Origin of the sequence: Brevibacterium epidermidis NBRC 14811 (genome assembly GCF_001570805.1) — a bacterium.
Classification (GTDB): domain Bacteria; phylum Actinomycetota; class Actinomycetes; order Actinomycetales; family Brevibacteriaceae; genus Brevibacterium; species Brevibacterium epidermidis.
The window spans coordinates 287184-344854 of record NZ_BCSJ01000013.1 but is presented as its reverse complement, the minus strand read 5'-3'; the positions used below and the strand labels follow the sequence as shown (position 1 = coordinate 344854).

Sequence of the window (57671 nt, the reverse complement as noted above, 5' to 3'; positions counted from 1 at the left end):
CCGAAGGCTTCGAACTTCCCGGTGCGGATCTTTCGAACGAAGAGCTCTCCGTTCGGGTCCTGCCCAAGCAGAACGACGAGTTCACCTGCATGGAGTGCTTCCTGGTCCGTCATCGTTCGCAGCTTGCGACCGAAGAAGGCGGAATCCCCATCTGCACCGATTGTGCAGGCTGAATCGCTTCTCTTCGCAAAAACGGACCGCGCCCTGGAATGGGGCGCGGTCCGTTTTTCTTTTCTCTCCCTGCTACCTGACGGGGGCCCAGCAACCTCGCGCGAGGTTGCTGGGCCCCCGTCAGGTAGTAATTAGGGGTTTAAGCGTTGAGGGCGGCGGCTAGTTTGTGGGGGTGTCGTGACGACACGAGCCAGTACGGGGTGGGATCCGATTCATCGTTGAGGTGGATGCGGACGACGGATTTCGCCCACGGGCGGATCTTGAGGAAGGCGCGAGCATCGAGATCGACGCCGCGGGCCTGACGGGCCTCTTCGCCGTCGAAGGCTTCCGCGCTCGGAACGAACTTGCGGTCGATATGAGCTTCTCCCACAAACAGCTGACGTTCGGTGACGATGATCGTCAGCGTCAGCGAGGTCAGCCACCAGGCGAAGAGGATGAAGCTGACGATGGGAAGGATGATGGTGCCGAGCGTCCACACGGGTGCGACCATGAGTGCCGTCGACAGAGCGGCCACCACGACGAGGATCCACATGCCGACCGAGGGGCGGACCTTCTCCTGGTAGACCACATGGGTTCCGGATTGAGTTGTTGCCATGGGCCCATTGTCCCATAGCGAAAAGTTTGGCCACGCTCAGGCTGGAGCGTTAGAGTGCATCTTTGTGACGGAAACCGTGAAGATCAACCTTCAGCTCCTCGACGCGGGCATGAGCGCCCCCGACTACGCGCATGCGAGCGACGCCGGGGCAGACCTGCGCTCGACGATCGACTTCGTCCTCGAACCCTTCGAACGCCGCGTCGTGCCGACCGGAATCGCGATCGCCCTGCCTGAAGGGTATGCGGCCTTCGTACACCCCCGTTCGGGTCTGTCGAGCAAGCACGGCGTCACCGTCGTCAACGCACCCGGCACCATCGACGCCGGATATCGCGGTGAAATCAAGGTGCCGCTCATCAACCTCGATGCGAAGACCCCGCTGCGTGTCGTCCGCGGCGACCGCATCGCCCAACTCGTGATCCAAAAGATAGCCCACGCCGACTTCGACATCGTCGAATCCCTTGATGACAGCGCCCGCGGCGCCGGGGGATTCGGATCCACCGGCGGAATCGACGCCGGCCTCAGCGAAAAGGAGAAGTGAGGACTCATGGGACTTTTCTCCCGGTTCAAGAAATCCACACCGACGACCGATGACGACGTCCGCGCCGATGACGAGCTCACCGACGACGATGAGCTCGATGCTCAGGACACCGACACCGAGGCGGCCGATCGTGCAGACGACGACGCCGATGTCGATGACGCCGAGACCGACGCAGCCGATTCCGACGATGACCTCGACGAGGAAGAAGCACTGCTGGAGAAATCAGCACCCTTCGACCGGTCCGAGAAGGGCCCGTTCGACATCTCCGAGGAATACCCGGAACATGACCGTCTCGACCTCGGTGCTCTGAAGGTGCCCGTCGTCGACGGAATGCAGGTGCGCCTCGACACCGACGACGATTCTCAGCGCGTGCTGGCCGTGACCCTCATCCACGACGGCGGAGGCATCCAGCTGCAGGCATTCGCGACGCCACGTTCCGAAGGTCTGTGGAACACTGTGCGCGGTCAGCTCGCCGAGTCCGTGACCAAACAGGGCGGTGAATCGACCGAACTGCACACCTCGCTCGGCAAGGAACTGGCCATCGAGGTTCCGGCGAAGACGGAATCCGGTCGCCCCGGCAAACGCGCCATGCGCTTCGCCGGCATCGACGGGCCACGCTGGTTCGTCCGCGCAGTGTTCTCCGGCAAGGCCGTGACCGATGACGAGGTGCGCGCCGAACTGTCCGCACTCTTCCGCGGAGTCGTCGTCGACCGCGGCGAGGAAGCCATGGCTCCCCGTGAGCTCATCGCGCTGACCGCTCCGCAGGTCGATCAGGACGAGACGGAGGAGAAGGACGAGGACGAGCTCAACCCCTTCGAGCGCGGCCCCGAGATCACAGAGGTCCGCTGAGCTCCGATGCGGAACCTCATTCCCCGCCTCGTGCGTGAGTTCGGATCCCGGGACGCCGAGGCCAGGGCTGATCTGCGTCTGGTCAGTCAGATCCCCGGCGCCATCCCGGTCGAAGAGCTCGAGGCGCGTAAGACCTCACGCATCGCCGGGGTCGTTTCGGCGACGACTCAGTCGTGCAGCGGTGACAGCCCCAGGCTCGACATCACCGTTGACGACGGCACCGGCGAAGCCCGCGCGCAATTCCTCGGACGTCGAGAGATCAGCGGCATCCGTCCCGGATCCCTCATCGTCTTGGAAGGACGATTCTGCGGCAAGGACGGAGTGCTCACTGCGCACAACCCCGTCTACGAACTCGTACAGACGCGCGACGATTCCGAGGACTGACCGGGTTCAAGGGCTGAACTGACCGGCGACTCTGTCACTGCGACTGAACCGTCTCAGCGACATAACGGCCACAGACGCCTGGCTTCAGCCCTCGGCATTCTCTTCGGTCGCCGCGGTCTCCTGCAGCAGTGCGAGCAGCGCCGGCTCCTGATCGGGGGAGGAGAGGAAGAACAGTTCGTCCCCTGCCTCGATGACATCATCGGCGCTCGGAGCGAACGCCCGCGAATTGCGGATGATCGCCACCAGCACCGTATCGAGCGGGAAGGTGATCCCGCCGACGCGCTCGGCCACGAGGTCGGCGTTCTCGTGCACGGTGAACTCGAGCAGCCCTGCCTGACCCCGTTCGAAGCTCATCAGGTGGACCAGGCCGCCGACCTCCACGGCCTCCTCGACGAGCGCGGTCATCAGGCGCGGAGTGGAGACCGCGACATCGACGCCCCAGTTGTCGTCGAAGAGCCATTCGTTCTTCGGATTATTCACGCGCGACACCGTCCGCGGCACCCCGAACTCGGTCTTCGCAAGCAGGGAGAGCACCAGATTGGTCTTGTCGTCGCCAGTTGCAGCCACGACGACATCGGCCTCCTCCAGCCCCGCCTCGGCGAGACCGGCGAGCTCACACGCATCGGAGAGCAGCCATTCGGCGCCCGGAATGCGCTCATGACCCAGCGCTTCCTTGCTCTGGTCGATGAGCAGGACCGAATGCTCCTTGTCCAGCAGCTCCCTGGCCACCGACCGTCCCACGGATCCGGCTCCGGCGATGATGACCCTCATTCTTCTTCCTCCACGGTTCGCACGGGCTGATCGAGGATCCGTTCGATCTCGCCGAGGCGGTCGACCGGAGCCATGAGATGAACGAGATCCCCATCCTGGAGGAGCAGGTCATCGTGGGCGACGATGCCCTCGGACAGGCGGGTGACGTAGGCGACGCGCGCCTTGGTCCGGGATTCGATCTCCTTGATCGGACGCGCCACCCAGCCCGGGTCCAGATGCACCTCGGCGAGGACGAGTTTGCCCGAGGGCTCACGGTATTCGGTGATCGACCCCTGCGGGATGATCTTGCGCATCACCTGCTCAGCCGTCCACCGCACGGTGGGCACGGTGGGGATGCCGAGGCGCTCGAAGACCTGCGCCCGGTCGGGATCGTAGATGCGAGCGGCGACATTGCTCACACCGAAAGTCTCGCGGGCGACACGCGCGGCGAGGATATTCGAATTGTCACCGCTGGAGACCGCGGCGAACGCGAAGGCCTCGGCGGTCTTCGCCTGAGACAGGGTCTCACGGTCGAAACCGACCCCTGTGATCGTCGAGCCGCTGAAATCGCGACCGAGTTTGAGGAATGCGTCGGGGTCCCGGTCGACGACGGCGACGGAGTGCCCATTCGCATCAAGGGCCTTGGCCAGGGATGCCCCGACTCGGCCGCAGCCCATAATCACGAAGTGCATGGGTTTTCCTCTCCGCAGTGATCTACCATTGGTTGCCGTGGCCAGCAGTTTTTCTGATGCCGTCAAAAGACTACTCGTTGGACGGCCCTTCCGCAGTGAGGACAGGCGTGCGCCTGCGCTGAAGAAGCGCATCGCGATGCCCGTCTTCGCCTCCGACATGCTCTCGTCGGTGGCCTATGCCCCCGACGAGATCCTGCTGGCACTGTCACTGACCTCACTCGTGGCCCTGACCGTGGCCCCCTGGATCGGTGTGGCCGTCGGCATCGTCATCCTCGTGATCGTCGCCTGCTACCGCATCAACGTCAAGGCCTACCCCTCCGGCGGCGGCGACTACGAGGTGGCCTCGAAGAACCTCGGCTCCGGTGCCGGACTCGTCGTGGCCGCGGCCCTCCTCGTCGACTATGTGCTCACGCTGGCCGTGTCGATGACGGTCTTCGCCGCCTATATCACCACGGCGTTCCCGGCGCTTGCGCCCTACCGAGTGCCCGTGGCCATCGTCGGCATTCTCCTCATCTGCTTCGCCGGTCTGCGCGGCTCACGAGCCACCCCGATGCTGTTGGCCGTGCCGACCTATCTGTTCCTCGGCGCCGTGTTCCTCACGATGTCCGTCGGCCTCATCCGCGTCGGACTCGGCGACACCCCGCACGCCCAGACCGCGGACTACACGATCGTGCACAGCAATATCGGCGACCAGGCGACTCTCGGTCTGGCCACCGTCCTCATCGTCCTGCGCGCATTCTCCTCCGGAGCCGTCGCCCTGGCCGGTGTGCAGACCGTGGCCACAGCAGTTCCCGCATTCAAGAAGCCGCGCGGCAAGAACGCCGGCAACACCCTGCTGCTGTCGGGACTGCTCGCCGCACTCATGCTCACGGGCCTGACCTATCTGGCGTCGGTCACCGGCATCAAATACGTCGACGACCCGCATATCTACCTCGTCCGCGCCGACGGCAGCCCGGTCAGCGCCGAATACGAACAGGAACCCGTCCTCGCGCAGCTCGCCCACGCGATCTTCGACAACGCTCCGGTGATGTTCTTCATCGTCGTCCTCATCACCGCACTCGTCCTCATCGCTGCCGCGAACACAGCGGTCGAAGGCTTCCCCGGACTGGCCTCACGCCTGGCCCGTGACGAATTCCTGCCGCGGCAGCTGGCGACGAAGGGTGACAGGCTCACGTTCTCCAACGGCATCCTGCTGCTGGCCGCGGCGGCGATCGTCCTCGTCATCGCCACATCCGCCTCGGCGACGGTGCTCATCCAGCTCTACCTCGTCGGAGTCTTCGCCAGCTTCGTCCTGGGCCAAGCGGGAATGGTCCTGCACTGGCGCAAACGACTGCGCCTGGTCATCGACTCGAAGACCCGTGTGCGCATGCATTTCAACCGGGTCGTCAACACCGTCGGCTGTGTGCTCGCCGCCGGCGTCCTCATCGTCGTCATCGTCTCGAAGTTCCTCGCCGGCGCCTGGCTGGCCGTCGTCGCCATGGCCGGGCTCTACCTCGTCATGGGAGCCATCCACCGCCACTACTCGCGTGTGACCCGCGAGCTCGCCCCCGACGCGGATGTGAACTCACGGACGATCCCGTCGAACACCCACGCCATCGTCGTCGTCAGCGAAATCGACAAACCGACGCTGCGGGCACTGTCCTACGCACGGGTGACCCGGTCGAGCCAGCTCGAAGCCGTCACCGTGGCCGTGGACGAAGAGGCAGCGGCCGATCTGCAGAAGCGGTGGAACCAGATGGAGCTGCCGGTTCCGCTGACCGTGCTCGGCTCCCCGTACCGCGAACTCGTCCGCCCGATGTTGGCCCATATCCTCGCCATCCGCCGCAGATCGCCGCGCGACCTCGTCATCGTTTACATCCCGCAGTTCGTCGTCGGCCGCTGGTGGGAGCACATCCTGCACAACCAGGTGGCGCTCAAACTGCGCACCCGACTTCTGCTGGTACCCAACGTCGTCGTGGTCTCCGTGCCCTGGCGACTGAAATCCTTCTCTCGACAGTACGGCGGAGACGGACCCGATTCCGACACCTCGCTGTACAGACAGGCCTAGAACACGCATGAGCGACACTTCGGTACCCGCCCAGGAACTCACCCTCGACATCGAGGCACCGGCGGCCGGCGGCACCTCCATCGCCCGACACGACGGCCAGGTCGTCTTCGTCTCCGGAGCCCTGCCCGGCGAGAAGGTCCGAGTCCGCACCGAGGAAGGACCGCCCGCCCGTTTCCTCCGGGCCACCGTCACCGAGGTGGTCGAGGCCTCCGCCCACCGCGTGCCCGACCGTCGCCTCGACTATGTATCCACCGGTTCGGCCGGGTTCGGCGGGATGGAGTTCGCGCACGTCGACCTCGCCCACTCCCGCAGGCTCAAAGCCGAAGTGCTGACCGACCAGCTCTCACGCATCGGGCATATCGACCTCGACGCCGAGGTGCTGCCCGCACCGGCAGAGACTGACGGCACGGACTGGCGCACGCGTGTGCAGCTGGCCGTCGACGACGAAGGACGGGCCGGAATGCTCGCCCCCAGGTCACACGAGGTCATCTCCGTGACCGCGCCGCCCCTGGCTGCCGGAGCCCTGCACGACCTCGACATCGCGGCACTCCATGCGCCCGGCGTTCGCCGTCTTGAATTCGCGTGGGCCGGCGACCACGGTGCGCTCATCGTCCGTGGTCGGCCCACGCCACAGGTCCTCGACGAGATCGACTCCTGGCTGCCGACCTCCTTCTCCCTCCTCGCCGAGGCGGCCGGACCGGAGAAGAACCGCGGCCGTGGCCGCGGTGGTCGTCCCCGTGGTCGCGGTCGCGCCCATGCGCCCGCTCCCGCACTGCGAGTGCTCCGCGGAGACAGCACCCTGACCGAAAAGGTGGACGGCCGTGACTTCACCGTGCGAGCCGACGGCTTCTGGCAGGTCCACCGGGAAGCGGCCGGACTGCTCAGCTCCAGAGTCGTCGATGCACTGCCTGCCGATGTCGATGCGATCACCGACCTCTACTGCGGGGTCGGACTCCTCGGCATCTCCGCCGCCCGGGCCACCGGCGCACCCCTGTTCGGCGTCGAAGGAGTGGAAGCGGCCATCGCACATGCTCGAGACAACGCCCCTGACCTCGAGGCCCAGTTCCTCGCACTCAGCGTCGATCGTGCCCGACTGCCCGATTCGGAAGTCATCATCCTCGACCCGCCACGGGCGGGTGCGGGGAGGAAGGCCACCTCGGCGATCATCGAATCATCGGCGCGCACCCTGGTCTACGTCTCCTGTGACCCGGCCACGCTGGCCCGGGACCTCGCGGCGCTCACCGGCGGGGGATTCGCGATCGAGAGCCTCACCGGGTTCGATCTCTTCCCGCTGACTTCGCACCTCGAGACGGTCACCGTCCTGCGGCGGTGACCGCGCGGCGGGGGAGGAGGACGAGCGCGATGAGGGCGATGAACGTCGTGAGGAATCCCCACAGCCCCCACCAGCCGCCGGAGCGGCCCTTCTCCTTTGCGAATGAGCTGCAGATGACGGCGAAGATGATGCCGACGAGCAGTGCGCCGAAGCCGAATCCGGCGCGTAGGGTGAACGGGTCCATGGGATCTCCTCGGTGGCGGCATGCTGGTGCGATGCCTCTTGCGACTGTGCTTCTCACGCTAGGCCGTGAGGCCCGGCCGCGGCCCTGGTGATGCCCGCACGAGGGCCTGCGGAAAACCCGATCGAAGCGAATCGCGGCTCCGTGTGCCATGGTGGTCAAAGCCCCTCAAATGCGATAGAATTTATCTTGACGTCAAGATACTTTTGGAAACATATGTGTCGCGTAAATCGGTGCGTGATGCAAGGGTCCGACCGCCGAGTCGGACGGACCCGGTTTCTTGGATGAGTATCGGATGAAACAGGAGAATCACGATGAGCAACGTCGATACGTTCAAATCGAAGAGCACCCTGACCGTAGGCGATAAGGATTATGAGATCTATCGCCTGGACAAGGTCAAAGGGTCGGAGAAGCTTCCCTTCAGCCTCAAGGTGCTGTTGGAGAACCTGCTGCGCACGGAAGACGGCGCAAACATCACTTCGGAACATATTGAAGCCCTCGGCAGCTGGGACCCCAGTGCCGAACCCGATACTGAGATCCAGTTCACCCCGGCTCGTGTGGTGATGCAGGACTTCACCGGTGTGCCCTGCATCGTCGACCTCGCCACCATGCGCGAGAAGGTCGTCGAACTCGGCGGCAGCCCGGATCAGGTGAACCCGCTGGCTCCGGCCGAGCTGGTCATCGACCACTCGGTGCAGATCGACCGCTTCGGCACCGCTGACGCCGTCGAACTCAACATGGACATCGAATACCAGCGCAACGGTGAGCGCTACCAGTTCCTGCGCTGGGGACAGACCGCATTCGAAGACTTCAAGGTCGTGCCTCCAGGCATGGGCATCGTCCACCAGGTCAACATCGAGCACCTGGCTCGCGTGGTCATGCCGCGCGAGGTCGACGGAGTCCTCCGGGCTTACCCGGACACCCTGGTCGGCACCGACTCGCACACCACGATGGTCAATGGCCTCGGTGTGCTCGGTTGGGGCGTCGGCGGCATCGAGGCAGAGGCCGCCATGCTCGGCCAGCCCGTGTCGATGCTCATCCCGCGCGTCGTCGGCTTCAAGCTCACCGGTGAGATCCCCTCCGGTGTGACCGCAACAGACGTCGTCCTCACGATCACCGATATGCTCCGTCAGCACGGTGCCGTCGGCAAGTTCGTCGAGTTCTACGGCAAGGGCGTCGCCGAGGTGCCGCTGGCCAACCGCGCCACCATCGGCAACATGAGCCCCGAGTTCGGTTCGACCGCCGCGATCTTCCCGATCGACGAAGTCACCATCGACTACCTCAAGCTCACCGGCCGCACGGACGAGCAGATCCAGCTCGTCGAGGACTACGCCAAGACGCAGGGACTCTGGCACGATCCGGAGAACGAAGTCGAGTACTCCGAGTACATCGAACTCGACCTGTCCACCGTGGTGCCCTCGATCTCCGGACCGAAGCGCCCGCAGGACCGCATCGAGCTCTCTGACGCTAAGAACCAGTTCGCCAAGGACATCCACAACTACGCCGCTCCCGGCGAAGAGAACAAGTCCGTGGACGTCAGCACCGCTGACGGACGCAACTTCGAGCTGGCCAACGGTGCCGTGGCGATCGCTTCGATCACCTCGTGCACGAACACCTCGAACCCCTCGGTGATGATGGCCGCCGGCCTGCTGGCACGCAATGCCCGCAAGCGCGGACTCAACTCGAAGCCGTGGGTCAAGACCTCGATCGCTCCGGGCTCGAAGGTCGTGACGAACTACTACGAGAAGGCCGGCCTCATCGAGGATCTCGAGGCGCTGAACTTCTACATCGTCGGCTACGGCTGCACCACCTGCATCGGCAACTCCGGTCCGCTTGACTCGGAGATCTCGAACAGCATCCAGGACAACGACCTCTCGGTCACCGCTGTCCTGTCGGGCAACCGCAACTTCGAAGGTCGCATCAGCCCGGACGTGAAGATGAACTACCTGGCTTCGCCTCCGCTGGTCATCGCCTACGCGCTGGCCGGAACCATGGACTTCGACTTCGAGAACCAGCCCCTGGGCAAGGACAACGACGGTGTCGATGTCTACCTCAAGGATCTGTGGCCTTCGCCGGAAGAGGTCGAGTCGGTCATCGCCTCGTCGATCTCGACCGATATGTTCGACAGCGAATACGGTCGCATCTTCGACGGTGACGAGCGCTGGCAGCAGCTCGACACCCCCGAAGGCAAGATCTTCGAGTGGGACGACAAGTCGACCTACGTGCGCAAGCCCACCTTCTTCGACGGCATGGGTCTCAAGCCCGAAGCCGTCGAGGACATCAAGGGTGCTCGCGTGCTCGCGAAGCTCGGCGACTCGGTGACCACCGACCACATCTCGCCTGCAGGTTCCTTCAAGGCCGACACCCCGGCCGGCAAGTACCTCGTCGAGCACGGTGTCGAGCGCAAGGACTTCAACTCCTACGGCTCGCGTCGCGGCAACCACGAAGTCATGATCCGCGGAACGTTCGCGAACATCCGTCTGCAGAACCAGCTCCTCGACGGAGTCCAGGGTGGCTTCACCCGCGACTTCTCGCAGGAAGGCGCTCCGCAGACGACGATCTACGACGCCTCCGTGAACTACCAGGCCGCCGGCACCCCGCTGGTCGTGCTCGGTGGCAAGGAGTACGGTTCGGGATCCTCGCGCGACTGGGCCGCAAAGGGCACCAAGCTGCTCGGCGTCGAAGCCGTCATCACCGAAAGCTTCGAGCGCATCCACCGCTCGAACCTCATCGGCATGGGCGTTCTGCCGCTGCAGTTCCCCGCCGGCGAATCCGCTGATTCGCTCGGACTCGACGGCACAGAGATCTTCTCCATCGAAGGCGTCACGGAGCTCAACGAGGGCAAGACCCCGGCGACCGTCAAGGTCACCGCCGAGAAGGAAGACGGCACGAAGGTCGAATTCGACGCCGTCGTCCGCATCGACACCCCGGGTGAAGCCGACTACTACCGCAATGGCGGCATCCTGCAGTACGTTCTGCGTCAGCTCGCAGAAGCCTGATCGCAGGAGATGTGCTGAAGCGCTGTGAGTCTGCGACTCGCGGCAAACGGTTCGCGCTGAGGCGCTGAACCGGAACACAGCGAGGGCCGGTGGGATTCTTCCCACCGGCCTTCGTCGTGTCCGGATCCGTGCGATGAAGGGTGAGGGACGCGCGCGTGAGAGATAGGATGGGGCGAATGGAATCTGTCCGCCAACGATGTCGTCAGAACTGAGGCCGCATGACCTTGCTCGAATCCCTCGGCTCGCCTGCCGATCTGCGCCGCCTCGACGCATCAGAATGCGACGTACTGGCCAAAGAGATCCGCGACTACCTCATCACGACTGTGTCCGGCACGGGTGGACACCTCGGCCCCAACCTCGGCGTCGTCGAACTGACCATGGGCCTCCATCGCACCTTCGACTCGCCGCGCGACACCATCATCTTCGACGTCGGCCACCAGACGTACGTGCACAAACTGCTCACCGGCCGTCGGAACGAATTCTCCACCCTGCGGCAGCGCGACGGACTCTCCGGCTACCCGAGCCGGTCCGAGAGCGCCCACGACGTCGTCGAGAATTCGCACGCCTCCACGTCCCTGTCCTGGGCCGACGGCATCGCAAAAGCCCGCCAACTCACCGGTGAGACTGATCGCCACGTCGTCGCCGTCATCGGCGACGGTGCCCTGACCGGAGGAATGGCTTGGGAAGCGCTCAACACCATCGCTGCCGACACTTCCACCCCGCCGAGGCGACTGGTCATCATCGTCAACGACAACGGCCGCTCCTACGCCCCGACCGTCGGCGGATTCGCCGCCCACCTCGACGAACTGCGCACCACCTCGAGCTACGAGAAGCTCCTCAGCTGGGGCAAAGAGACTCTGCGCCAATCCGGCCGGCCCGGTCGCGCCGCCTACAGCGCCATCCACGGCGTCAAACGCGGACTCAAGGACATGGTCAGCCCGCCCGAGACCGGAATGTTCGACGAACTCGGCATCAAATACTTGGGACCTGTCGACGGACACGATCTGCCCTCGGTTGAAAAAGCCCTGCAGCTGGCCAAACAGTTCGACGGCGGCCCCATCATCGTCCACATGATCACGCAGAAGGGCCACGGATTCGACCCGGCCGTCAACGACGACGCCGACCAGTTCCACTCCGTCGGCGTCATCGACCCCGTCACCGGGAGATCGACACTGTCGAAATCCACGTCATGGACCTCCGTGTTCGGCACCGAGATCTGCGAACTCGCCGAAGAGCGCAAGGACATCGTCGCTGTCACCGCAGCCATGCTCCTGCCCGTGGGACTGGCGAAATTCGCCGAGGAATTCCCCGACCGCGTCTTCGACGTCGGCATCGCCGAACAGCATGCAGTCGCCTCCGCCGCTGGCCTGTCCTTCGGCGGACTCCACCCGGTCGTGTGCATCTACTCGACGTTCCTATCCCGCGCCTTCGACCAAGTGCTCATGGACGTCGCCCTCCACCGCCAAGGCGTGACCTTCGTCCTCGACCGCGCCGGAATCACCGGCCCCGACGGAGCCAGCCACCACGGAATCTGGGACATCGCGATGCTCCGCGTCGTCCCCGGCCTGCGCCTGGCCGCACCCCGCGATGCCGCCCGACTGACCGAAGAGCTGCGCGAAGCCGTCACCGTCGAAGACGCACCGACCGTGGTGAGATTCCCCCGCGGCAGCGTCGGTGCCGACATCCCGGTGCTGAGGCGGCTCGACGACGGCGTCGACATCCTCCGTGAGCGACCGACCGGTTCCGAATCCCATGTGCTCATCGTCTCCGTGGGACCATTCGCCAGGCTGGCCGGTGACGTCGCCGACCGACTGGCCGAGCAGGGACTGAGCGCGACGATCATCGATCCCAGATGGGTACTGCCCGTGCCCGAATCCGTCATCGGCCTCGCAGCCGCCCACAGCCTCGTGGCAGTGCTGGAAGACGGTGTGAAGATCGGCGGCATCGGTTCGCAGATCCGCTCCGACCTGCGCGAAGCCGACTCGCGGATCGGGGTGCTCGAACTCGGAGTCCCCGATGAGTTCCTGCCGCAGGGAACGCGCGAAGAGATCCTCACCGAGGTGGGCCTCGACGTCGACACGATCGTGTCCGAGATCCTGCGTGCCCTGCCCGCCGAGGTGGCCGACCGAGCCGATCAGAGCGCCCGCCGCGCGGTGTGAGGTTGAGAATTCCCGCTGCGCAGCGGGAGGTTCAGGCCTGGGGGAGTCCGGCCAGGGTCTTCTTCAGCGCGGGGGCACTGAGCCCGACCTGCCAGGGCCGTGCCCCCGCCTCGGCTAGGTAATCCTCGACATCGACGTTCGACTCCGCAGCCAGGGACTTCACGATTGCCGGCTGGAGGAGCACATCATGGGGGATCGTCAGCTCGTCGGAGAGCTCCGACATTGCGGCCTTCAGCGCCGCCACCCGCTCCTTGAGCTCCGCCGGATTGAACGCGCTGCGCTTCGACCGTCCGCGTTCGAACCGTCCCGGCAGCTCTTCGGCACCCAACCGGGAGGCCTTGCGGTAGGCACGGAAGAGTCGGGCCGCCTCGGCACGGGAGAGCCGGCGCCACTGCGCCAGGATGTCATCGCTGGACTTCACACCGGACTGTGCGAGGGCGACGAGGTCACGATCGCGCAGGATCTTCGACGGAGCCAGGTCGGCCTCGCGCGCCATGGAGTCCCGTGCCTGCCAGAGCTCACGGACCCGGGCGATGTCCCGGCGGGACTTGATCTTCGACAGCCCATGCGTGCGCCGCCACGGCTCAGCGAAATGCTTCGGGGTGAAATCGAGCAGGTGCGTGAACTCCTGCCGCGCAAACTCCCACCGGCCGGAATCGAGCAGCTGCTGGTGGAGGATGTCGCGGATCGGCAAGAGCACCTCGACGTCGAGGGCGGCATAGTTCAGCCACTCCTTCGGCAGCGGACGCGTCGACCAATCGGCGGCCGAATGCTCCTTCGCCAGTCGCACACCCAGAGTGCGCTCGGCGACAGCGGCCAGACCGAACTTCTCCCATCCGAGCAGCCTGGCGGCCAGCTCGGTGTCGAACAGGGCCGCCGGGCGCATCCCACGCTCCTGCAGGCACGGCAGATCCTGTGTCACCGAATGGATGACCCACTCATCGGACCCAAGCGCCGGGTTGAGCTCGCTGAGATCACCGAGAGACTCGGAATCGAGGAGGAACGTGCCTGCACCCTCACGGCGCAGCTGAACGAGGAAGGCGCGCTGACCGTATCTGATTCCCGAAGCTCGTTCGGCGTCGATGGCGATGGGCCCCGCGGCGGCGGCCAGACTGGCGATCGAGGAGGAGAGATCCTCCGGGGTGTCGACGACGTCGGGGATGCCGTTCGCGGGTGTTTCCAAAAGCGGTAGTTCGGTTGTCATCGACGGCGCCCGGGCAGGGCTGTGACTCCTTCAGGAAGTGGTGGCAGTCCGGCGACTGTGCTGAGCAGATCGATCCAGGCTTCGAAGTGATTGCCGATCAGATCCGGCTCGTCAATCACGGGTGTCCACGAAGCGCGCAGCTCCAAGTCTATCGTGGCCGGGCGATCGGCCAAGGTGCCGAAGCTCTCGGACAGCACCCGAGTGGTCGTCCCGCCGGCGGCGAGCACCTGGCAGTCGTTGGAGTCGAGGGCATCCTCGAGCCAGCTCCACGCCACATGGCCGAGCATCGTCTCATTGCCGAGTTCGTGTTCGAGTTCGGCGCGGATATAGGAGACCACCCGGAACGAGCCTTCCCATTCCTCCGGGGCGGCGGGGTCAAAGAGGACGACGATGCGGCCGGTGGCGAGCTCATCGATGGTCTCGCCGCTGGCCCGCAGGAACGTCTCGTCGGCGCTGACCTCGGCACCGAGAGCATAGGAGTAGGGGGCCAGCCGGGCCGGGGCGGGGATCTCGGAAATCGACACGTTGTTCGTGCTGCGCGCCTGACGCAGCACCGACGTCACGGCGGAGAACTCCGCCGGAATGCGATTGAGAGGTGAGGTGTTGACCACAGTTGCCACGATAGATCAGCCGTGCCGGCAGGGGAATCATCCACGCCGAGGCGGCCCCGGACAATCCTTCGGACGCCGTCCTCGGCCGCATTCTGAGACGGCAAGACGGCCCGTCTTGAAACCGAGATCGAGTGGGCATGTGCGATCGAAGAATGGGAAGATGGAGCCATGACATCACCCTTGTTGGCTGCCCTGCGTTCGGAGCCGGTTTCGCACACTCCCGTCTGGTTCATGCGGCAGGCCGGCCGCTCCCTGCCCGAGTACCGCAAGCTGCGCGAAGGTACCCAGATGCTCGATGCCTGCCGCGACCCCGAGATGGTCTCCGAGATCACTCTGCAGCCGGTCCGCCGCCACGGCGTCGACGCGGCCATCTTCTTCTCCGATATCGTCGTCCCGCTCCAGGCCGCCGGCGTCGATGTGGAGATCGTCCCCGGCGTCGGCCCGGTCATCGCGTCCCCGGTGCGCTCCCGCGCCGATATCGACGCCCTTCCCGGACTCGAAGCCTCCGATATCCCCGATATCACCGAATCGATCCAGCGAGTGACCGCCGAACTCGGCGATGCCACCCCGGTCATCGGGTTCGCCGGCGCCCCGTTCACCCTGGCCAGCTACCTCATCGAAGGCGGGCCGAGCAAGAACCATGAGAAGACGAAGTCCCTCATGGCCTCCGACCCCGAGGCGTTCTCCGCGCTCCTGGGCAAGCTCGCACAGATGTCGGCGACATTCATCGACGTGCAGCTGAACGCCGGAGCCAAGGCCTTCCAGCTCTTCGACTCCTGGGCCGGCTACCTCTGCCGGGAGGACTACGAGAACCACGTCCTCGAACACTCCACCGCCGTCTTCGACGCACTGTCCGGCCACGATGTGCCGAGCATCCACTTCGGCGTGCAGACCGGTGAGCTCCTCGGCTCCATGGCCCAGGCCGGATCCACCGCCGTCGGCGTCGACTTCCGCGTCGACCTCGCCGACGCCGCCACTCGGGTCAAGCCCGGTCAGGCGCTCCAGGGCAATCTGGACCCGGCCCTGCTCTTCGCCCCATGGGAGGCGCTGTCCGCTCGTGTCGAGGCCATCGTGCGCAAGGGACTCGAGCTCGATCGCGGATTCGTCTTCAACCTCGGACACGGCGTGCTGCCCGATACCGACCCAGAGGTGCCCGGTCGCGTGGTCGACCTCGTGCACCGCGTCTCGGCAGAGATCCTCGGCAACCGCGGCTGATCGGATGAGTCAGATCACCGTCGTCGGGGGAGGGGTCTCCGGTCTCGTCGCCGCCCACCGTCTCTCCGCCGACCACGACGTGACAGTCCTGGAGGCGGGCGACCGTCTCGGCGGCTGCCTGAAATCGACCACGCTCGATGGTGCCGTGCCCGTCGGCATCGACACCGGAGCCGAAGCGAGCCTCAACCGACGTCCGGAGACCAAGAGCCTGGCCGCCGAACTCGGCCTCGACTCGGTGTTCCCTTCGACACACCACAGTTCGCAGGTGCTGAGCCGGGGAGACCTGCACGCGATTCCCAAACGGACGATCATGGGAGTGCCCGCCGAAGCCGCCGAGGTCGAATCCCTCATCGGCACCGAGGCGGCCGAACGTCTGGCTGCCGAGCAGCTGACGCCCCCGATCGACGGCGACGATGTCTCGCTGGGTGCGTTCCTGGCCGAGCGCCTCGGCGATGCCATCGTCGACTCCCTCGTCGATCCGCTGCTCGGCGGAGTGTATGCGGGCCGCTGCCGGGACCTGTCCCTGGCCGAGACGGTTCCTGCCCTGCTGCCCGCCGCCGTCGAGGGCACCTCGGTGCTCGACCTCGTGGCGCAGCTGCTTGCCGCACGCGATGCTCAAGCGGCTGCCCCGGGACGACCTGCAGAACCGGTGTTCATGAGCTTCGAAGGCGGGATCAACCGCCTCATCCCGACCCTGCACGAGGCGATCGAGGCCCGAGGAGGTCAGGTCCGCCTCGGCGCCGGTGTCACCGGTATCCGGCGTGACGGTCGCACTTGGACGGTGACCGCGGACGGGACCGATATCGAGTCCGACGGGCTCGTCCTCGCCACCCCTGCCCACGTCAGCGCGGGACTCCTCGCCGAGGCGGCCCCCACCGCGGCCGCAGCACTGCAGTCCGTCCCCTACGCCTCCACCGCGTTGGTCGCGGCGCTCGTCGATCTCGGGGGAGTCGAGCTGGACGGTTCGGGATTCCTCGTCCCCGTCACCGAGGGCACATTCATCAAGGCCTCGACCTTCGTGTCGAACAAATGGCCGTGGACGGCCGCCCATATCCCCGCGGGCACGGCCCTGGTGCGGATGAGCATCGGACGTTTCGGCGATGGACCCGAGGTGTGGGGCAGCCTGTCCGATGAGGAGATCATCGAACGCGCCTTCGCCGATTGGCAGACGATCACTTCCCGCCCGGAAGCGCAGCTGCTGAGCGCCGAAGTCCAACGCTGGGACTCCGCGCTGCCGCAGTACCTGCCTGGCCATGCCGGACGCATCGCCGCCATCGACGCCGAGATCGCGGACCTGCCCGGCCTTGAACTCGCCGGATCCGCGTACGGCGGAGTCGGCATTCCCGCGTGCATCGCCCGCGCTGATGCCGTTGCCCAGAGACTGAACCGGCCCGCCGGTGACGACCAAGACAAATGAGAATGAAGAGATGACAGAAGGAGCAGATATGAGCGAATTTACTCAGCCCACCGACGCCCAGATCGAGGAAATGAACGAGCAGACGCGGTATATCGCCTACTCCGTCTTCGCTTCTGCAGGAGAACTCGGCGATGCCGATCGCAAGGAACTCACCGATGAACTGCTCGCGGCTCTGGAGCCGTTGAAGGAACGCGGTCTCATCGTGCGCGGAATCTACGACGTCTCGGCTCTGCGCGCCGATGCCGACGTCATGTTCTGGTACCACGCCCCCGAGATCGAGGTCGTCCAGGCCGCGTACTCGGCGATCCGTCGCAGCCTCATCGGCGGAGTGCTCGAACCCGTGTGGTCCGTCGTCGGAATCCACCGTCCGGCGGAGTTCAACAAGGCGCACCTGCCGGCTCTGCTGACCGATCCCGAGCCGGGCGATTACATCTGCGTGTACCCGTTCGTGCGGTCCTACGATTGGTACCTCCTCGATCCCGCCGAGCGGTCGAAGATGCTGCGTGACCACGGTATGGCCGCCGCCGCGTACAAGGACATCAAGGCGAACACGATCGCGTCCTTCGCCCTCGGCGACTACGAATGGCTGCTGGCCTTCGAAGCCCCCGAGCTGCACCGCATCGTCGACCTCATGCGCGACCTGCGCAACACCGAGGCGCGTCTGCACGTGCGTGAAGAGGTCCCGTTCTACTCCGGACCGCGCCGCGAGCTCGTCGACATCATCACCGACTGGCGCTGACCGTCAAGTAGGGCTCCCGCCAGGCAGAGAAAGGGCCGCCGCACCGAATCGGTGCGGCGGCCCTTTTGCGTGGTCGGGGAGTGGGGCTACTTGCTGCCCTTCTTCACCACATAGGAGTGACCGTTGGCATCGGTGCGCATTTCCAGCCCCATGGCAGCGAGCTGCTGGTGCCGCAGAGTCTCGTCTTCGTAATATCCGCCCGGGCGAGTGTTGTCGACCTGTGCCGGTCCGACGATCTTGCGGAAGAAGTTGTTGAGCCAGCCCACTCCGCGCTGGGAGTCAGGATGCTGGTTCTTCTTACGCGCCGGACTCTTCTGCTTCGGGTCCTGCTTCCGGTTCGAATCATCGGCGGAAGGCTGCGAGGAGGACGACATAGAGAAGATCCTATCGACGACGTGCCGCTTGGGCAGGGACTGGGTAGGTTTCACCTCAAGTGTACACTGATCGTTAGTGCCCTAAGTAATTAGTGCAGAGACTGCACGCCCAGATTGCCGACGCGGAGGATCGACGAGACACGATGCTGGAATCCGAAAGCTCGACCGAACAGCTGGACAATCCGCTGGCGCTCGAGAGCCAGATCTGCTTCGCCCTGGCGGTGGCCTCACGCGGAGTGATCGGCGCGTATCGGTCCGTGCTCGAACCCATCAGTCTGACCCACCCGCAGTACCTGGTGATGCTTGCGTTATGGCAGCACGAGAAGCTGCCGATGCGCGAGATCGCCCGACTGCTGCGCCTCGAGCCCGCCACAGTGTCACCGCTGGTCAAACGCCTCGAAGCGTTGGACTATGTGACGAAGACACGGAGTGAAAGCGACGAGCGGATTGTCGAAGTCACGCTCACCGATACCGGTCGTGAGCTGCGCAAGAGCGCCGAGGCGATCCCCGGGACGATGATGGCCAAACTCGGCATGGACGTCGACGGAGTGCGCGAACTGCATGCGGTGATGCAGAAGATCATCGCCTCCGTCGACGCCGCCGAAGCAGACGCAGGCTGAACTCAGCCCGCGGGGCGTTCCATCGGGGTGTGCTCGAGTCCGTCCTCGTCGAATCGCGGACCGTTGGGCGTGAAGCCGAACGATCCGTAGAAGCCTTCGAGATGCGACTGCGCGTTGAGAGTCAGCGGCGAATCCGACCAAGCGCCGACGATATCGGAGAGCAGGCGGCGGCTCCACCCCTGCCCACGCGCATCCGGATGGGTGGCGACGCGACTGATGCTGCGCGCCCCAGGACGGGCGGCCGGACCATCGGGCACATCTGCAGGCAGAAGCCTGGCGTATGCCCACGGTGAGAGATCACGTCCGTGCTCGGCACCGTGAGTGTCCGACATGGCAGACGCCGGTCGCGGGTAGAAGAAGTGCAGGGTCTCCGGCATCGTGTCGACTCCATCGGCGTCGAGGAAGACACATTCCTGCTCGACGACGAAAGCGCGGGAGCGCAGCTGCAGGATTCCGTAGAGCTCTGCGGGCAGGAGTTCGTCGAAGATCTTCACAACCGGTTCGGTCGCCTCGACGATCTGAGAATCCGTCTGAGAAGCAGTCGCCGCCTCAGGCATCGGCGTCGGCGGTGTTGAGCTTCAGAGAGATCGAGTTGATGCAGTAGCGCTGGTCGGTGGGAGTGTCATAACCCTCGCCGGCGAAGACGTGGCCCATGTGCGAATCGCAGTTCGCGCAGCGGACCTCGACGCGCTCCATACCCAGCGAGCTGTCGCGGATGTAGCGGACCCGGTCTTCGGCCAGGGGAGCGTAGAACGACGGCCATCCGCAGTGTGAGGTGAACTTCGTATCCGAGGGGAACAGGTCGGCTCCGCAGGCCCGACACTGGTACATCCCCGCAGCCGTCTCCTCGTTGTACTCACCGGTGAAGGGACGTTCGGTCGCGCCCTGGCGCAGCACTGCGAACTCCTCGGGTGAGAGCACGTCCTGCCAGCGGATCTCCTCGGCCGCAGCCCCCTCGTTCGTCGAAGTTCCAGCGTTGATTTCTGATGACTGTGTCATCGTGACCTCCGATATCTGTCAATAGCGGTAATGGCGGCGAGGAAGAAACGATTTCCACCTCTGCTGAGTGCAACATCGAGCGGCACTCGCTCATTCCGCACAACAGCGTTTGGTGCCTGATCATTCCTTAGGCAACAATGAAGACAGGAGGTTTTCATGGTCCGCGACACGAAGTTCCCCGCTCGCCTGCTGGCTGCCGGTATCGGCGTCGGCGCCGGGCTCGGTGCCCTGATCTCTGTGGCGTCGTCGGGCCTGGCAGCCTACTTCGCCCGCAAGATCATCGTTCCGGAGAACGCTCCGGAAGAACTCGACATCCTGCACATCGATGGATTTCCGCCGAATATGCGCATCCATCTGCCCGCCGACGAAGAGACGACGGTGCCCGGCACCTACGGTCTCTATTTCAATCAAGGGTCGGGACACGCGGTGATCGGCGACATCGTCGAATACGATCCGCGTTCACGCACGGTCTCCCGAGAGATCCTGTCGGTGACCCGCGGTGACATCCGCCGGGCCTGGCAGGGACGTTGGACTGGCATCGTCTACCCGGACCCGATCGCGGCCGGTGTGAACTTCGAAGACATCGAGATCCGCTCCGACGCCGGGAACCTGCCCGCGTGGCTGCTGCCGACCGATCACCCGGAACCGCAGGACACCTGGGCGATCCTCATCCACGGTCGAGCCAGCACCCGCGCCGAAGGTCTGCGTGCCGCTCCTGTGCTCAACACCCTCGGTGTGCCTGCGATCGCCATGTCCTACCGCAACGACGCCGAGGTGCGGGTGGAGACCACATCGCGCTACGGACTCGGCGACACCGAATGGATCGACGTCGACGCGGCCATCGACTTCGCCGTCTCACACGGGGCGAAGAACGTCGTCCTCTTCGGCTGGTCGATGGGTGGGGCCATCGCCCTGCAGACGGCCTCCCGCGGACGCAACCGCCGATTCGTCACCTCACTGGTCCTCGACGGACCCGTCGTCGACTGGGTGAACGTGCTCGACGGTCAGGCGAAGAAGAACCTGCTGCCGACGCCGATCGCCAAACTCACGCTCGAAATGATCACACAGCCGTGGGCACGGCCGATCACCGGCCTGGAGACCCCGCTCGACCTCGATCGTATGGACTGGGTGACCCGCGCCGCCGAACTCGACGTGCCCGTGCTGCTCATCCACTCCGACGACGACGAGTTCGTGCCTTCCGGTCCTTCACACGCTCTGGCGGGGGTCAGGCGGGACCTGGTGACGATGCCCTCGTACAGCAAGGCCCATCACACGAAGGAATGGAACATCGACCCGGTGCGCTGGGAAGACGATGTCGCGAATTTCCTCGAGGCGAAGATCCTGCCCAAGGACTGATCGCAGGGCGCAGGAACGCCTTCGCGGCTCAGCCCTGTACACGCCCTGGCCCCGGGGCTCACGGTTCGAATGTGAGCGTGTCCTCCGCCGCCGCTGCCACGGCCTGCTTCGAATACGGCCAGGGGCGGTTGACATTGGCGGCCCAGTCATTCGTCTGATCGTCGTAGTGCGGGTGGAAGGCATGCCCCGATGCGCCCGTGAGATTGATCCAGTTCGAGGCATCGAAGTTCGACAGATCGACCGTCTGCCGCATCGACGGCACCCAGTTCGTCTCATAGCCGACTGAGGCGTCCCAACCGGTGGCATGGACGACTCCCGAACCGCCGGAGACCTCATAGGGGCCGCGGTTGAACAGCTTCTCCACCGGGGTGATCCCGGATTCGCCGAGGCTGGCGTTGCGGATCGTCAGCCGGTGCAGGATTCCCCACCGCCACGTCACGGGTTCGGGACCCAGCAGGTCCTCCGTCTCCGTCCACGCCGTCTTCATGGCTTTGCGCAGGGCCTCTTCGCGTCCTTCGACGCCCTTGCCGGACCACCACTGCGAGTCCGGGTCCTCGAGCATCTGCGAGAGCACGAGGTACCAGCGTGAACCGCCGCTGGGGGAGACTCCGTCGGGCAGCTTCGAGCTGATCGTCTGCTCGAGCAGAGTCTTCGAGAGCACATTGAAATAGGCGGCCCCGGCACTGTTGGCGGCATCGAAGCCGTTCCACTTCTTCAGCAGCTTCTTCGCCTCGAGGATGTCCTCATCACCGTGAGAGTGGATCTTCACGGCTTCGGGCACGAGCTTCGCAGCGAACGGATTGAGGTCGTCGTTCTGGATCTCCGCCATGTCCGCCGGTCGCAGCTTCCGCCCCTCGGCGACGGCATCCTTGATGCGCTTCGTGATGCGTCGGGCACGGTCTCCGTAGTCGAAGTCCTCACCCAGATCCACGGTCTCACCGGGGGAGGCGACGGGATTGTTCGCGGTGACGATCCAACCGCGCTCGGGGTTGTACAGGTGTGGGAGATCCTCGAAGTCGATCCAGCCCTGCCAGTCTTCCTCGGACTTCCATCCTCGGCGGGGCACTGTGCCGTCTGCCTTTCCTCGGCGCGGAATCATTCCGGGAGCCTGATAGCCGATATTGCCGGCGACATCGGCATAGACGAGGTTCTGTGAGGGCACGTCGAACAGGGACGCCGCATGCCGGAATTCCTGCCAGTTCGTGGACTTGTTGATGGCGAACACCGCCGAGGCGGTCGTGCCCGGACGCAGAGCCGTCCAATCGAGCGCGAGCCCATAGTGCTCCTCGGCCGGGCCCGATTTCGGATCCTTCGAATCCGCCCCGGTCGTCGCATCGAGTACCTTTCGGTAGGTGCCGTCGAGTTTGGACACCAGCGGACCGTTGCGGGTGGAGCGGATGGTGATCTCACGCGAGTCCTCACCCGCGACCTTGATCGTCTCCTTGCGGACCTGCAGCGGTTCGTCGCCGTCGTCGTGGATGACCTTCCCGTCGCGGATCTTCTCCACCACGAGGTCAGTGACATCGGCGCCGAGGTTCGTCAGACCCCACGCGATGGACTGATTGTGTCCGATGACGACACCCGGCAGTCCGGAGAAGGAGAACCCGGTGACGTCGAAGGGGCACTCTTCGGTGACCTTCTTGCACCGCAGACCCACCTGGTACCAGACCGAGGGCATCGCCGGGGCAAGGTGCGGATCATTGGACAGCAGCGGTCGCCCGGTGCTCGTGTGCTCCCCGGAGATCACCCACGAGTTCGACCCGATATCGTCACTGTTCTGTCCCAACATCGGCGGCAGCGATGAGACGGTGTCTCGCAGCTCGAGGAGATCATCTGTCGGCGGTACCGCCTCGGTGTCGGTGGTCCCCGATGGGGGTGCCCCGGTGACTGAGCCTCCGGCGTTGGCCTGGTCATCGGACTGGGTCTGTTCATTTGACTGGGCCTGGTCGTCAGTTTGCGACGAATCGCTGCTCGGGGCCGCCTCGTCGACGTCGTCGCCGCTGCGGTTCTTCGGGGCCTTCTCACCGGCCTTTCCGCCGAGGATCGTCGGCCGGGTGTCATACGGGTAGTCAGGGTAGAGATCGTTCATCTGCTCGTCGGTCAGTTCCGAGCTGAGGATCGAACGGTCGATCTCGTTTTCGAGGTTCGACCGCAGGTCCCAGGCCATGGCCTTGAGCCACGCGACGCTGTCGACCGGGGTCCATTCCTCGACTTCGGTGCTGCCGGATTCCAGACCGAGGACGGCGTATTCGAGGGACAGCTCGGTGGGGGACTTGTCCTTGAGGTAGGCGTTGACGCCATCTGCATAGGCCTCGTAGTAGCCCAGGCTCGTCTTGTCGAGCTTCTTCACTTCCTGCTCGGCGACCTTCCGCCAGCCGAGAGTGCGGATGAAGGTGTCGGTGCCCAGCTGGGATTTGCCGAAGAGCTCGGAGAGGCGTCCCGAGGTGACATGCCGGCGGAAGTCCATCTCCCAGAACCTGTCCTGGGCGTGGACGAATCCCTGGGCCAGGAACAGGTCGTGGGCGGTTTTGGCCTCGATGGTGGGCACACCCGATTCGTCACGGTTGACGGTGACCGGCGCGTCGAGTCCCGGCAGTGAGATCTCGCCATCGGTGGTCGGGAAGGACCGACGCACGAGGAACAGTCCGACGAGGGCGAGGATGAGGGCGAGGACGAGGACTCCGGCGACGACGCGCAGCAGCACACGGGCACTGACCGACAGGTTGGAACCGCTGGATGGGCGGAGCACCTTGAGCAATGCGCTCGATTCCTTCTCACTCTGCGCATCGGGTGCCGCCATGAGTCTCCTTCGGCTGTCCTGAATGTTTCGGTTCTCAGCAAGTATAGGTGTCAGGAGGCCTGGGTCTGTGGACGAAGGTCACGAGAACGACGGAGATCATCATGAGGAGGAACCACGCCACCAGCTTCGTCAGCGGAACCAGATGCCAGCCGTCGTCCTGACTCGGGTACAGCCAGGCGCCTGCCGCGGTCCCGATGTTCTCGGCCACCCAGATGAAGAAGGCGACGAGGACGAAGGCCAACAGCACCGGCATGGTCAGTGTTCTGCGGTGGATATGGAAGTACATGCGGCAGCGGAAGAAGACGATGACGGTGGCCAAGACGAGGATGAGTCGGACGTCGATGATGAAGTGGTGGGTGAAGAAGTTGATGTAGATGGCGGCGGCGATGATCACGGTCAGCCACCTCGGCGGGTAATGGCTGAACCTGAGATCGAAGAGACGGTACACGCGGACGATATAGGATCCGACGGCGGCGTACATGAACCCGGTGAACAGGGGTACGGCCCCGATGTGCAGAACACCGCCGGGAGCGTAGTTCCATGAGCCGACGGCCGTTTTGAAGATCTCCATTCCGGTGCCGACGATGTGGAAGACGATGATGACGATGAGCTCGCGACCGGTCTCCAGACGGGCGACGAGCATGCCGATCTGGATGATCACGGCGAGGATGACGAGGAAATCGTTCTGGGCGACCGGCGCGTCGTCGGGATAGAACCACGAAGTGGCGATGATCGCAACGAGCATGAGTCCGCCGAAGAGGCACGCCCAAGCCTGCTTGATTCCGAAGGCGAGGAACTCCCGAACACCGGCGGGAACTCGGGGCAGAAGCCTGTCGGCGAAGGCGTCGAGGACGGTCTCCAGGCGCGTCAATTCGCGGCGATCGGCCATCTGCTGAAGTACCCACTTCCGAAAGTCTGAGAAAAACCTTACGATAATCCTGCGGTCACGCTGGGTGCCCGTAATTCGGCCCCATCCAGTGAGAAGAACGCTCACTTGGTCATGGATGACCTCAAGGACCATAACTGATGAAACCGTTGCCATTCTTAGCCTCGGCGCTCACCGGAATGCTCGTCGCTGCGACCCTATCGGGACCGGCGCTCGCCGCTTCACCGGAAACACACACGAACACGCCCGGCGCCGCTGCCGCGGGCGTGCCGGAACCGAAGGCCGGACTCGGCGACGCCGGGACCGGCAATGACGACACCGAGTCAGCTTCCGCTGCTGACGATTCGGCACAGGACGTCGATGTTGCCGCCGCTGACACGGACGGCACCCCTTCCGAGACGACTGTCGATGCCCAGACCGATGAGGTCACGAAACTGTCAGTCGACTCCTCGGACGTCACGATCATCGGTGCCACATGGGAGGGAGAGGACCCCGACCTCGAAATCCGCACCCGTGACGGCAACGGCTGGTCGGAGTGGGAGAGCCTGCCGACCGACGACGAGGGAGGCCCCGACGTCTCTTCCGCAGAGGCTGCTCAGATTCCTGCTGCCTCGAGCCAGTCGCAGTCCGTCGCCCTTCCGGTACTCGATTCCGATGCTGTCGAAGTGCGCGCTGCCGACGAGCAGGCTGATACCGATGATCTGCAGATCACTCAGGTGTCCACAGCGGTCACGAAAGCCGATGCGCAGGTGGCGAAATCCGCCGGGGGAGTGAGCGCACATTCGGCCACGGGACCGGCCCTCGACGCGCAGATCTCGGCGAAGGACCTGCGATCGAAGATCGTCACCCGCAAACAGTGGGGTGCCAATGAGAAGCTCGTCCGCTGCGCCACGGACAAAACATCGTCGGCCAAGGGCGTGTTCATCCACCACACTGCGGGTTCGAACTCGTACTCGAAAGCACAGGCACCGGCGATCATCCGCGGCTACCTCGCTTACCACACGCAGAACCGCGGGTGGTGCGACCTCGGGTACAACTTCCTCGTCGACAAATACGGCACCATGTACGAGGGCCGTGCCGGCAGCCTCGACAAGGCAGTGACCGGAGCTCACGCCTCCGGGTTCAATTCCTGGACCATCGGCATCAGCGTGCTCGGCACCTATTCCTCGGCGGCCCCGAGTTCGGCCGCACAGACCTCAGTCAAGCGCCTCGTCGCGTGGAAAGCCGGACAGTACGGCTTCAACCCCACGGGGAAGATGACCTTGACCTCCGGCGGGGGCGGCACGAGCAAGTTTGCTCTGGGCAAGAAAGTCAGCCTCAACGTGGTCGCCGGACACCGGGACACCAGTTACACCGAATGCCCGGGACTCGCGTTCTACAACAAGCTCGGCAGCATCCGCTCGGGAGCCAAAGCACTGATGCCGGAACTGTCCCCACCTCCGACGAAGGCCCCCGTCAAGAGCCCGGCACCGAAACCGAAGACGTACCCGACGAAGGGCGCAATCGGTACGTACTACCAGAAGAACGTGGCGAAGACCGGCAAACCGGTCGGCCCGGAGAAGAAGCTGAAGAACCCGAACGGTGCCTACCAGACGTTTGCCAAAGGCACCGTGTACTGGTCGAAATCCACCGGTGCGCACTTCCTGACCAAGGGCCAGATCCGCGTCGCCTACAAGCGAGTGAAGTACGAGAAGGGCGTTCTCGGGTTCCCCAGCAGCGACAAGAAGACGTTCAAACACCGGAAGAGTGCTCGGTACCAGAATTTCCGCTCCGGAATGATCACCTGGTCGCCGCAGACGGGCAGCGACGTCATCTACGGCGGCTTCCTCACGAAGTGGAAGAAGATGGGAACCGAACGCAGCAAGCTCGGACTGCCCAAGTCGGACCGGACCGTGAAGAACGGCGTCAAACGCCAGAACTTCGAACGCGGATACATGACCTACACGAAGAAGACCGGCATCAAGGTCTATATCCGCAAATAGTCGCGTGTTCCTCTGCGGAGGTGCGCTTGCGGAGATAGGACGCTGAAGAGCGGGGAGCATAGACTGCCGTCATGCACATCCTCCTCTTCGGCGCCTCCGGCCACGTCGGGGCCGGTCTCGCCCGACTGCTCAGTCAGCACCACACGGTCACCGGGATCGTGCGTCGTCGCCCGGAAACGGAGACGGCGTACGAACCGGTGATCGTGCCGGACTGGGTGGACGAACCGGAAGCCGTCACCTCGGCGCTCGCCTCCGCTGACCTGCCCCCGGTCGATGCCGTCATCGCCGCCATCGGCGGGTGGTACATCGACGAACCGGTGCTCGACCGAGGTCTGGCGAAGTTCGATGCGGACTACGACTCCTATCTGCGCGGACACTTCACCGCCTGTGCGATCTCGCAGTCCCTGGCCGATGATCGGTCGGAAGGAGGCGGCACGTCTGAGCGCTCAGCCGATTCGTCCACTGACAGTGCAACGTCTGCAGAACCGGCGCCCACCCGGTTCGTCCATCTCGCCCTCAATGGAGTCGCCAGCGTCGAGGCGCTCACCGGGTCCGGGGCGATCAGCGTCTTCGGTGCTGCGCAGAAGATGCTCATCGAGGTCGCCTCGGCGGAATCGACGACCGTGGACTTCAGAGAGCTGCGGATCATGGCCCCCATCGGCGGCGACGATCGTAATGATCTGACCGGGGGAGTCGATACAGTTCCCCTCGCCGAGGTGGCCGAAGCACTCACCCCGATCCTGCACTCACCCGAACGCTTCGACGTGAGCACGGAGATCCACGCAAACGCTGAGAAATAAGACGGCTGAGTCTCGTGCTCAGGCGCGGCGGTAGCGGAGGAAGACCTGGCCGTCCTCGGTGCAGACGTCGATGAGGTCCAGATCGATCTTCGCCTCGAGCCCGGAGAAATGACTGCCGGGCGTGCGGATATAGCGCGGGCTCACGCTCAGATGCAGTTCCGCGCCCGGATAGTGCTCGAGCAGCCGGAACGCGAGATTCGGACCTGATTCGCACAGCAGCACTACGTCGTCCGATGGTGCCGGCTCTGGGGACTTTCGCGATTGGGGGGACGCAGCCGTCGGGAGTGAGGCGGCCACCTCGGTGACGGTGTCCGCACTGAAATGCTGAGCACGGTAGTCGAGTCCGCGAGCGTCGAGCTCGCTTTGCAGGGCCGTCGGATCGGACTCGGTGAGCACATACACGGGCGTGTGCTCGAGCGTCTTGCCGGCAGCGTTGATGACGGGCAGCTGCGGATTCAGCGCGGTCCGACGGTCGATGATGATCGCATTCGCGCCGCGACGCAGAGCGAGGAAGCGCCGGAAATCAGCGTCCGTGGACACTCCGGTCGACCAGCCGTCTTCGGCGAAGGATCCGTTGATCGACTGGACGAGGGAGATGATGAGATGGCGCACGGGCTCCTGCTCTTCTGCTTCTTCGGCTCTGCTGTTTCTTGAGTGCGGCTATTTCTTCAGCTCAGTTGCCGGACCCATGGCGATTCGCGGGTGGGCGTCGGGATCGATCGTGCGCATGATCCATTTGAGATCCGCCTCGTCGAGGGTGACACAGCCGTTCGTTCCCGAATCGTGGTCGAGATGCAGCCAGATTCCGCCGCCCTTGTCCCAGCCCATCGGCCGGGTCTTGTCCGTCGGCGCGGTGCCGGGCTTGCGGTTGTAGTCGATGGCGATGATGTAGTCGAAGACCGATTCGTAGTTCGCCCCATAGGCCACCGTCGCCGAGGAAGGCAGACGATTGTCCTGGGTGTACGGCAGCTCGGTGCCCGGGTTCGCTTTGAAACCGCCCGCGTCGCTGAGTGTGAACACACCGATCGGGGTGGTCTTGTCACCTTCGCGGCGATCCTTCAGCCATCCGTTGGAGCCGTTGTGGGTGTCGAAGGTCTTGAGCTTCTTCCACTTCTCGTCCGTGAACTCATAGAAGCTCAGGCTCGACTTCTCGGAGTCAGCCGTCGGCGAGGTCGCGACGAGGACCTGTGAGGTCTCTGCCGGGATCTGGTCCGCGAACTCCTTCGTCAGACCGGGGACAGGGACGGGATGGACCGGGCCGGTCGCCTCGGTGCCGGACTGATCATCGGACTGGTCCGTGGAGGTTGATGCGGAGTCGGATCCGGTGGGGGAGTCCTGGGCTGGGGCGGCGAAATCACCGAAGCTCGTCTGCTGTGCGGGAGCGGCGAAACCGGCGGATTCGACTGATCCCGAATCGTCCGTGCTGCCGTCGGCATCGGCGCCGCAGGCAGTCACCAGCAGAGCACATGCGAGAAGCGCGGGCAGTCCCGCTCGCCGGTAGACTCCATTGGACATGAGGTCATCATCTCACGAGGTATGAGAACTCGCCGGTAGCGACTATGCGAAAATGACACCATGAGCATTCCACCTGTGCCGAACCACCCTCCGCGCCCCGGGCGTCGGAAGCCGGCCGAGGAGTCTCCCGAGTCGATCACAACCCAGTTGTTCATCGGCGAGGATGAGTCCGCGGCCGCCGATGGCTCCACCCAAGCGCTGACTCCCGCAGAACTTCAGAGGCTGCGGTCGATGGTCGAATCCGATGGCACCGATGCCACCGAGGTGCTCAGCCTCGAAGAGCTGCGCGGACTCGCCGCCGCCGAAGGGTACGAGACCGGAGGGCTGCCGGCCGCGCCGCGCAAGGTGAACTCCGATGACATCGCCGCCGCCGAAGCGGCTTCGGCTCCGAAACAGTGGAATCCGCTGCCAGGATCGCAGACGGCTCCTGCCGACCCGAACCAGGCAGAGCCTCGCCCGCCTCAGCCCGATGCTCACCCTCAACAGCCCGAACCCCACCCTCATCAGGGGCAGTGGGGCGGCGAATTCGGTGCTGCCGGTCAGGCCCCACCGCCGCCGCAGTCCGCTGGGCCCGTGCAGGCGCCGGCGGGACCCGACTACGCTCAGCCCGGCGCCGGGCACCCCGGCGGACCCGGATATGGGCAGGCCGGCCACGGTCCTGCCTACGCTGCCGCACCTGCCGGCTACGGTGCCGGTTATGGGCCGGGCGGACCTGCCGGTCCAGGCGGACCCGGCGGTCCAGGAGGTCCTGGTGGCCCGGGAGGTCCCGGTGGGCCGGGGTATTCCGGCGGCCCTGGCGGACCGCAGGGCCCTTATGGTCGACGCTCGAACACGAAGAAGGTTCCCGCGTGGCTGTGGGTGCTCGCAGCAATCGCACTCGTTCTGGCGCTCGGAATCGTTGGCTATATCGTCTGGGACTCGACCCAGGGCGATGACACCACCACAGTCGGCCCCACGGACGAGCCGTCGATCGGCCAGTCCGACGACCCCGAACCATCCGATTCGGGCAGTTCGAAGGCACCTGTGGCCGAAGAGACCTTCACCTCTCCGTCGGGCAACATCGCCTGCACCATCGACTCCGAACGCGCGCGCTGCGTGATCAAGGACTACGACTACTCACCACCGCAGAAACCCGAGGACTGCAAGCTCGACGACTGGGGCTCCATCGTCGTGGCGAACAAAGAAGGCGCTGGATTCTCCTGCGTCGAAGCACCCGAGAGCAACGGACCGGCACGCGTCCTCGGCTACGGGGACTCGATCTCCGCCGCGGGAATGACATGCACCTCCAGCGAAGAGGGCATGACCTGCAAGTCCGATGACACCGGAGTCGGATTCAACGTCCGCCGCGCCTCGGTCGACTTCCTCAAGTAAGTCGACAACCAGGTCGACACCGTCGAATTCGGGGACTCCGCCGGGCCCGGACGGATGGTGCACGGCCCGGGCGGAGCCGCCTCGGCGATCTTAGGATGTGGACTCGATTCGGACGGAACGAAGAAGGGGGACTACGGTGACCGTGTGGCTATCAGGTTCCTCCTCCTTCCTTGCCGCGACGAGTCCTGAACGGACAGCACGCTCGTCGCGGAGTCCTCGTATGCTGGTCAAGCGCTGAGAAACAGAGATAGAGGAACAATGAAACTGCAGAAGCCTTCTCCCATGCCGTTCGGCAAATACAAGTCGTTCCAGGACCGCATCGCACTGGATATGCGCGATCGCACCTGGCCGGACCAGATCATCAGCAAAGCGCCTCGGTGGCTGAGCACCGACCTGCGCGACGGCAACCAGGCGCTCATCGACCCGATGACACCGGACCGCAAACGAAAGATGTTCGACCTGCTCGTCAAGCTCGGCTTCAAGGAGATCGAGGTCGGTTTCCCGGCTGCCAGCCAGGTCGACTTCGACTTCGTCCGCGAGATCATCGAACAGGACGCGATCCCCGATGACGTCCGGATCTCCGTGCTCACCCAGGCTCGCGAAGATCTCATCGAACGCACCGTCGAATCCCTCGTCGGCGCGAAGAAGCCCACCGTTCACCTCTACAACGCGACCGCGCCGGTCTTCCGCAAGGTCGTCTTCGGCTTCGACGGCGACGGCTATGACCAGACTCGCGATATCGCACTGCAGGGCACTCAGGCCGTGATGAAGCATGCCGAGACGCTGCTGTCCGACGCTGACTTCGGCTACCAGTACTCGCCGGAGATCTTCGTCGACACCGAACCCGAGTTCGCCCTCGACATCGTCGGCAGCGTGCTCGATATGTGGCAGCCCGCCGCCGGACGGGAAACCGTCGTCAACCTGCCCGCCACCGTCGAACGCGGCACCCCGAACACCTATGCGGACCAGATCGAATGGTTCTGCCGCAACATGCCCTACCGCGACGAAGTGGCCGTGTCCCTGCACCCGCACAACGACCGGGGCACCGGCGTGGCCGCAGCGGAGCTCGGAATGATGGCCGGAGCGGACCGCATCGAAGGCTGCCTGTTCGGCAACGGTGAGCGCACCGGCAACCTCGACCTCGTCACCGTCGCCCTGAACCTGTACACGCAGGGCGTTGATCCGGAACTCGACTTCTCCGATATCGACGAAGTCATCCACACCGTCACCGAATGCAACCAGATCGGCGTCCACGAACGTCACCCCTACGGCGGCGACCTCGTCTTCACCTCGTTCTCGGGCTCGCACCAGGACGCGATCAACAAGGCCTTCGCCGACCGTGAGAAGAAGGCGAACGCACAGGGCACCCCGGTCGACCTCATGGAATGGGACATGCCCTACCTGCCGGTCGATCCGAAGGACCTGGGCCGCTCCTACGAGGCGATCATCCGCGTGAACTCGCAGTCCGGCAAGGGCGGAGTGACCTACCTGCTCAAGAGCGAGCACGGACTCGAACTGCCGCGCCGCATGCAGGTCGAATTCTCGCGCGCCGTGCAGCAGCACACCGAGGCCGGCGGTGAAGTCACCAGCGAAGAGATCCGCCGCATCTTCAACTACGAATACCTGCCCTCCGACGACCCGGAAACGGCTTGGGGCCGCTTCCAGATCGTCGGCCTGCGCACCGAGTCGAGCAACACCGACGGCTCCGGTTCCTCCGCAGAGCGCATCGAGGTCGACCTCATCGTCGACGGTCAGGAACGCACCTACGAAGGACGCGGCAACGGACCGATCGATGCGCTGGTGAAGATCCTCATCGACCAGTTCGACGTCGACGTCCGACTTCAGGACTACTCCGAGCACGCCGTCGGCTCCGGCGCGGACACCAACGCCGCAGCCTATGTCGAACTCGCCGTCGGCGACCGCGTCGTCTGGGGTGCCGGACTGCACCCGAACATCACGAAGGCCTCGCTCAAAGCCGTTGTCTCCGCGGTCAACCGCGCCGCACGGGAACGCCAGAACTGAGGCCGGTGGGCTCTCGGTCAACGCGAAAGTCGAAAAAGTCGTCGCCAGCGACGATACTTTCGACTTTCGCGTTGACCGAAACCTTTTGATCCTCAAAGGGACTTCGCGCCTGATCTCACAGCAGTCGCAGAGCGCGGCGGGGATGGTTCCCCGCCGCGCTCTGCGATAATGGCCGGGTGCACAACTATCGTGATGAAGGCATCGTGCTCCAGGGGCACAAGCTCGGCGAAGCCGACCGCATCGTCACCGTGCTCACTCGCAGCCACGGCCTCGTCCGTGCCGTTGCAAAGGGGGTGCGCCGGACGAAATCGCGGTTCGGCTCCCGCCTCGAACCCTTTATGCTCGTCGACCTGCAATGCCATGTCGGGCGCAGCCTCGACATCGTCACCCAGGTCGAGCTGGTTGAGCCCTTCGCTCGCGGAATCGCCACGGACTTCGATGTCTATTCGGCCGCCTCGGTGATGGCGGAAACGGCACGCAGCATCACCGAAGCCGAACCACAGTCCCGCACGCATTTCCTCCTCCTCGTCTCTGCTATCCGATCGCTGTGCAACCGCGAACACCCGCCGAGGCTGTCCCTCGATGCGTACCTGCTGCGCGCGATGTCCGTGGCCGGGTGGGCACCGAGCCTGCTCGACTGCGCCCAGTGCGGCAGCCCCGGACCCCACCGTGCGTTTTCCGCAGCGTTGGGCGGGGCCGTGTGCACGAACTGCCGGCCCTCCGGTGCGGCACTGCCCGACACCGATGCGCTCGAACATATGGCAGCGCTGCTGTCCGGCGACTGGGAGAAGGCCGAAGCCGCTGACCTGCACGATCAGATCGACGGGTCGAAGATGGTCTCGGACTGGGTGTCCTGGCACCTCGAGCGCAATATCCGATCACTGCGAGTTCTGGAGAGCACATGAGCTACCCCGCACCACCGGCCCACCCCAGCGGAGCGAAGCCTCCGCGCATCGACGCGAAGTTCGTGCCCATGCACGTCGCGATCGTCATGGACGGCAACGGTCGGTGGGCGAATCAGCGGGGACTGCCGCGCACCGAAGGCCACAAGGCCGGTGAGGCATCGCTGCTCGACGTCATCCACGGCGCGATCGAGATCGGCGTGGACTATCTGTCGGCGTACGCGTTCTCGACGGAGAACTGGAAACGCTCACCCGAAGAGGTGCGCTTCCTCATGGGCTTCAACCGTGACGTCATCCGTCGCCGTCGTGACGAGCTCAACGCCCTCGGCGTGCGCATCGTATGGTCCGGGCGGCGGGGGAGACTGTGGCGCTCGGTCATCGACGAACTCGAAACCGCCGCGGAGATGACGAAGAACAACAAAGGCCTCGTCCTCCAGTTCTGCGTCAACTACGGCGGACGCTCTGAAATCGTCGACGCGATCAATGAGATCACCGCCGAGGTGGCTGCCGGAAAGCTCAAACCAGGCAAGGTCTCGGAGAAGACCGTCCGCTCCCGCCTCTACGCACCCATCGTGCCCGACGTCGATCTGTTCATGCGGTCGTCGGGGGAGCAGCGGACTTCGAACTTCTTACTCTGGCAGACGGCGTATGCCGAGATGGTCTTCCAAGACGTGCTGTGGCCCGACGTCGACCGTCGTACCCTGTGGGCAGCCATCGAAGAGTACGCGCGCCGCGACCGTCGATTCGGCGGCGCCGTCGACACACCGTCGGCTTAGAAGCCCGGCGGCCCAGAAGCCGGGTGCTGAGCCGCGGCCTGCAGCTCGGAGGTTCCGAGGCTCAGCCGGCGGGAACCACTCTGCGTACGGAGTGAGCCACATTTCGTACGTCACATCTGTGCGCGAACAGACGCCTGGAACGAAAAGTGACGCAAACCTGCACCTTTTGTGGTCGAACGTGTACGAAATGTGAGCGTGTAGGGCGTTGGTGATCCCAATGGAGGTGACGGAGCGCCGCACACGCGGGATTGACTCACGGCGTAGGCATTGCAGGGCAGACGACGAGGGCCCCGCAACATTACGCTGCGGGGCCCTCGTTATGGCTTCGGCCGGATCGGCGTCACCCTGGCCTCTCGAGGAGGCTGGGGGAGTCACCCATGTGACGCGACCAGTGCCGTCAGATCAGTAGCGGTCGCGGGGACGGTCGCCCCGTCCGCCGAACTTCTTGCCGCCTCGGCGATCGCCCTTGAAGTTGCGGCCGTCGCCGGGCTGCTTGTCGAAGTTGCGCTTCTTGAACGGGCGTCCCGGGCGACCCGAATCCGGACGGATGTCGATGGGGCGGCCCTGGATCTCGGTGTGGGAGAGCTTGCGCAGCACGCCCGGGTCGAGGTCCTTGGGCAGGTCGACGAGCGTGTGGTTCGAGCGGATGTCGATGTGGCCGATCTGCTTCGAGGTGATTCCACCTTCGTTCGCGATCGCACCGACCACGGCACCCGGCTGCAGGCGCTCGTTGCGTCCCAGGGCCAGACGGTAGGTCGTCATGTTCTCATCACGGGCACGACCACCGCGGCCCGGACGGCCACCGTCACGACCACCATCGCGGTCGCGGTCACGGTTCTGACGACGCGCCGGTTCCGGCATCGGTTCGGCCTTGAGCGTGTTCGACTCGAGGACGAGGGAGGCCAGAGCGGCGGCGATGTTCGAGGCCGGCACATCGCGGGAGAGCGAGTACTGCTCGATGACGTCGGTGAGTTCGGAGAGTTCGGTCTGTGCGAGGACATCGTCGATGCGCTTCGTGAACTTCTCAACGCGGGTGTTCGTCAGCTCTTCGACGCTGGGCAGGGTCAGCGACTCGACCTTCTGCTTCGTGGCGCGCTCGATCGAGCTGAGCATACGCTGCTCGCGAGGGGTGACGAAGAGGATCGCTTCACCGGAGCGTCCGGCACGACCGGTGCGGCCGATGCGGTGGACGTAGGACTCGGTGTCATGCGGGATGTCATAGTTGACGACGAGCGTGATGCGCTCGACGTCGAGACCGCGGGCTGCCACATCGGTGGCGACGAGGATGTCGATCTTCGCCTCACGCAGCTGATCGATCGTGCGCTCACGAGCCTGCTGCGGGATGTCGCCGTTGATGGCAGCGGTCTTGAATCCGCGGGCGCGCAGCTTCTCGGCGAGCTCCTCGGTGGCCTGCTTGGTGCGCACGAACATGATGATGCCCTCGTACTCCTCGACCTCGAGGATGCGGGTCAGGGCGTCGAGCTTGTGCGAGTGCTGAACCATGAAGTAGCGCTGACGGATATTCGCACCGGTCTGCGACTTCGCGGCGATCCGGACTTCCTTGGGGTCGTCCAGGTACTTGCCGGTGATGCGGTGGATCGAAGTCGGCATGGTGGCCGAGAACAGTGCGACCTGACGGTCCGGCCCGACCTGGCTGAAGATCTCTTCGATGTCTTCGGCGAAGCCCATCTTGAGCATCTCGTCGGCCTCATCGAGGATGAGGTGCTTGAGGCTGCCGAGCTTCAGCGAACCCTTCTTGAGGTGGTCGATGACACGACCCGGGGTGCCGACGACGACCTGCGCTCCGCGGCGCAGACCCGCCAGCTGCGGGCCGTAGGCCTGACCGCCGTAGATCGGGAGGACGGAGAAGTCGGACAGTTCCGTGGCGTAGGAGGTGAACGCCTCGGCGACCTGGATCGCGAGTTCGCGCGTGGGGGTGAGTACGAGAGCGAACGGGCCATCGTCGGCGCGCCCCGCCTCGGCGAGGTCGGACAGAGCCGGCAGGGCGAAAGCCGCGGTCTTGCCGGTTCCGGTCTGGGCGAGGCCGATGACGTCACGGCCCGACAGGAGGGTCGGAATGGTCTCGGCCTGGATGGGGGTGGGGATCTCGTAGCCCTGCGCCTCTACGGCCTTGAGCACGAGCGGGTGGAGGCCCAGTTCGGAGAATCTCGGAGTGGTTTCTTCGTTTGCGGACACATCGGTCATGAGTGATCTCTCTCACGTCGGCACACACTTGATCGCAGATGACTGTAGTGGCGATCTACCCTGCGGCCGCTTGTGCAATCATCGTGAGCAATCCGGGCCGAAACCGTAGAGATCCAAGAACTCGCTTGGACAGACGTGAAGACGTCGGTACGGAGAAAGGTTTGGGTGTACCCCCAAGTCTACATGCCGCACCCTCGCCGAGGCGGTCCCGAAGTGGGAAACCAAGTGTGAGATCAGTCGCCTCCCGCGCTTTCCATCCGTCGTTTCGGATGCGCGTCAGGGCCGGTCGGGCCGGTGTTGAGGAAGCGGCGGTGTGACCAGTTAGGCTGGTACCTGCGAGCCACGGCAGCCGGCCGTCGGCGAACTGAAACAAGGAGAGAACAAGTGGCACAGTCCAAGTTGGATGCCGTCATCGCCCTGGCCAAGCGCAGAGGATTCGTCTTCCAAGCAGGAGAGATCTACGGCGGTTCCCGCTCGGCATGGGACTACGGGCCCTTGGGTGTGGAGCTCAAAGACAACATCAAGTCCCAGTGGTGGCAGCAGTTCGTGCGCGGTCGCGAAGACGTCGTCGGCCTCGACTCCTCGATCATCCTGCCCAAGCGCGTCTGGGAAGCCTCCGGCCACGTCGAGACCTTCGTCGATCCTCTCGTGGAATGCCTCAACTGCCACAAGCGCCACCGCGAGGACCACCTCGTCGAGGCCTACGAGGCGAAGCACTCCAAAGCCCCCGAGAACGGAATGTCCGATATCGTCTGTCCCGACTGCGGCACCCGTGGTCAGTGGACCGAACCGCAGGAGTTCTCTGGTCTGGTCAAGACCTTCCTCGGCCCCGTCGATTCCGAAGCGGGACTCCACTACCTGCGCCCGGAGACCGCGCAGGGCATCTTCGTGAACTTCAACAACGTGCTCACCGCAGCACGGAAGAAGCCGCCGTTCGGCATCGGCCAGATCGGCAAGGCCTTCCGCAACGAGATCACCCCCGGCAACTTCATCTTCCGTACGCGTGAGTTCGAGCAGATGGAGATCGAGTACTTCGTCCACCCGGACGAAGCCGAAAACTATTACAAGCAGTGGGTCGAAGACTGCTGGGCCTGGTTCCTCGACCTCGGCATCTCCGAGGACAACGTCCGCCGCCTCGATGTTCCCGCCGAGGATCGTGCACACTATTCGGCCGGCACCATCGACATCGAATACCGCTTCGGCTTCCAGGGATCCGAATGGGGCGAGCTGATGGGTGTGGCCAACCGCACCGACTACGACCTCGGCACCCATACCGAGGTCTCGGGTGCGAAGCTGCAGTACTTCGATCAGGCCAGCGGCGACCGCTACACCCCGTATGTCATCGAGCCCTCCTTCGGGCTGACCCGGTCGATGATGGCGTTCCTCGTCGAGGCCTACAGCGAAGACGAGGCTCCGAACACGAAGGGCGGCGTCGACAAGCGAGTCGTGCTCAAGCTCGACCCGCGCCTGGCTCCGGTCAAGGCTGCGGTGCTGCCGCTCAGCCGCAACGAGAAGCTGACCCCTGCGGCCAAGGATCTCGCTGCCCGTCTGCGCCGTCGCTGGAACATCGACTTCGACGATGCCGGCGCCATCGGCCGTCGCTACCGTCGCCAGGACGAGATCGGCACCCCGCTGTGCATCACTGTCGACTTCGACACCCTCGATGATCAGGCCGTGACGATCCGCAAGCGTGATGACATGAGTCAGGAACGCGTGAGCATCGACCAGGTGGAGAACTACCTGGCCGAACACCTCGCCGGAGCCTGATCGACTGGTCCTCGACACAGAGACGCCCCTCGACACAGAGACGGCCCTGACTCCACCAAGTGAGTCAGGGCCGTTTCGCTGTCCTCCGCCCTCCCAGAACTACCTGACGGCGGCCCAGATACCTCGCGCGAGGTTGCTGAGCCGCCGTCAGGTAGTAATTAGGGGAGGTCAGAACATTGTCCAGGCTTCCTGCAGGACGCCGCGGATGATCTGCTCCATCTCGTCGAACTCGTTCTGACCGACGGTCAGCGGAGGCGAGAGCTGGATGACCGGGTCGCCGCGGTCATCAGCGCGGCAGTACAGGCCGCTTTCGTACATCTTCGCCGACACGAAGTTCTTCAGAATCCGCTCGGACTCCTCTTCGGTGAACGACTCCTTCGTGTCCTTGTCCTTGACGAGTTCGATTCCGTAGAAGAATCCCTCACCGCGGACGTCGCCGACGATCGGCAGGTCCTTGAGCTTCTCGAGCGTGAACTTGAAGGCCGCAGCGTTCTCGTGCACGTGGTCGTTGAGCTTCTCCTCTTCGAAGACGTCGAAGTTCGCCATCGCGGCCGCACAGGCGACGGGGTGACCGCCGAAGGTGTAGCCGTGGTAGAAGGTCTCATCGCCGCCGGGGCCGAAGGGCTCGAAGAGACGATCGGAGGCGATCATCGCACCCAGCGGCGCATAGCCGGAGGTGATGCCCTTGGCCGAGGTGATGATGTCGGGAACATAGCCGAAATCGTTGCAGGCGAACATGTCGCCGATGCGACCGTAGGCGCAGATCGTCTCGTCCGAGACCAGCAGCACGTCGTATTCGTCGCAGATCTCGCGGACCCGCTCGAAGTATCCGGGAGGCGGCGGGAAGCAGCCGCCCGAGTTCTGTACGGGCTCGAGGAAGACAGCGGCGACGGAGTCGGCGCCCTCGAACTCGATGGCCTCACCGATGCGGTCGGCGGCCCACCGGCCGAAGGCCTTCTCGTCATGGGCGAGGTGCTCAGGTGCCCGGTAGAAGTTCGTGTTCGGCACCTTGTGAGCGCCGGGGACCAGAGGAGCGAACTGCTCACGCAGCCCCGGAAGCGAGGTCACCGACAGCGCACCGTGCGGAGTACCGTGGTAAGCGGTGGCTCGGGAGATGATCTTATGCTTGCCGGGCTTGCCGACGAGCTTGAAGTAGTTCTTCGCCAGCTTCATCGCCGACTCGACCGAATCGCCGCCGCCGGAGGTGAGGAAGACCCTGTTGAGGTCGCCCGGCGCATAGCTGGCCAGACGCTCCGAGACCTCGATCGCCTGCGGGTGGACATACGACCACAGCGGCATGAACGGCAGCTTCATCGTCTGGTCGTACATCGCCTTGGCGATGGTCTCACGACCGTGGCCCACCTGGACGGTGAAAAGGCCGGCGAGACCGTCGAGGTACTTCTTGCCCTTGTCGTCGAAGATGTGGTGGCCTTCGCCGCGTACGATGACCGGCGCCTCACCACCGTTGAACAGTGCTTGGTGTGGTGACATGTGCATCCACACGTTGTTGCGGATGGCATCCTGATAAGGCGTGCCGGCCCTGGTGACATTGTCTGTCATCGCGTCCCCCAGTTGTATTTCTGCTTTTCGAGTGAGAGGTACATGAAGAGCTCCGTATCCACGACGGCATCGATCGAGCGGAGCTCCTCATTGACGAACTCGATCAGATGCCGATCCGATTCACACACGATCTCGACCAACAGGTCGAACGAACCGGCGGTGACAACGAGGTAGTCGATCTCGTCGTAGTCGTGCAGCTTCTCGGCTACCGCGGAGATGTCCCCGCGGACCTTCAGCCCCACCATCGCCTGTCGCGCGAATCCCAGACTCAGCGGGTCGGTCACGGCGACGATCTCCATGACACCCGAATCGATGAGCCGCGATACCCGTTGGCGCACGGCGGCCTCGGACAGGCCGACGGACTTGCCGATGGCCGAATAGGATTTCCTTCCGTCGTGCTGCAGTTCGACGATGATCGCCTTCGACTTCTCGTCAAGGTTCCCCAGTCGGGAACCGCCGCCGTTCGGCAGGAGCGGGTCCATTCTTCACCTCCGTGATGTGCGTCTCAGTACAATCTATCACCGATTCTGCGGAAATGCGCTGTTTCGCGTGCGAATTCAGTCGAAACTGAAATTGTTTGGTTCTGGATTCGTCAGAAATCGCCGAGGTGGCCGACGAGTATGCATGTCCACGTGACGTTCGCGGTGACGCCCGGATCGGCAGTTCACGGACCGTGTGGATCCTCGTTTCCGGGCCTTGGGGATTCTCGTTGTCGGACCTCGCTGATTCTCGTTCTCGAGACCCTCGATCCACTGTTTCCGAGACCTGCCGATCCCCGCCGACGCACCGATCGGCGCATCTCCGACAACACGCGCCTCGACAGTGATTGACAGGGTGTGAGCGGGATCACCACACTGGGATCATGAATGAGGGTGAGCTGTTCTACGGCGGCGAAGATAATCGCCCAGATGTGTACGGGATGCGTCCCGGAGCCGAGCAGGGGCAGGCCGGCAAAGAAGTCAAGGCTCGCCCGCAGCCGGTTCCCGGCGAGGTCGATACGATCGGCGCGAACGAACTGTCGTTCAGCGCCGAGGAATACCTCGGCCGCATCGCGTCGGTGCGCAATCGCATGGTCGACCAGGGTCTGGCTGCGCTCATCGTCACCGACCCGGCGAATATCTACTACCTCACCGGCTACAACGCGTGGTCCTTCTACACGCCGCAGCTGCTGTTCGTGCCATCGTCGGGGCCGATGACGCTGTTCATGCGCGATATGGATGCTCGCGGAGCCTCGCACACCTCATGGCTGCCGCCCGAGGACATCGTCGGCTATCCCGAGCGCTATGTGCAGCGTCCACATATCCACCCCTTCGACTGGGTCGCCTTCGCCCTGCGCCAACGGTGGGAAGTCGCCCGCGCCTCGACCTCGCCGGTCGGGGTCGAGATGGATTCGCACTTCTTCTCACCCCGGGCCTTCCGCGCGCTTGTCAACGGCGTGCCCGAATGGCGCCTTGTCGATTCCTTCGAGCTCGTCAACTGGATCCGCGCGGTGAAATCTCCGGCGGAGATCGGGCTCATGCGCAAAGCCGCGAAGGTGACCACCGCAGCCATGGACGCGGCGCTGGGCACGATCGGCGTCGGAGTCGGCCAGAACGAAGTAGCCGCGGCGATCTCTGAGGCCCAGACCAGAGGCGGTGACGGAGTCTGGGGTGACTATCCCTCGATCGTGCCGCTCATGCCCACCGGCGAAAGTGCGGACACCCCACACCTGAGCTGGACCGACCGGAAGTTCGCCGCCGACGAATCGGTGAGCATCGAACTCGCCGGAGTCCACCGTCGCTACCATGTGCCGCTGGCGCGGACCGCGGTGACCGGCCGTCCGAAGCAGGAGCTCGTGCGACTCGAAGGTGTCGTCGCCGAGGCGCTGTCCGCGGTCCTCGACGTCGCCGCCCCCGAGGTGCCCACTGCGGAACTCGCCCGCACTTGGAATCGCGTGCTCGCCCTGTCGGGACTCGAGAAGCCCAGCCGCCTGGGCTACTCGATCGGCATCGGCTACCCGCCTGACTGGGGTGAGCGGACGATCTCGATCCGCACCGAGGACGATCAGATCCTCGAGGCGGGAATGACCTTCCACCTCATCGGCGGAATGTGGATGAACGGATACGGAATCGAACTCTCCGAGCCGGTGCTCATCACCGACACCGGCTGCGAACCGTTCACGAACTTCCCCCGCGAGATCATCCGCGTCTGAGAAGTCCGCCAGTCATTCGCTGAGGCGAAACCATCCCGCATGCCCGAGCTGAGACGCCAGTGGATCCTCAGGCGAAGAACTGGATCCACAGACCCACGACCAGGGCGTTGATCCCGGCCACCGTCAGTGCCCGGCCCTGCACCCAGGAGATGTCCCGCGCCGAGGCGGCCACCGAGGAATCCGCGATCTGCACGGCCATGGCCACTCGCGGGGGAGCGGCGAGGGCGGCCAGTGAGCCGGCCGCGTTTCCGGCCGCGACCACCGGCATAACCGAAACATGAGAGGACGAGGCGACCGCGGTCAGGGTGCCGGTGAACATCGAGTTCGCTCCCGTGTTCGACCCGGTCAGCACTGCTCCGATCGAGTTCAGCCACGGAGTGAGCAGCACGAGGCCGGCCGGCAGCAGTCCGCCGATCGCCTCGCTCATCCCCGTCGTCGTCATGATCCAGCCCATGAGCATGAACGCGGCCGTGCCCACCCCGATGGGAACCCAGGAGCGCACCGCTGAGACTGAAACCGAGCGCCGGCCCTCGACGGCGATGGCGGCGATGAGGCAGGCGGCGGCCAGCCAGAACGGGGGAGAGGCGATGATCTGCGTGAGCAGTGAGGGCAGCGCCGAATGCAGACCCCTGGCCAACAGCAGCCCGATCGTGAGCACCCCGTAGGGCAGGACAGCCACGCCGAGGCTGCGCGTCAGTCCCGTCTTCTTCTTCCGGACCATGAACAGCGCACCGACGACGAGGATGACGATGAGCGATCCGATGATTCCCGACGGGGCCATGCCGATGACATAGCTGGAGGCGAGGATCCCCGCCCACATGAGTGTGCCGGCACCGATGATCCCCAGCGCCGAGGCGGGGGAGGGGCGCATGATCGCGACCACCGCGATCGCGACGATGATGACCGGGATCGCATTGATCCATGCCGTGGCCAAGCCGAGTTCGTCGACGTCCAATCCGGCCAGCGCCGCCGCGACAGTGGTGCCTGGGCCCAGTGCGCCCCATGGCACGGCGATGAGGCCGAGGAGACCGAGGATCGCCGACTGCCGCAGAGTGCAGCCGAGGTGGCGAAGGATGGGTACTCCGACGGTGACGCCGATGCCGAAGCCGGTGACCGATTCCGCGAAGGGCACGATTCCGAACACGACGAGCGCGACCCCGAGAGGGCGACCCGGCGACAGCGATTCGACCCAGGCGGAGATCTGCGACATCGACCCGGCGGACTCGAGCAGTCGAGCGAGCAGCATGCCGAAGAGCAGGATGAGCGCGACCTCGAGGATGAGCGGGAAGTAATCGACCCCTGATTCCACCAGCACCGAGGTGGGGGTGGGGAAGGCGAAGGCGACGAGGACGGCCGCGAGCACGGCTCCGGCCAAGGCCGCGACCCATGAGCTCTGCTTGAGCAGGAGCAGGACGATGGCAATGAGGATCGGAGTGAGAGCCAGCACTGCCGCCATTGAGTCAAGTTTCCTTTGTGAGATGGGATTCTATGATCCAAGAATAGATTATGATGCTCCAATGGTGAAAGAAGAGGATCTCGGCGCACGTGTCTTCGGCGCCCGCATCAGGGCCCGGCGCAAATTCAACAACCTCACCCTCAATGAGCTCGCGGTCCGGGCCGGACTGTCCCGCGCTGCTCTGTCGAAGATCGAACGCGGAGAGCAGGACACTTCGGTCTCGAACGCCATGGGCCTCTCTCGCGCGCTCGGCGTCGACGTCGGCGAATTGCTGGCCGCGCCGGAAGTCACCATCACCCGCAGCGACGCGATCCCCACATCCTCGAGCTTCGGGAAGGGGGTCTGGCGTCGGGATCTGCCCTCGGCGTTCGAGAACATGGACGTCGTCCACTACCGCCTCGACCCGCGCAGCGAGACCTCGGCCTTCGCCGCCCACCGCAGCGGATCGCGTGAGAGCTTCTTCGTCCTCAAGGGCAGCATCGAGATCGTCACCATCGACCGCCGCACCACTCTGCACACCGGCGATTGCGCCCAAGCGCCCGGCGACGTCCCGCACCAATTGGCCAACCCCCACGATGAGCCCGCCGAACTCATGCTCATCATCGTCTGACCCCGCCCCACCCCTTATTGCTACCTGACGGCGGCCCAGCAACCTCGCGCGAGGTATCTGGGCCGCCGTCAGGTAGTAATTAGGGTGGTCTTGACCGGTCGAGCTGCCTCGGCGATCATGGATATGTTCCATTTCCGACGAAGGACGTCTCAGCTGTGAAGTGAATCCTCATGCCGTGACTTGCGGGTGCCACGGACCCGCAGCGCTTCTGCGTACACGAAATGAGGACTCTCATGCCTGCAGCAATCACTGTGTCCGGACTGGACTTCCGCCTCGGCGACGATACCGAGATCTTCTCCCAACTCACCGCCACCATCCCCGCTGACCTCGTCGGACTCGTCGGCGACAACGGGATCGGCAAATCCACCTTCGCTCGAGTACTCGCCGGTCGGCTGCCAGCCTCGGCGGGAACCGTCATGGGTGCCGACAGTGCCGTCTACATCGACCAGCTGCTGCCGCACTCGACGCAGCGAGTCGACTCCGCATTGGACATCGCCTCCGCGCGGCAAGCGCTGCGCCGTGCGCTGAGCGGCGAAGCCGACCAATCTGACTTCGAACTCATCGGCGACGACTGGGACATCGAAGAACGGGCCCTAGCGGCGCTGGCCGATCTCGGACTGCACCTGAGCCTAAGCGACCTCGACCGGAGCCTGAGCAGCTTCTCCGGCGGGCAGGCCACTCGCATCGGACTGGCCCGAGCAGCACTGGTCGGCGATACCTGGCTGATCCTCGACGAACCGAGCAACAATCTCGACGAGGACGGACGCGCACTGCTGACGACCCTGCTCACACAGCGGCGCGGACCGACACTCGTCATCTCCCACGACCGAACCCTGCTGACGCATATGAACTCGATCATCGAGATGACCGACCGGCTGCGCGTCTACGGCGGAAACTTCGACGACTATGAAGCCATGGTCGCCGCGGAAGAGGAAGCCAAGCAGCAGAAGGTCACCGATGCGAAGAAGACCCATTCGATCGAAAAGCGACAGCGGATCGAACTGGAGACGAAACTCGCACGGGCCGACCGGAAAGCGAAGAAGGACAAGGAGAACAAACGCCGGCCGAAGATCGTGATGAACGGGCTGACGAACTTCGCCGAGAAGTCAGCGGCCAAACGACGCGGCGACAAGGCCGACGATGAAGCAGCGGCATGGGACGAACTCAACGCCGCCAAAGATGCGCTGCGACGGACGTCGAGTGTCCGCCTCGACCTGCCGGACACCCTAGTCCACGCGACCAAACGGGTCCTCGAGATCTCCACGACCGCCTCGGCGAGGGCCGAACGACCGCAGACGGTCGTCGGACCGGAACGGATCCGACTGACCGGACCCAACGGGGCAGGGAAGTCGACGTTGCTGGCGGCGATCCTGGCCGCCGCGAACGGTGAGGCGGCAGAGGCCCAAGCGGCCGCAAGGGGCCCACACGCGGCGGCCGGACGAATCGACTCGGACGAACACGAGAGGGTCGAATCGGGGCCGCCGATCGCCGAACTCTTCGGCGCCCTCGACATCTCCGTCGCTGTTCCGACGGCTCACCTGGACCAGCAGTACCGACTGCCGGGAGAGCTGACGGTGATGGAAGCGGTGCGATCAGGCAATCCGCATCTCGACCCGCACCGCGTCCACGAAGTGCTCGCGGCCATGGGACTGCGTGCAGGGCGCACCGACCAGATCTGTGCGACCCTGTCCGGAGGGGAACGATTCCGGGTTGCGCTGGCGTCAGGACTCCTCCAAGACCCGGCCCCGCAGCTGCTCATCCTCGACGAACCGGGCAACAATCTCGACCTGTCATCGCTCGAAGCTCTGGTGACCGCTCTCGAAGGATTCGGCGGTGCCATGGTGATCGTCACCCACGACGACCGGCTCGCGGCAGAGCTCTCCGTCGACACCGAATGGGATGTGCGGGAATTTCTGTGCACCGAATCAGTTGATATGAACAGGTGAGTTGGCGCCACGGGGGAGGAGTGCGTCCGCATCGGTATAGATTCCGACCGTTAATGGGTGAAGAGAGGCAGGCGAATGTGCGATTTTGACTTGACTGGGATAATGGTTGCGTGAGTGTCATCAGCCCTGCCCCAGAGACCAAATCCCCGAAGCCCGAAACAGCCCTGCGCATCGGGCCCATCGAGCTGTCGTCACCCGTCGTGCTCGCGCCGATGGCCGGGATCACGAACACCGCTTTCCGCCGCCTGTGCCGCGAATACGGAGCGGGACTCTATGTGACCGAAATGGTCACCACTCGGGCGCTGGTCGAACGCAATCCGAAGACGATGCGCATCATCCACCACGAACCCTTTGAGACCCCGCGCTCCGTCCAGCTCTACGGAGTCGACCCAGTGACCATGGGCCAGGCCGTGCGGATGATCGTCGAGGAGGATCGCGCGGACCACATTGACCTCAACTTCGGCTGCCCCGTCCCCAAGGTCACCCGCAAGGGCGGCGGCTCCGCGCTGCCGTGGAAGCAGGACCTGTTCAAGTCCATCGTCACAACGGCCGTCACCGAGGCGGACCGCCGGGACGTGCCCGTGACCGTGAAGATGCGCATCGGCATCGACGCCGACCACACGACCTTCCTCGATGCCGGCGAAACTGCGCGCAACGCGGGCGTCGCCGCCGTCGCCCTGCACGGCCGCACCGCCGCCGATCTCTACTCGGGGACCGCGAACTGGGACGCAATCGCCCGATTGAAGGACCACCTCGGCGACACCGTTCCGGTGCTCGGCAACGGCGACATCTTCGCCGCCGAGGATGCCCTGGACATGATGGCCAGGACCGGCTGCGACGGCGTCGTCATCGGTCGCGGATGTCAGGGACGGCCGTGGCTGTTCGGCGACCTCGCGAATGCGCTCAACGGCAGCGACGAACGCCACCGTCCCGGACTCGCCGAGGTGGCCCGCGCCGTGTACAAACACGGCGAATACCTCGTCGACCACTTCGAGGACGAATTCCTCGGCGTTCGTGACCTGCGCAAACACATCGCCTGGTACTTCAAGGGCTATCCCGTCGGGGGAGACCTGCGCAGCCAGCTGGCCATGGTGTCCTCCCTGGAAGAGCTCCACGGTCTGCTCGACCAGCTCGACAAGGACGCCCCGTACCCGGGCGAAGCCGCCGAAGGATCCCGCGGCCGCACCACCCGGCCGAAGAAGCCGCACCTGCCCGAAGGCTGGTTGGACTCCCGCATCTTCGATCCCAGCGGGAAGTCGCTGCTGTCGGAGGCCGAACTCGACATCTCAGGAGGATGAGAATGCCCTTCGACACTCACCCGCACACCTCGGTGCGGACGGGTACCGTGGCGGTCTACTCGCCCTGGGACGAGGAACGGTGGGTGAGCGAACCGGCGAAGAATCCACGACGCTCGGCCTTCCAGCGCGACCGTGCCCGTGTCCTCCATTCCTCGGGGCTGCGCCGCCTCGGCGCGAAGACCCAGGTCGTGTCCCCGGGCACTGACGACTTCGTCCGCACCCGGCTGACTCACTCGCTCGAGGTCGCCCAGGTCGGGCGCGAACTCGCCCGCTACCTCGGCTGCGATCCCGATATCGTCGACACCGCCTGCCTGTCCCACGACCTCGGACACCCGCCCTTCGGCCACCACGGAGAGACGATCCTCGATGCCCTGTGCAAAGACATCGGCGGGTTCGAAGGCAACGCCCAGACCCTGCGTCTGGTCACCCGCATCGAACCGAAGGTCATCGCCGACGATGGTCGCCCGGCAGGCCTCAACCTGTCGCGCGCGAGCCTCGACGCCCTGACGAAGTACCCGTGGCCGCGATCTGAGGCCTCGGCCGGTCGCCGCGACTCCGGGGTGCGCAAATTCGGTGTCTACGACGACGATCGAGCTGTCTTCGACTTCTACCGCGAGGGCGTCGACAACGGCCAGAAATGCATCGAAGCCCAGGTCATGGACTTAGCCGACGACATCTCGTACTCCGTCCATGACGTCGAGGACGCCATCGTCGCCGGTCACCTCGACCTCGCCGACTTCGCCGCCGACGATCGCCGGGCCGAACTCTTCGAGATCACCCGTCAGTGGTATCTGCCGGAGACCACCGATGCGGAGATGAACAAGGCACTCGGCCGCCTCCAGGCCGCCGCCTACTGGCCCAAGGAGACCTTCGACGGCTCCCGTCGAGCTCAGGCCGGCCTCAAGCACATGACCAGTCAGCTCATCGGGCGCTTCGTCGGTTCTGCGGAATCCGCGACGCGGGAGGAATTCGGCTGGGAGCCCCTAGCGCGCTACTCAGCCTCACTCGTCGTGCCTGAGTCGACCACCGTCGAAATCGCCGTGCTCAAGGGCATGGCCACCCTCACAGTGATGGTCGCCGAGGATCGACTTCGACTCCACGACATCCAGGCGGCTGTCATCAACGAACTCGCCGACTGGTATTGGCAGTCACCGGACAAACTCGATCCGATGTTCCGCGCCGATCACGCCGAAGCCGCCGATGACCCCGCACGCCTGCGCGTCATCGTCGACCAGATCGCGTCCCTGACCGACCATTCCGCCTGGGCCCTCTACCACCACCTCAACGCCGGAGCGGAGGATCGGCTCTAGACCATGGCCGGACTCATCAAACGCGAGGACATCGATGAACTGCGCAGCCGCACCCGCATCGATGAAGTGATCGGGGAATTCGTCACCCTCAAGACCGCGGGCATCGGATCGCTCAAAGGTCTGTGCCCCTTCCACGACGAGAAGACCCCGTCATTCACCGTGCGTCCGCAGGTCGGGATGTACCACTGCTTCGGCTGCGGAGAGTCCGGAGACGTGTTCACCTTTCTGCAGAAGGTCGAACAGCTCAGCTTCGTCGAAGCCGTCGAGACGCTGGCCGGCAAGGCCGGAATGCACCTGCGCTACGAGGACGGAAAAGGGCCGGACCGGGAACAGGCCAGCCGCAGGCAGCGGTTGCTGGAGATGCACGAAGTCGCACAGCGCTTCTTCACCCAGGCTCTTGAGTCCGAGGCCGGACAGATCGGTCGCGAGTTCCTCACCGGCCGCGGCTTCCCCGCCGAGTCGAGCCGGGAGTTCGGCATCGGCTTCGCTCCGAAATCCTGGGATGCCCTGACGGGCCACCTGCACAAGGCCGGCTTCACCGATGAGGAGATCCTCGCCGGCGGTCTGGCCAGCGAGGGCGGTCGCGGAATCTACGACCGGTTCCGCGGTCGGGTGATCTGGCCGATCAAAGACATGACGGCCCGGACCATCGGCTTCGGTGCCCGCCGACTCTATGACGACGACAAGGGACCGAAGTACCTCAACACTCCGGAGACCGCTCTCTATCACAAGAACCAAGTCCTCTACGGGCTCGACCTGGCGAAGAAGTCGATCGCGAAGACCAAACGCGTCGTCGTGGTCGAAGGCTACACCGACGTCATGGCCGCCCACCTCGCCGGAGTCGAACAAGCCGTGGCGACCTGCGGAACGGCCTTCGGCGCCGAACACGTGAAGATCATCCGACGCCTCCTCGGCGACGACCCGACCGGGCAGGTGATCTTCACCTTCGATGGTGACGCCGCCGGTCAGAAGGCTGCACTCAAGGCCTTCGAATTCGAGAACCTGTTCACCGCCCAGACGTTCGTCGCCGTCGAACCCGACGGTCTGGACCCCTGTGACCTGCGCATGCAGAAGGGCGACGCGGCCCTGCGCGAACTCATCGACGGGTGCAAGCCGCTCTTCGAATTCGTCATCACCACCGCGATCTCACGCTTCGACCTCGACACCGTCGAAGGTCGGATCTCCGCGGTCCGCGCCGCCGCCGAAGTGCTCACCGACATCCGCGATCGCAACAGCCTCTCCCACTACTATCGGTTCGTAGCCGGCCGCATCGGCGTCGATATCGACGAAGTGGAAGGCGCTGTCCGCACCGCCGCACGCCAACCGAAGCAGAACCGTCAGACCGGAGACCAGCCGGCCAACCGGCCCGGATTCCGCGACGGTCCGCCCGCAGCCCCCGCGCAGAACTTCCGCCGCGAACCACCGCCTCCGCCCACGGCACAGTCATCGGCACCCGCCGAGGCAGCCCCGGAGCAGGCGGGCGCCTCGGCGGGGGAGATCTCCGACGAACGCAGCATCGAATACGTCTACGAGGAACGCCCCGACGTCTCGAACCTCTCGGCTCCGATCAACCCTGCCCGCCTGAAGACGGAGAAGGGTGCCCTCATGGTCGCCCTCCAGCATCCCGAGGCCGTCAATGCGAAGCTCTTCGATTCGCTGTCAGGGAAAGCCTTCGAACACCCCGGCTACCGGCGGATCCAAGACGCGATCAAACAGGCCGGGGGACTGGGGGCAGCCGGCGCAGTCCAGTCGAAATGGGCTGAACGCGTGCTCGAAGCCAGCGACGAAGACCTCAGGCCCTATGTTGCCCAGCTGCTCGTGACCCCGTTGCCGGTCGTCGAAGGAGACGGGATCAATCGGTTCGCCCGCGGCATCGTCGCTCGCCTCTTCGACTACGACCTCGAACGCATCGCCAAGGAACTCCACTCCCGTCTGCAGCGCCAGGACACCGCTGACGGAGCGGGCCAGGCCGCACTGCTCGGTCAGCTGCAGACCCTTGAACAGCATCGGGCACGCCTGAAGATGCTCATGTGAGCTGAGACGGCACCAGCACACTGCTCAATCCACGTCACTGCACTCATCGAAGCACCAGACTCAACGGGCTCACTGCGCTCCGTGAAACTCTGCACACAGTGAAATAGTGCACAATTGCAGATTTGCAGTTGGTGAAAGTTTGCATGTGGTGCAAAATGTACTTATGCCCGTTGAAGAAACCCTGCGCTCGAAGAAAGCGCGGCTGACCCGCAACGCCCTCCATGAGGCCGCGATCACCCGCGTCCTCGAAGACGGCCTGGCCTGCGCCACCGTGGCGAACATCGCCGCAGACGCCGGCGTGTCCACGCGTACCTTCTTCAACTACTTCGAGACGAAAGAGGACGCGATCGTCGGCCTCGGACCCGAGGTCAGCGTCGACGAAGGCCTTGCCTTCGACTACGTCCACAGCCCGGCCGGACTCGACACTCTGGCCGAAGACACCGCTCGCTTCGTCCGCGAAGCACTGCTCGTCGGCTCCGTCGATCCCAAACTTCCGGTACGGCGCCGCCGCCTCTTCGCCCTGTACCCGGAAATCGTGAGCAAGAGCTTCGACCGGGCAGAAGAACTCGAAGAGATCGTCACTGGCCACGTGCTCGACCGACTGCGTTACCTCGGCCAGGAGTTCTCCTCCGAGGACTCCGCCTGGCGCAGCGCGCGCATGCTCACCCAACTCTGCCGCGTCCCGCTCAGCCATGCGGGACAGGCGATCAAAGCCAATCCGGATTCGGTCGAGCACAAAGGTGGAACCAAAGCGATCTTCGAAGACTCCGTGAGCCTGTTCCGCAAGGTATTGGACCGACTGCAATGACGAAAGCTGTGATGAGAAGCAACCACGAAACAGATGTGACAACAATGCCTGCAACCACCTCGAAGAACTCCGCAACCGCGGGACCCGACGAACAGACCGCGCCGATGACCACCTCGGCGATCATTCTGCTCTTCGTGGGCCTGATGATCGCGATGTTCATGTTCTCGCTCAACCAGACGGTGCTGGCCACAGCGCTGCCGACCATCGTCGGCGAACTCGACGGCGTCGACCAGATGCTGTGGGTCTCAACCGCATTCATGCTCGCCTCGACGATCATGATGCCCGTCTACGGCAAGGTCGGTGACCTGTTCGGACGCAAACCGCTGTTCATGTTCGCCATCTGCTGCTTCCTGCTGGGCTCGGTCTTCGCCCTCATCGCGAACGAGATGTCGACGCTGATCTTCGGCCGCGTGCTCCAGGGCATCGGCGGCGGCGGAATGATGATCCTCTCGCAGTCGATCATCGCCTCCGTCGTCCCCGCTCGCGAACGTGGCAAATACATGGGCATCATGGGCTCGGCCTTCGCCGTGTCGTCCGTGGCCGGACCGCTCATCGGCGGCTGGCTGACCGAAGGCCCCGGCTGGCGCTGGGCCTTCGCCATCAACTTCCCGCTGGGCATCATCGCCCTCATCGCCGCCGCTGTGTTCCTCAAGGTGCCCAAGCACACCAGGGGCAGCGGACCGCGCCCGAAGATCGACGTCATCGGCATGGCGCTCATCTCCATCGTCACCTCCTGCATCGTGCTCACCTCCGCCTGGGGCGGACACGACTTCGAATGGGGATCCTGGCAGATCAACGGACTCATCATCACCGGAATCGTCGCCGCAGTCGCCTTCGTGTTCGTCGAGCTCAAGGTCAGTGAACCGGTCATCCCGATGCACCTTTTCGCCAACCGCGACTTCCTGCTGTGCACGATCGCCGGTCTCTTCGTCGGCATCGGCATGTTCGGTGTGCTCTCCTATATGCCGACCTACCTGCAGATGGTCCACGGCATCGACGCCACCGTCGCGGGCCTGATGATGGTACCGATGATGGGCACGATGCTCGTGTCCTCGACGCTCGTCGGATTCATCGTCTCCCGCACCGGCAAGTACAAAAAGTACCCACTGTCCGGCATCCTCATCATGGCCGCCTCGCTCGTCCTGCTCTCCCAGCTGAAGGCGGAGAGCTCGGCCTGGGAGACCATCGGCTGCCTGGCGCTGCTCGGACTCGGACTGGGTCTGAGCATGCAGACTCTCGTCCTCGTCGTCCAGAACGCCTTCCCGGTGTCCATGGTCGGCACCGCGACCGCCTCGAACAACTACTTCCGCCAGGTCGGCGCCACCCTCGGTATGGCGTTCATCGGTTCCGTGTTCACTCAGCGACTCATGGACAACATCAAGTCCGGAATCACAGAGATCGCGAAGGCGGCCCCACACGGTCACATGCCCAAGATCTCCTCGACGGGGCTGACTCCGGAGATCGTGTCGAAGCTGCCGGAGCCGTTCCATTCGCTCATCATCACGTCCTACAACGACGCGCTTGTGCCACTGTTCCTGTGGGTGGCTCCGCTGGCCGTGCTCGGATTCGTCTTCCTCTGCTTCCTGCCCAACACTCCGCTGGCGCAGACGCTGAAGAACGAACCGGCGAAGCGGGAGAACCTCGACGTCGGAGCAGAGAACGCGGTGATCGCGCCTGCGTCGGTTTCCACCCCCGCCGAGGCATCATCGGTTAGTGTGGCAGAAAGCCCACTGTCGGAGGAGCCGAGGAATGACGGTACTGACCATACTCAACTCACCCGGGACCGAGATCCCGTCACTGATCACTGATCTGGGGGAGCGGGACGGGATCGAACTGCGCGTCGCCGAAGCGTCGACCCTGTCCCAGGCGCTGCCCGGCACCGATGTGCTGCTGATGTGGGATTTCTTCTCCACAGCGCTCAAGGATGTCTACGGCAGCGCCGACCGGCTCAGGTGGGTCCACGCCGCAGCAGCCGGTGTCGACTCGCTCCTTTTCGATGAACTCGTCGACTCACCGGTGACGGTGACGAACGCGCGGGGGATCTTCGACCGCCCGATCGCCGAGTTCGTCCTGAACTACGTCCTCATGCACGCGAAGAACTCGATCGGTTCTCTCGCCGATCAGGCCGAGGGGAAGTGGAATCGTCGGTCGACCCGTGATATCGCCGGCACCAAGGCGCTCATCGTCGGCACCGGCGCGATCGGCCGAGGCATTGCACGTCTGCTGCGAGCCGTCGACATCGAGGTCACCGGTGCGGGATCGCGCGCCCGCAGCGGCGACGCCGACTTCGGTGAGGTCATCGACTCCGCAACCCTGCCCGAGCATGCGGCCGGCTTCGACTGGGTCATCGATATCGCGCCGCTGACGGAGAAAACCGAAAGGCTCATCGGCGCCGAGGCGTTCGCCGCCATGGACGACTCCGCTGTGTTCATCAACGTCGGACGAGGCGACACCGTGGACACCGACGCCCTCGTCACCGCCCTGCGCGCGGGGCAGATCGCCGGGGCCGGGCTCGACGTCTTCGACGAGGAGCCGCTGCCCGCGGGCCATCCTCTGTGGTCGATGGACAATGTCATCATCACCCCGCATATGAGTGGAGACACCGACGGGTGGAGGATGCGACTGGCCGAGCAGTTCCATCGCCTGTTCGAACAGTATCTGGCCGGGGAGCAGTTCCCGCACACCGTGGACAAGAAACTCGGGTACGTACGTTGAGCCAGGCCGACGATCCCGCGGCACAGCGGGCGTTCCTGGCCAGGGTGATCGCCGAGCTCATCGCCGTGCGCCGCGCCCGTCTGCTGAGCATGCTGGTGCTCGCATTGGCGATGCTCGTGGCCGGCCTCGGGGCCGCCGTCCAAGCCCAAGGCGATCACATCGACGCGGTGCTGCTGTTCTCGGCTTTCAGCCTCATCATGATCGGCATGGTCTGCGCACTCGGTGCGATCATCGCGTGGACGCGGATCAACCGGGACGTGCTCGACTCGATCGCGGCTACAAGACCGGCTCGGGCAAAAGCGCCGCGGACACGGAATGCCGGTCTCGCAGTGGCTGTGGGCTTCGCCATCGTCGGGATCCTGTTCGGCACACTGCTGTGGGGTCAGACTCCGATCCTGGCTGGTGCCATCGTGCTTGCGTGCCTGCTGCTGGCCTGCCTCGGACCGATCTGGGCGAATGAACTGGCGAACGCCGACGACCGACTCGCCGTCATCCTCGACAGCGACGATGATCTCTCTGCCCGGTTCGCGACCTTCACCCCGATCTGGCTGCACGAAGCCATGGAGTCCGACGCCGCGGCGGAGTAACTGAAAGCTTTCGCTGGCGGGGGAGGCGAGTGCAGTGCAGCAATGAATGACGAAGGCGCCCGGAGTCAAAGGACTCCGGGCGCCTAACTCAGCCGGTCACCGACCGCTCATCTCAACGGTCGGGTGAGCCGCCTCGGCGATATCAGGGAAAGGCCGGGACGTCGACGTCGGCCATCTTGGCCACGCAGCGCACGACCTGGCAGGAGTAGCCGAATTCGTTGTCGTACCAGACGTAGACGACGACACGGTCCTCATCGACGATCGTGGCCAGACCGTCGACGACACCGGCACGCTTGGAGCCGACGAGGTCGGTGGACACGAGCTCGGGGGAGGTGACGTAGTCGACCTGGTTGCGCAGCGGCGAATGCATCGACACCTCACGCAGGTAGGTGTTGAGCTCGTCGACGGTGGTGGCCTTGTCCAGGTTGAGGTTGAGGATCGCCATCGACACGTTCGGGGTGGGCACGCGGATCGCATTGCCCGAGAGCTTCCCGGCCAGCTCCGGCAGAGCCTTGGCCACAGCCTTGGCGGCACCGGTCTCGGTCAGGACCATGTTCAGCCCGGCTGCACGGCCGCGGCGGGAGCCCTTGTGGAAGTTGTCGATGAGGTTCTGGTCGTTGGTGAACGAGTGGACCGTCTCGACGTGGCCGTTGCGGACACCGAACTTGTCGTTGATTGCCTTGAGCACCGGGGTGATCGCGTTCGTCGTGCACGATGCGGCCGAGACGATGTTGTCCGAGTCGAGGATCGCGTCGTCGTTGACTCCGAAGACGATGTTCTTGACATCGCCCTTGCCGGGAGCCGTGAGCAGGACCTTCGAAGCACCGGGGCAGGCGAGGTGCTTGGACAGGCCCTCTTCGTCACGCCACTTTCCGGTGTTGTCGACGATGATGGCGTCGTTGATTCCGTAAGCGGTGTAGTCGACCTCGGAGGGGTCATTCGAGTAGATGACCTGGATGAGGGTGCCGTTGGCCTGGATGGTGTTGTTCTCTTCGTCGACGACGATGCTGCCGTCGAAGGCTCCGTGCACCGAATCGCGGCGCAGCAGGGAAGCGCGCTTGACGATGTCGCTGTCCCCGTTGCGGCGCACGACGATCGCACGCAGACGCATACCGGTGCCGCCGGCACGGTCGATGAGGATGCGGGCGAGCAGACGACCGATGCGACCGAAGCCGTAGAGCACGACGTCGCGGGTCTCGCCCTTGCCTGACTGCGATTCGACGACCCCGGCGAGCTCGGCGGCGAGGAAGGCGTCGACATCGGCGTTCGGATCATCGAGCTTCTCGATGAGGCGGCCCAGATCGATGCGAGCCGGAGCCAGGTTGAGTCCCGACAGTGCTTTGACGATGCGGTGGGTGATCTGGATGTCGAGCTCTTCGCCGAGGAAGTGGCGAGCGTAGCGGTGAGCCTTGATCATGCCGGTCACCGACTTGTTCAGCAGCGACCGTCCGAACAGGGTCAGCAGAACGTCGTTCTCACGGTACAGGCGTCCGACTAGCGGAATGAGTTCTTCGGCGGCAGTCTGCTTCTTCGCCCAATCGTCCAGGCGAGCAGTCGTAGCGTCAGTCAAAGGTCGTGTCCCCTCGGTCAGTTATAACGGATGCGCCAACAGTCTACCGTCTCGCCTATTCGCGATCGGACTGGCGTTCCTCGAACCGCTTGAAGCCGAGCAGAGTCAGCGCCACGATTCCCGCACCGGTGATGAGTGCGCCGAGGCTCTGCGCCTGCACCTTCGGTTCGACGAAACGATATTCCGGCTCCTCCTCACGCGGCCGCGGAGGCTTCGCCGTGCCGATCCAAGCGGCGATGAACAGGATGATGCGGGCGAAGACGTTGAGCGTGAGCATGATCGCGATGATCGATCCGAACACGCCGGCGGCCTTGTTCCCGGAGAAGAGATTGACGAGCACCGTGGAGAAGTTGATGAGAATGAGGAACGCGGTCGCGCCGATGAGGGAGCCGCGGTTCTTCGCCTGTTTGTCCACCGGCTTCTCCGGCAACATCGTGAACAGGAACCAGAAGATCATCCAGGCGGCTCCGAAAGTGAGGATGACCGGAACGATGAACAGCAGGCTCGCGGCGAATCCGGAGAGTCCGAGCAGATCGGCGATCATCGACCGCAGGCCGGTGCCGACGACGGTGAGTGCCACGGCCAGCAGAAGACCGATGATGAGGCCGATGAGGGTGACGACATTGCCGAGGACCTTGGCGACGAAGGATTTCTCCGGCACGGCATCGTCGAAGTCATCGTGCAGCTGTGCGCGCACCGCGGCACCGAGGTTGCCGATGAATCCCTGACCGGTGTAGAGACCGGTGAGAATACCGATGATTCCGACTGCCTGCCAGTCGAGGAGGTAGCCCTCGAGTGTTTTCGTCAGCGACTCGTTGCCGGCTGTGAACGCCTCGATCTGTTCCGTAACCTCGGGTAGAAGCTCGGGGCGGGCGACGTCGAGGACGAAGCCGATGCTCGCGAGGCTGACCATGGCGATGGGCATGACCGCGAGAACAAGGAAGTAAGTGATCGCGGCACCGAACTGATTGCCCAGACGCTGTCCGAAACGCTGGACTGCGCGCATAAGGTGGGCGGGCCCGGGTCTGTTGACGGCATTGTGTCCGACCTCAGCGACGGTGTTGCGCGAGGCCAGTACTTTGGCAGGTGCCACGTGAGTGCTCCTTCGATGCGTATCCGCAAGGTGCGTTCGTTTTCCGGTCTGAGGTGTTCGTTTCCACACTAGCCGCTGTGAGCGTACTGTGAGCGGCAGGCCGCGCCCTTATCTAGACTTTTGACCATGCCGATCACTGATTCGTACGCTCTCGCCGACGATTTCGCCCCCGCTGCCGCCGACAGCCTCTCAGCCGGTCTGCCCACTGGGGGAGTCCCCGCCGATGTGCTCGCA

The 57671-nt window shown here is 64.5% G+C and carries 49 protein-coding genes (1 of these 49 only partly in view); 30 read left to right on the top strand and 19 right to left on the bottom strand.

Features of this window, described 5'->3' with window-relative positions; genetic code table 11:
- Positions 1-173, top strand: partial view of a DUF4193 domain-containing protein gene (locus BEP01S_RS10675; protein ID WP_039210296.1) — the 3' portion only. Its footprint begins 127 nt before the window's first position; 173 of the gene's 300 nt are visible here — the last part of the coding sequence; its start codon lies beyond the left edge, outside the window; it ends in the stop codon at positions 171-173.
- Between the two features lie 137 nt (positions 174-310).
- On the opposite strand, the gene BEP01S_RS10670 is transcribed toward BEP01S_RS10675, so the two are convergent.
- Positions 311-766, bottom strand: coding sequence for a DUF3093 domain-containing protein (locus tag BEP01S_RS10670; RefSeq protein WP_039209057.1), 456 nt, complete (start codon positions 764-766; stop codon positions 311-313).
- 64 nt (positions 767-830) lie between these two features.
- Between BEP01S_RS10670 and dut the strand changes: the two genes are divergently transcribed.
- Genes dut through BEP01S_RS10655 form a run of 3 tightly spaced genes read left to right on the top strand, consistent with a single transcriptional unit; the run spans position 831 to position 2537 of the window.
- The gene (gene dut / locus BEP01S_RS10665) at positions 831-1304 is read left to right on the top strand and encodes a dUTP diphosphatase (RefSeq protein ID WP_241897343.1); all 474 of its coding nucleotides are present in this window, start codon (positions 831-833) and stop codon (positions 1302-1304) included.
- A gap of 6 nt (positions 1305-1310) precedes the next feature.
- On the top strand, positions 1311-2153 hold the full coding sequence (locus BEP01S_RS10660) for a DUF3710 domain-containing protein (protein WP_062242978.1): 843 nt from the start codon (positions 1311-1313) through the stop codon (positions 2151-2153).
- A 6-nt stretch (positions 2154-2159) separates the two neighbouring features.
- Positions 2160-2537 carry an OB-fold nucleic acid binding domain-containing protein gene (locus BEP01S_RS10655; RefSeq protein ID WP_039209051.1) on the top strand — a complete coding sequence of 126 codons (378 nt, stop codon included), beginning with the start codon at positions 2160-2162 and terminating at the stop codon, positions 2535-2537.
- 84 nt (positions 2538-2621) lie between these two features.
- On the opposite strand, the gene BEP01S_RS10650 is transcribed toward BEP01S_RS10655, so the two are convergent.
- Together BEP01S_RS10650 and BEP01S_RS10645 are read right to left on the bottom strand one after the other, a co-directional pair.
- Positions 2622-3308, bottom strand: coding sequence for a potassium channel family protein (locus tag BEP01S_RS10650; RefSeq protein ID WP_062242975.1), 687 nt, complete (start codon positions 3306-3308; stop codon positions 2622-2624).
- Positions 3305-3979, bottom strand: a complete 675-nt coding sequence (locus BEP01S_RS10645; RefSeq protein ID WP_062242972.1) for a potassium channel family protein — start codon at positions 3977-3979, stop codon at positions 3305-3307. Before BEP01S_RS10645 ends, BEP01S_RS10650 begins: the two co-directional genes overlap by 4 nt.
- Before the next feature lie 136 nt (positions 3980-4115).
- Between BEP01S_RS10645 and BEP01S_RS10640 the strand changes: the two genes are divergently transcribed.
- Positions 4116-6026 (top strand): APC family permease, encoded by a 1911-nt coding sequence (locus tag BEP01S_RS10640; RefSeq protein ID WP_082018887.1) that lies wholly within the window; start codon positions 4116-4118, stop codon positions 6024-6026.
- Between the two features lie 7 nt (positions 6027-6033).
- The gene (locus BEP01S_RS10635) at positions 6034-7359 is read left to right on the top strand and encodes a class I SAM-dependent RNA methyltransferase (RefSeq protein WP_062242969.1); all 1326 of its coding nucleotides are present in this window, start codon (positions 6034-6036) and stop codon (positions 7357-7359) included.
- Here the strand turns inward: BEP01S_RS10635 and BEP01S_RS10630 are convergent.
- Positions 7340-7543 carry a hypothetical protein gene (locus BEP01S_RS10630; RefSeq protein ID WP_062242966.1) on the bottom strand — a complete coding sequence of 68 codons (204 nt, stop codon included), beginning with the start codon at positions 7541-7543 and terminating at the stop codon, positions 7340-7342. The genes BEP01S_RS10635 and BEP01S_RS10630 overlap by 20 nt on opposite strands.
- Before the next feature lie 311 nt (positions 7544-7854).
- On the opposite strand from BEP01S_RS10630, the gene acnA reads away from it, so the two are divergent.
- Together acnA and dxs are read left to right on the top strand one after the other, a co-directional pair.
- Positions 7855-10539 (top strand): aconitate hydratase AcnA, encoded by a 2685-nt coding sequence (acnA, locus tag BEP01S_RS10625; protein WP_062242963.1) that lies wholly within the window; start codon positions 7855-7857, stop codon positions 10537-10539.
- A 218-nt stretch (positions 10540-10757) separates the two neighbouring features.
- Positions 10758-12698 (top strand): 1-deoxy-D-xylulose-5-phosphate synthase, encoded by a 1941-nt coding sequence (gene dxs / locus BEP01S_RS10620; protein ID WP_062242959.1) that lies wholly within the window; start codon positions 10758-10760, stop codon positions 12696-12698.
- Between the two features lie 31 nt (positions 12699-12729).
- On the opposite strand, the gene BEP01S_RS10615 is transcribed toward dxs, so the two are convergent.
- Positions 12730-13881, bottom strand: coding sequence for an HRDC domain-containing protein (locus BEP01S_RS10615; RefSeq protein WP_244882190.1), 1152 nt, complete (start codon positions 13879-13881; stop codon positions 12730-12732).
- 17 nt (positions 13882-13898) lie between these two features.
- On the bottom strand, positions 13899-14513 hold the full coding sequence (locus BEP01S_RS10610; protein WP_062242954.1) for a DUF3000 domain-containing protein: 615 nt from the start codon (positions 14511-14513) through the stop codon (positions 13899-13901).
- 168 nt (positions 14514-14681) lie between these two features.
- On the opposite strand from BEP01S_RS10610, the gene hemE reads away from it, so the two are divergent.
- Genes hemE through hemQ form a run of 3 tightly spaced genes read left to right on the top strand, consistent with a single transcriptional unit; the run spans position 14682 to position 17884 of the window.
- Positions 14682-15728, top strand: coding sequence for a uroporphyrinogen decarboxylase (gene hemE, locus BEP01S_RS10605; RefSeq protein WP_062242950.1), 1047 nt, complete (start codon positions 14682-14684; stop codon positions 15726-15728).
- Between the two features lie 4 nt (positions 15729-15732).
- Positions 15733-17145 (top strand): protoporphyrinogen oxidase, encoded by a 1413-nt coding sequence (hemG, locus tag BEP01S_RS10600; RefSeq protein WP_062242947.1) that lies wholly within the window; start codon positions 15733-15735, stop codon positions 17143-17145.
- A 28-nt stretch (positions 17146-17173) separates the two neighbouring features.
- Entirely contained in the window at positions 17174-17884 is a 711-nt protein-coding gene (gene hemQ / locus BEP01S_RS10595; protein WP_062242945.1) for a hydrogen peroxide-dependent heme synthase, read from the top strand.
- 86 nt (positions 17885-17970) lie between these two features.
- On the opposite strand, the gene BEP01S_RS17110 is transcribed toward hemQ, so the two are convergent.
- Positions 17971-18312, bottom strand: a complete 342-nt coding sequence (locus tag BEP01S_RS17110) for a hypothetical protein (protein WP_244882189.1) — start codon at positions 18310-18312, stop codon at positions 17971-17973.
- Between the two features lie 89 nt (positions 18313-18401).
- Between BEP01S_RS17110 and BEP01S_RS10585 the strand changes: the two genes are divergently transcribed.
- Positions 18402-18878, top strand: a complete 477-nt coding sequence (locus BEP01S_RS10585; protein WP_062242942.1) for a MarR family winged helix-turn-helix transcriptional regulator — start codon at positions 18402-18404, stop codon at positions 18876-18878.
- Between the two features lie 2 nt (positions 18879-18880).
- On the opposite strand, the gene BEP01S_RS10580 is transcribed toward BEP01S_RS10585, so the two are convergent.
- Positions 18881-19435 (bottom strand): GNAT family N-acetyltransferase, encoded by a 555-nt coding sequence (locus BEP01S_RS10580; RefSeq protein WP_244882188.1) that lies wholly within the window; start codon positions 19433-19435, stop codon positions 18881-18883.
- Positions 19428-19877, bottom strand: coding sequence for a peptide-methionine (R)-S-oxide reductase MsrB (msrB, locus tag BEP01S_RS10575; RefSeq protein ID WP_062242939.1), 450 nt, complete (start codon positions 19875-19877; stop codon positions 19428-19430). Before msrB ends, BEP01S_RS10580 begins: the two co-directional genes overlap by 8 nt.
- Before the next feature lie 156 nt (positions 19878-20033).
- Between msrB and BEP01S_RS10570 the strand changes: the two genes are divergently transcribed.
- Positions 20034-21233, top strand: coding sequence for an alpha/beta hydrolase family protein (locus tag BEP01S_RS10570; protein WP_039208982.1), 1200 nt, complete (start codon positions 20034-20036; stop codon positions 21231-21233).
- Positions 21234-21291: 58 nt separating this feature from the next.
- On the opposite strand, the gene BEP01S_RS10565 is transcribed toward BEP01S_RS10570, so the two are convergent.
- Together BEP01S_RS10565 and BEP01S_RS10560 are read right to left on the bottom strand one after the other, a co-directional pair.
- On the bottom strand, positions 21292-24033 hold the full coding sequence (locus tag BEP01S_RS10565) for a penicillin acylase family protein (protein ID WP_062242936.1): 2742 nt from the start codon (positions 24031-24033) through the stop codon (positions 21292-21294).
- A gap of 34 nt (positions 24034-24067) precedes the next feature.
- Positions 24068-24922 carry a DUF817 domain-containing protein gene (locus tag BEP01S_RS10560; RefSeq protein WP_062242933.1) on the bottom strand — a complete coding sequence of 285 codons (855 nt, stop codon included), beginning with the start codon at positions 24920-24922 and terminating at the stop codon, positions 24068-24070.
- A gap of 137 nt (positions 24923-25059) precedes the next feature.
- Between BEP01S_RS10560 and BEP01S_RS10555 the strand changes: the two genes are divergently transcribed.
- Both BEP01S_RS10555 and BEP01S_RS10550 read left to right on the top strand, forming a co-directional pair.
- Positions 25060-26901 (top strand): N-acetylmuramoyl-L-alanine amidase, encoded by a 1842-nt coding sequence (locus BEP01S_RS10555; RefSeq protein ID WP_083532655.1) that lies wholly within the window; start codon positions 25060-25062, stop codon positions 26899-26901.
- Between the two features lie 71 nt (positions 26902-26972).
- Positions 26973-27701 carry an NAD(P)-dependent oxidoreductase gene (locus BEP01S_RS10550; RefSeq protein WP_062242928.1) on the top strand — a complete coding sequence of 243 codons (729 nt, stop codon included), beginning with the start codon at positions 26973-26975 and terminating at the stop codon, positions 27699-27701.
- 18 nt (positions 27702-27719) lie between these two features.
- Here BEP01S_RS10550 and BEP01S_RS10545 read toward each other — a convergent pair whose 3' ends face one another.
- Both BEP01S_RS10545 and BEP01S_RS10540 read right to left on the bottom strand, forming a co-directional pair.
- Positions 27720-28313: a hypothetical protein gene (locus BEP01S_RS10545; RefSeq protein WP_062242926.1), complete on the bottom strand. Its 594-nt coding sequence runs from the start codon at positions 28311-28313 to the stop codon at positions 27720-27722.
- Positions 28314-28361: 48 nt separating this feature from the next.
- Positions 28362-29216 (bottom strand): L,D-transpeptidase family protein, encoded by an 855-nt coding sequence (locus tag BEP01S_RS10540; protein WP_062242924.1) that lies wholly within the window; start codon positions 29214-29216, stop codon positions 28362-28364.
- A gap of 60 nt (positions 29217-29276) precedes the next feature.
- Between BEP01S_RS10540 and BEP01S_RS17000 the strand changes: the two genes are divergently transcribed.
- The 4 genes from BEP01S_RS17000 to BEP01S_RS10520 all read left to right on the top strand — a co-directional run bounded on the left by BEP01S_RS17000 (position 29277) and on the right by BEP01S_RS10520 (position 34287).
- The gene (locus tag BEP01S_RS17000; protein WP_062242921.1) at positions 29277-30587 is read left to right on the top strand and encodes a DUF6636 domain-containing protein; all 1311 of its coding nucleotides are present in this window, start codon (positions 29277-29279) and stop codon (positions 30585-30587) included.
- Between the two features lie 258 nt (positions 30588-30845).
- Complete coding sequence (gene leuA, locus BEP01S_RS10530; protein WP_039208971.1) at positions 30846-32609, top strand: 2-isopropylmalate synthase; 1764 nt, start codon at positions 30846-30848, stop codon at positions 32607-32609.
- A gap of 176 nt (positions 32610-32785) precedes the next feature.
- Entirely contained in the window at positions 32786-33514 is a 729-nt protein-coding gene (recO, locus tag BEP01S_RS10525; RefSeq protein WP_039208970.1) for a DNA repair protein RecO, read from the top strand.
- Positions 33511-34287, top strand: coding sequence for an isoprenyl transferase (locus BEP01S_RS10520; RefSeq protein WP_062242917.1), 777 nt, complete (start codon positions 33511-33513; stop codon positions 34285-34287). Before recO ends, BEP01S_RS10520 begins: the two co-directional genes overlap by 4 nt.
- A 402-nt stretch (positions 34288-34689) precedes the next feature.
- On the opposite strand, the gene BEP01S_RS10515 is transcribed toward BEP01S_RS10520, so the two are convergent.
- Positions 34690-36492 (bottom strand): DEAD/DEAH box helicase, encoded by a 1803-nt coding sequence (locus BEP01S_RS10515; RefSeq protein ID WP_062242914.1) that lies wholly within the window; start codon positions 36490-36492, stop codon positions 34690-34692.
- Between the two features lie 384 nt (positions 36493-36876).
- Between BEP01S_RS10515 and BEP01S_RS10510 the strand changes: the two genes are divergently transcribed.
- On the top strand, positions 36877-38259 hold the full coding sequence (locus BEP01S_RS10510; protein ID WP_062242911.1) for a glycine--tRNA ligase: 1383 nt from the start codon (positions 36877-36879) through the stop codon (positions 38257-38259).
- 168 nt (positions 38260-38427) lie between these two features.
- Here BEP01S_RS10510 and BEP01S_RS10505 read toward each other — a convergent pair whose 3' ends face one another.
- Both BEP01S_RS10505 and BEP01S_RS10500 read right to left on the bottom strand, forming a co-directional pair.
- Entirely contained in the window at positions 38428-39819 is a 1392-nt protein-coding gene (locus BEP01S_RS10505; RefSeq protein WP_039208962.1) for an aspartate aminotransferase family protein, read from the bottom strand.
- On the bottom strand, positions 39816-40301 hold the full coding sequence (locus tag BEP01S_RS10500) for an Lrp/AsnC family transcriptional regulator (protein ID WP_062242908.1): 486 nt from the start codon (positions 40299-40301) through the stop codon (positions 39816-39818). The genes BEP01S_RS10505 and BEP01S_RS10500 overlap by 4 nt, the downstream gene beginning before the upstream one ends.
- A 380-nt stretch (positions 40302-40681) precedes the next feature.
- On the opposite strand from BEP01S_RS10500, the gene BEP01S_RS10495 reads away from it, so the two are divergent.
- A complete protein-coding gene (locus BEP01S_RS10495) occupies positions 40682-42010 on the top strand; it encodes a M24 family metallopeptidase (RefSeq protein ID WP_174521226.1) in 1329 nt (442 codons plus the stop codon).
- A gap of 67 nt (positions 42011-42077) precedes the next feature.
- On the opposite strand, the gene BEP01S_RS10490 is transcribed toward BEP01S_RS10495, so the two are convergent.
- Positions 42078-43466 carry an L-lactate permease gene (locus BEP01S_RS10490; protein ID WP_062242905.1) on the bottom strand — a complete coding sequence of 463 codons (1389 nt, stop codon included), beginning with the start codon at positions 43464-43466 and terminating at the stop codon, positions 42078-42080.
- Positions 43467-43527: 61 nt separating this feature from the next.
- Between BEP01S_RS10490 and BEP01S_RS10485 the strand changes: the two genes are divergently transcribed.
- The 9 genes from BEP01S_RS10485 to BEP01S_RS10445 all read left to right on the top strand — a co-directional run bounded on the left by BEP01S_RS10485 (position 43528) and on the right by BEP01S_RS10445 (position 54774).
- On the top strand, positions 43528-44076 hold the full coding sequence (locus tag BEP01S_RS10485; RefSeq protein WP_062242903.1) for a helix-turn-helix domain-containing protein: 549 nt from the start codon (positions 43528-43530) through the stop codon (positions 44074-44076).
- Between the two features lie 233 nt (positions 44077-44309).
- Positions 44310-46022, top strand: a complete 1713-nt coding sequence (locus tag BEP01S_RS10480) for an ATP-binding cassette domain-containing protein (RefSeq protein WP_062242900.1) — start codon at positions 44310-44312, stop codon at positions 46020-46022.
- A gap of 110 nt (positions 46023-46132) precedes the next feature.
- The gene (dusB, locus tag BEP01S_RS10475) at positions 46133-47320 is read left to right on the top strand and encodes a tRNA dihydrouridine synthase DusB (protein ID WP_039208956.1); all 1188 of its coding nucleotides are present in this window, start codon (positions 46133-46135) and stop codon (positions 47318-47320) included.
- Between the two features lie 2 nt (positions 47321-47322).
- Positions 47323-48630, top strand: coding sequence for a deoxyguanosinetriphosphate triphosphohydrolase (locus BEP01S_RS10470; protein WP_062242897.1), 1308 nt, complete (start codon positions 47323-47325; stop codon positions 48628-48630).
- Between the two features lie 3 nt (positions 48631-48633).
- Positions 48634-50664 (top strand): DNA primase, encoded by a 2031-nt coding sequence (dnaG, locus tag BEP01S_RS10465; protein ID WP_062242894.1) that lies wholly within the window; start codon positions 48634-48636, stop codon positions 50662-50664.
- Positions 50665-50827: 163 nt separating this feature from the next.
- Positions 50828-51472, top strand: coding sequence for a TetR/AcrR family transcriptional regulator (locus tag BEP01S_RS10460; RefSeq protein ID WP_062242891.1), 645 nt, complete (start codon positions 50828-50830; stop codon positions 51470-51472).
- Between the two features lie 44 nt (positions 51473-51516).
- Entirely contained in the window at positions 51517-53280 is a 1764-nt protein-coding gene (locus BEP01S_RS10455; RefSeq protein WP_244882187.1) for an MDR family MFS transporter, read from the top strand.
- Complete coding sequence (locus tag BEP01S_RS10450) at positions 53222-54187, top strand: D-2-hydroxyacid dehydrogenase (RefSeq protein ID WP_062242885.1); 966 nt, start codon at positions 53222-53224, stop codon at positions 54185-54187. Before BEP01S_RS10455 ends, BEP01S_RS10450 begins: the two co-directional genes overlap by 59 nt.
- Entirely contained in the window at positions 54184-54774 is a 591-nt protein-coding gene (locus BEP01S_RS10445; RefSeq protein ID WP_062242882.1) for a hypothetical protein, read from the top strand. The genes BEP01S_RS10450 and BEP01S_RS10445 overlap by 4 nt, the downstream gene beginning before the upstream one ends.
- Before the next feature lie 142 nt (positions 54775-54916).
- Here BEP01S_RS10445 and BEP01S_RS10440 read toward each other — a convergent pair whose 3' ends face one another.
- Together BEP01S_RS10440 and BEP01S_RS10435 are read right to left on the bottom strand one after the other, a co-directional pair.
- On the bottom strand, positions 54917-56344 hold the full coding sequence (locus BEP01S_RS10440; RefSeq protein ID WP_062242880.1) for a glyceraldehyde-3-phosphate dehydrogenase: 1428 nt from the start codon (positions 56342-56344) through the stop codon (positions 54917-54919).
- 55 nt (positions 56345-56399) lie between these two features.
- Entirely contained in the window at positions 56400-57437 is a 1038-nt protein-coding gene (locus tag BEP01S_RS10435) for a YhjD/YihY/BrkB family envelope integrity protein (protein WP_062242877.1), read from the bottom strand.
- Positions 57438-57671 lie beyond the last annotated feature (234 nt).

Excerpts from the sequence above, each read along its gene's own strand:
- BEP01S_RS10540 (WP_062242924.1), bottom strand. The coding sequence starts at position 29,216 with ATGTCCAATGGAGTCTACCGGCGAGCGGGACTGCCCGCGCTTCTCGCA.
- BEP01S_RS10670 (WP_039209057.1), bottom strand. The coding sequence starts at position 766 with ATGGCAACAACTCAATCCGGAACCCATGTGGTCTACCAGGAGAAGGTC.
- BEP01S_RS10495 (WP_174521226.1), top strand. The coding sequence starts at position 40,682 with ATGAATGAGGGTGAGCTGTTCTACGGCGGCGAAGATAATCGCCCAGAT.
- BEP01S_RS10640 (WP_082018887.1), top strand. The coding sequence starts at position 4,116 with ATGCCCGTCTTCGCCTCCGACATGCTCTCGTCGGTGGCCTATGCCCCC.
- BEP01S_RS10505 (WP_039208962.1), bottom strand. The coding sequence starts at position 39,819 with ATGACAGACAATGTCACCAGGGCCGGCACGCCTTATCAGGATGCCATC.
- BEP01S_RS10515 (WP_062242914.1), bottom strand. The coding sequence starts at position 36,492 with ATGACCGATGTGTCCGCAAACGAAGAAACCACTCCGAGATTCTCCGAA.
- msrB (WP_062242939.1), bottom strand. The coding sequence starts at position 19,877 with ATGACACAGTCATCAGAAATCAACGCTGGAACTTCGACGAACGAGGGG.
- BEP01S_RS10555 (WP_083532655.1), top strand. The coding sequence starts at position 25,060 with ATGAAACCGTTGCCATTCTTAGCCTCGGCGCTCACCGGAATGCTCGTC.
- BEP01S_RS10480 (WP_062242900.1), top strand. The coding sequence starts at position 44,310 with ATGCCTGCAGCAATCACTGTGTCCGGACTGGACTTCCGCCTCGGCGAC.
- BEP01S_RS10485 (WP_062242903.1), top strand. The coding sequence starts at position 43,528 with ATGGTGAAAGAAGAGGATCTCGGCGCACGTGTCTTCGGCGCCCGCATC.
- BEP01S_RS10450 (WP_062242885.1), top strand. The coding sequence starts at position 53,222 with ATGACGGTACTGACCATACTCAACTCACCCGGGACCGAGATCCCGTCA.
- BEP01S_RS10455 (WP_244882187.1), top strand. The coding sequence starts at position 51,517 with ATGCCTGCAACCACCTCGAAGAACTCCGCAACCGCGGGACCCGACGAA.
- BEP01S_RS10635 (WP_062242969.1), top strand. The coding sequence starts at position 6,034 with ATGAGCGACACTTCGGTACCCGCCCAGGAACTCACCCTCGACATCGAG.
- hemQ (WP_062242945.1), top strand. The coding sequence starts at position 17,174 with ATGAGCGAATTTACTCAGCCCACCGACGCCCAGATCGAGGAAATGAAC.
- BEP01S_RS10570 (WP_039208982.1), top strand. The coding sequence starts at position 20,034 with ATGGTCCGCGACACGAAGTTCCCCGCTCGCCTGCTGGCTGCCGGTATC.
- acnA (WP_062242963.1), top strand. The coding sequence starts at position 7,855 with ATGAGCAACGTCGATACGTTCAAATCGAAGAGCACCCTGACCGTAGGC.
- dxs (WP_062242959.1), top strand. The coding sequence starts at position 10,758 with ATGACCTTGCTCGAATCCCTCGGCTCGCCTGCCGATCTGCGCCGCCTC.
- hemG (WP_062242947.1), top strand. The coding sequence starts at position 15,733 with ATGAGTCAGATCACCGTCGTCGGGGGAGGGGTCTCCGGTCTCGTCGCC.
- BEP01S_RS10560 (WP_062242933.1), bottom strand. The coding sequence starts at position 24,922 with ATGGCCGATCGCCGCGAATTGACGCGCCTGGAGACCGTCCTCGACGCC.
- BEP01S_RS10585 (WP_062242942.1), top strand. The coding sequence starts at position 18,402 with ATGCTGGAATCCGAAAGCTCGACCGAACAGCTGGACAATCCGCTGGCG.
- BEP01S_RS10655 (WP_039209051.1), top strand. The coding sequence starts at position 2,160 with ATGCGGAACCTCATTCCCCGCCTCGTGCGTGAGTTCGGATCCCGGGAC.
- BEP01S_RS10580 (WP_244882188.1), bottom strand. The coding sequence starts at position 19,435 with ATGCCTGAGGCGGCGACTGCTTCTCAGACGGATTCTCAGATCGTCGAG.
- BEP01S_RS10645 (WP_062242972.1), bottom strand. The coding sequence starts at position 3,979 with ATGCACTTCGTGATTATGGGCTGCGGCCGAGTCGGGGCATCCCTGGCC.
- BEP01S_RS10630 (WP_062242966.1), bottom strand. The coding sequence starts at position 7,543 with ATGGACCCGTTCACCCTACGCGCCGGATTCGGCTTCGGCGCACTGCTC.
- BEP01S_RS10460 (WP_062242891.1), top strand. The coding sequence starts at position 50,828 with ATGCCCGTTGAAGAAACCCTGCGCTCGAAGAAAGCGCGGCTGACCCGC.
- BEP01S_RS10470 (WP_062242897.1), top strand. The coding sequence starts at position 47,323 with ATGCCCTTCGACACTCACCCGCACACCTCGGTGCGGACGGGTACCGTG.
- BEP01S_RS10660 (WP_062242978.1), top strand. The coding sequence starts at position 1,311 with ATGGGACTTTTCTCCCGGTTCAAGAAATCCACACCGACGACCGATGAC.
- BEP01S_RS10550 (WP_062242928.1), top strand. The coding sequence starts at position 26,973 with ATGCACATCCTCCTCTTCGGCGCCTCCGGCCACGTCGGGGCCGGTCTC.
- BEP01S_RS10500 (WP_062242908.1), bottom strand. The coding sequence starts at position 40,301 with ATGGACCCGCTCCTGCCGAACGGCGGCGGTTCCCGACTGGGGAACCTT.
- hemE (WP_062242950.1), top strand. The coding sequence starts at position 14,682 with ATGACATCACCCTTGTTGGCTGCCCTGCGTTCGGAGCCGGTTTCGCAC.
- BEP01S_RS10520 (WP_062242917.1), top strand. The coding sequence starts at position 33,511 with ATGAGCTACCCCGCACCACCGGCCCACCCCAGCGGAGCGAAGCCTCCG.
- leuA (WP_039208971.1), top strand. The coding sequence starts at position 30,846 with ATGAAACTGCAGAAGCCTTCTCCCATGCCGTTCGGCAAATACAAGTCG.
- BEP01S_RS10490 (WP_062242905.1), bottom strand. The coding sequence starts at position 43,466 with ATGGCGGCAGTGCTGGCTCTCACTCCGATCCTCATTGCCATCGTCCTG.
- BEP01S_RS17000 (WP_062242921.1), top strand. The coding sequence starts at position 29,277 with ATGAGCATTCCACCTGTGCCGAACCACCCTCCGCGCCCCGGGCGTCGG.
- BEP01S_RS10565 (WP_062242936.1), bottom strand. The coding sequence starts at position 24,033 with ATGGCGGCACCCGATGCGCAGAGTGAGAAGGAATCGAGCGCATTGCTC.
- BEP01S_RS10650 (WP_062242975.1), bottom strand. The coding sequence starts at position 3,308 with ATGAGGGTCATCATCGCCGGAGCCGGATCCGTGGGACGGTCGGTGGCC.
- dnaG (WP_062242894.1), top strand. The coding sequence starts at position 48,634 with ATGGCCGGACTCATCAAACGCGAGGACATCGATGAACTGCGCAGCCGC.